The organism is Pseudomonas sp. MG-9 (assembly GCF_018729515.1).
Taxonomy (GTDB): domain Bacteria; phylum Pseudomonadota; class Gammaproteobacteria; order Pseudomonadales; family Pseudomonadaceae; genus Aquipseudomonas; species Aquipseudomonas serboccidentalis.
In genome coordinates, this window is the sequence record NZ_JAHHZH010000005.1 from 518278 (window position 1) to 574432 (window position 56155).

Below are 56155 nucleotides of genomic sequence, written 5' to 3' on the forward strand. Positions count from 1 at the left end.
AGCTGCGCCAACGCCGGCCAAAACCGACACACCGGTTGTGGGCGCTACCATGGCGTCGGCGGTGGTCAAAGACCCGGCGGCATCCACCGACAGTGGTTTCGACCCCGCGGCCGATCCTCTCGACTCGCTGCCAGCGGTGCGCATGGCAATGGAGCAGGGCGGGCATATTTCCGCCGCCAGCCAGTCCCAGCCTAAAGCCGCGCCAGCCCAGACTCAGGCCGACGGTGAATTGACTTCGGCGCAGACCTTTGCCGCCGGCATGGCCAGTATGCTCGACGTGCAGGCCGACAAGGACAGCACCAGCCAGAATGGCGAGAAAGCCTTCAGCGGCCTGATCGACGATGGCCTGAAAGATCTCAAGTCCGCCACCAGCGACACCCGGGTTGATGATTTCGCCAACCGTCTGGCGGCGCTGACCCAGGCGGCCACCCCGAAGACCGCGAATGCAGTGCCGGTGAATCAACCGATCGCCATGCACCAGAGCGGCTGGACCGAAGAGATCGTCAACCGCGTCATGTACCTGTCGAGCGCCAATCTGAAGGCCGCGGATATTCAATTGCAGCCGGCGGAGCTCGGGCGTCTGGATATCCGGGTGAACATGGTCCCGGACCAGCAGACCCAAGTGACGTTCATGAGCGCGCATCCAAGTGTGCGTGAAGCCCTCGACGGCCAGATGCATCGTCTGCGCGACATGTTCACTCAGCAGGGCATGGGCCAGGTCGACGTCAACGTCTCCGACCAGAGCCGTGGTTGGCAGGGTCAGCAGGGCCAAGAGCAGGCGCAGCACGGCCAGAGCGGTCGCACCAGTGCCGCTGGCGGGCGTCTGGATTCGGCCGATGAAGAATTGGCGCCAGCGGCTGTTGCTGAAGCTGCTGCTCAAGCGACCAGCGTGATCGGCAGCAGCGCGGTCGACTATTACGCCTGACGATTGCGGCGACACTAAAAGATCGCAGCCTTCGGCAGCTCCTACAGGGTGTACACCTTCCAATGCAGGAGCTGCCGAAGGCTGCGATCTTTTGCTTTTGGCTCTCGGCGATTTCTTGCAGGTCCTTCCTCCGACACTTCTGGCATAACACTTGCTCTTGCCTTGCCGTGCGACTGTGAAAACCCGATTAGTGACGGATTATTGGCATGGCGAAGAGCGAAGCAGCAGCTGTAAAAGACCCCGCGACCAAAGGCAAACTCAAGATGATCATCCTGATCGTGGTGGCTCTGCTGCTGGCGATCGGTGTGTCCGTGGGCGCGACCTGGTACTTCATGCACAGTGCTCAGAGCAAGCCTGCCGCAGCGGCCGAGAGCGCGCCGGTCGGCAAGCAGCCGGCGATTTTCGAGCCGATGGCGCCGGCGTTTGTCGCCAACTACAACCAGAACGGCCGTCAGCGCTACATGCAGGTGAGCATCACCATGCTGGCGCGTAACCAGGCCGATCTGGAGGCGCTCAAAGTACACATGCCGGTGATCCGCAACAACCTGGTGATGCTCTTCTCCGGTCAGGATTTCGCCACACTGGCGACTCCGGTCGGCCAAGAGATGTTGCGCCAGAAGGCCACAGCCAGCGTCCAGGAAGTGGCGCAGAAAGAGCTGGGCAAAGTGGTGATCGAACAGTTGCTTTTCACTAATTTCGTACTGCAGTAGGAACACGACATGGCCGTGCAGGATCTGCTGTCCCAGGATGAAATCGACGCGCTGTTGCATGGCGTCGACGATGGTCTGGTACAGACCGATAACGCTGCCGAACCCGGCAGTGTCAAAAGCTACGACCTGACCAGCCAGGATCGCATCGTCCGCGGACGCATGCCGACTCTGGAAATGATCAACGAGCGTTTTGCCCGTTACACCCGCATCAGCATGTTCAACATGCTGCGCCGCTCGGCGGACGTTGCCGTCGGTGGCGTGCAGGTGATGAAGTTCGGCGAATACGTGCACTCGCTGTACGTGCCGACCAGCCTCAACCTGGTCAAGATCAAGCCGTTGCGCGGCACCGCGCTGTTCATCCTCGACGCCAAACTGGTGTTCAAGCTGGTGGACAACTTCTTCGGCGGCGACGGCCGTCACGCCAAGATCGAAGGGCGTGAATTCACCCCGACCGAACTGCGTGTGGTGCGCATGGTGCTGGAGCAGGCCTTCGTCGATTTGAAGGAAGCCTGGCAGGCGATCATGGAAGTCAACTTCGAGTACATCAACTCGGAAGTTAACCCGGCCATGGCCAACATCGTCGGCCCGAGCGAAGCGATTGTGGTCTCCACCTTCCACATCGAACTCGATGGCGGTGGCGGTGACCTGCACGTGACCATGCCGTACTCGATGATCGAGCCGGTGCGCGAAATGCTCGACGCCGGTTTCCAGTCGGACCTCGACGATCAGGACGAGCGCTGGGTCAATGCCCTGCGTCAGGACGTGCTCGATGTCGACGTGCCAATCGGTGCCACCGTGGCCCGCCGCCAGTTGAAGCTGCGCGACATCCTGCACATGCAGCCGGGGGATGTGATCCCGGTCGAGATGCCAGAAGACATGATCATGCGCGCCAACGGCGTACCGGCCTTCAAGGTCAAGATGGGCTCGCACAAAGGCAACCTCGCGTTGCAAGTGATCGAGCCGATCGAGCGTCGCTGAAGCGGCGCTCTCACCCCCACGCATTTAACTGAATTGTTGCCCGCCGAGGACAAATGATGAACGACGAAATGAACGCCCAGGACGATCAGGCACTGGCCGACGAATGGGCTGCGGCCCTGGAAGAGACCGGTGATGGCAGCCAGGCCGACATCGACGCGCTGCTGGCCGCCGACGCTGGCGCCACAAGCTCCAACCGTCTGCCGATGGAAGAGTTCGGCAGTGTGCCGAAGAACAACGATCCGGTGACCCTGGACGGTCCGAACCTGGACGTGATCCTCGACATTCCGGTATCGATTTCGATGGAAGTGGGCAGCACCGACATCAACATTCGCAACCTGCTGCAACTGAACCAGGGCTCGGTGATCGAGCTGGATCGTCTGGCCGGTGAGCCGCTGGACGTGCTGGTCAACGGCACGCTGATTGCGCACGGCGAAGTGGTGGTGGTCAACGAGAAGTTCGGCATCCGCCTGACCGACGTGATCAGCCCAAGCGAACGCATCAAGAAGCTGCGCTGAGTGAAACGGTTTCTCTGGGCATTGCTGGCGCTGCCACTGAGTGTGCTGGCCGCCGAACCGGCCGCCACGTCTGCCGCTGCGACTGCTGCGCCGGCGGTCGGCAGTGGTGTGGCCGGGCAACTGACGCAACTGGTATTCGGGTTATTGCTGGTGCTGGGCTTGATCTTCTTCCTCGCCTGGCTGTTGCGCCGGGTGCAGCAGGCGGGTCCGGCGGGCAAGGGCCAGGTGATTGAGCTGATCGGTTCGCGCGCGCTCGGCCCTCGTGACCGGTTGATGCTGGTGCAGGTCGGCAACGAGCAGATTCTGCTCGGCCTCAGCCCCGGCACCATCACTGCGCTGCATGTGCTCAAGGAGCCAGTGCAGGTGCCGAGCACCAGCGAAAAAGCGACCCCGGAATTTGCCCAGCATCTGCTGAAGATTCTCGGCAAGGATCAGAAGGATAAGAAGTAATGGGTGCGCTACGCATCGTCTTGACGCTGGCCCTGATGCTGGCCGCGCCGCTGGCGTTCGCCGCCGATCCGTTGTCGATCCCGGCGATCACGCTGGGCACCAACGCCGACGGCGCGCAGGAGTATTCGGTCAGTCTGCAGATCCTGCTGATCATGACCGCCCTGAGCTTCATTCCGGCGGCCGTGATTCTGATGACCAGTTTCACCCGGATCATCATCGTCTTCTCGATCCTGCGTCAGGCCCTGGGCCTGCAGCAGACGCCGTCGAACCAGATCCTCACTGGCATGGCGCTGTTCCTGACCATGTTCATCATGGCGCCGGTGTTCGATCGGGTGAACAACGATGCGCTGCAGCCCTACCTCGCGGAAAAACTCACTGCGCAGCAAGCGGTGGAGAAGGCGCAAGTGCCGATCAAGGACTTCATGCTCGCCCAGACGCGCACCAGTGATCTGGAGCTGTTCATGCGCCTGTCCAAGCGCACCGACATCGCTACCCCGGATCAGGCGCCGCTGACTATTCTGGTGCCGGCGTTCGTCACCTCCGAGCTCAAGACGGCGTTCCAGATCGGCTTCATGATCTTCATTCCATTCCTGATCATCGACCTGGTCGTGGCCAGCGTGCTGATGGCGATGGGTATGATGATGCTGTCGCCGCTGATCATTTCGTTGCCGTTCAAGATCATGCTGTTCGTGCTGGTGGATGGCTGGGCGCTGATCATCGGCACTCTGGCCAGTAGCTTCGGGGGTGTTTCGCCATGACGCCGGAAGTGGCGGTCGATATCTTTCGTGAAGCGTTGTGGCTGACCACGATGATGGTCGCCATCCTCGTGGTGCCGAGCCTGCTGGTCGGCCTGCTGGTGGCGATGTTCCAGGCCGCGACACAGATCAACGAACAGACCCTGAGCTTCCTGCCGCGTCTGCTGGTGATGCTGGTGACCCTGATCGTTGCCGGCCCGTGGCTGGTGCAGACGTTCATGGAGTACATCATCCAGCTCTACAAAAATATCCCGATGGTCATCGGCTGAGCCATGCAATCGCTGCTTCAGCTGACCGACACCCAGATCAGTAGCTGGGTGGCATCGTTCATGTTGCCGCTGTTTCGCGTCGCCTCGATGCTGATGGTCATGCCGGTGTTCGGCACCACGCTGGTGTCGCGCCGGATACGCCTGTATTTCGCCGTGGCGATCACCGTGTGTATTGCCCCGGGCCTGCCGCCGATGCCGGCGGTCAGTCCGCTGGATCTCAGCGGCTTGTTGCTGATCGCCGAGCAGATTCTGGTCGGTGCGGTGCTGGGGTTTTCCCTACAGCTGTTCTTCCAGGCCTTTGCCGTGGCCGGGCAGATTGTCGCGATCCAGATGGGCATGGGCTTCGCCTCGATGGTCGACCCGGCCAACGGCGTCTCGGTGGCGGTGATCGGCCAGTTCTTCACCATGCTGGTGACCTTGCTGTTCCTGTCGATGAACGGCCACCTGGTGGTCTTCGAAGTGCTCACCGAGAGCTTCACCACGCTGCCGGTCGGTGGCGGGTTGATGACGGCGCAGTATTGGGAGCTGGCCGGCAAACTCGGCTGGGTGCTGGGGGCGGCGCTGTTGCTGGTGTTGCCGGCGGTTACCGCGCTGCTGGTGGTCAACATCGCGTTCGGCGTGATGACCCGCGCTGCGCCACAACTGAACATCTTCTCCATCGGTTTTCCGCTGACCCTGGTCCTTGGTCTGTTCATCGTCTGGGTCGGTCTGGCGGACATTCTCAATCAGTATCAACCGCTGGCCTCCGAGGCCTTGCAGTTGCTACGCGAACTGGCACGGGCGCGCTGAGGCATGGCTGAGAGCGAAAGCGGTCAGGACAAAACAGAAGACCCCACGGAGAAACGCAAAAAGGACTCCCGTGAGAAGGGTGAGATTGCTCGTTCCAAAGAGCTCAACACTCTGGCGGTGATGCTTGCCGGTGCCGGTGGCTTGCTGATATTCGGCGGCATGCTGGCGCAGGAACTGATGGACGTGATGCGGCTGAACTTCTCGCTGTCGCGGGAGGTGATCATGGACGAGAAATCCATGGGCACGTTCCTGCTGGTGTCGGGCAAGATCGCGCTGGTGGCGATTCAGCCGGTCATGATCACCCTGTTGCTGGCCGCACTGATCGGGCCGATTTCCCTTGGTGGCTGGCTGTTCGCGGCGGGCTCCATGGCGCCGAAATTCAGCCGGATGAACCCGGGCGCCGGCCTCAAGCGCATGTTCTCGATGAAGGCGGTGATCGAGTTGGTCAAGGCGCTGGCCAAGTTTCTGATCACGCTGTTCGTGGCGCTGATGGTGTTGTCGGCAGACATCGATGACTTCCTGCGCATTGCCCACGAACCGCTTGAGCAGGCAATCATTCACAGCGTGACGCTGGTGGGCTGGAGCTCGCTGTGGCTGGCCTGCGGTCTGATCATCATCGCTGCCGTCGATGTGCCGGTGCAGCTCTGGGAAAGCCACAAGAAACTGCTGATGACCAAGCAGGAAGTGCGCGACGAGCACAAGGATCAGGAAGGCCGACCGGAGGTCAAGCAGCGCATCCGCCAGACCCAGCGCGAGATGTCGCAACGGCGGATGATGGCGGCGATTCCCGACGCCGACGTGGTCATCACCAACCCGACCCACTACGCCGTCGCGCTCAAGTACGACGCGGAGAAGGGCGGGGCGCCGATGCTGCTGGCCAAGGGCAGCGATTTCCTGGCGCTGAAGATCCGCGAAATCGCTGTCGCCAACAACGTCATGCTCCTCGAATCGCCGGGGCTGGCGCGTTCGATCTATTACTCCACCGAACTGGAGCAGGAAATCCCCGGCGGCCTGTATCTGGCCGTCGCCCAGGTACTGGCCTACGTCTACCAGATCCGCCAGTACCGCGCCGGCAAGGGCAAGCGCCCGGATCCGCTCAAGGATGATCTGCCGATCCCGCCGGATTTGCGCCGCGATTCTTGATGGGGCCGTTCATCTGAAATGCTTGTTTACCTGTCAGTTCTGTCAGTAGACGTCAATCGTCGAACGCGGTGACATGAGGGGCGGGCATATCCGCTCTCAGGGAGGCACGGTGATGCAAGAAGAACGTAGCTATCGAAAGCTCGAAGGCATGGCTCTGGATTTTGTTTCAGGACGGTTGCAGAAGAATGAGTCGGAGCGGGCCCTCGGTTACAGCGTGACCTTCGACATGGATCTGGACTTCACCCACTTTGTGCATATGACAAACGTTCACTCTCCGGACTTTTTGAACAGTCCGGTCAATGCCATTCGGCCAGAACTGGATGGTCTTGCTTACCACTACTCCTACAACTACCTGTTTGATGCCGCTGGCAACATTCACGACAACGCGGCGCTGTTCAAACTCTTCACGCCGCCCAATTACTACATGGATCAATGGGGTGAAGGCGCTGCTCTCGATGTGCGCTACGTAAAACCTGTATTCGAAGTGCAAGGGAACACGTTGCGCATCACGGCGCGGCGGGATTTCCGGTTGCCGGGCGGAACGGAGCAGATCGAAATCAGTCACCTGCCGCTCATGCAATTTCGCTGGGCGCTCAACCTGCTGGAAAATCACGAAAAATTTCCTGGAGATATCGCCGCGCCGGCCACCAAGGTCGTGTTCATGTACATGGATGAAGACCTGGTTGAGGTGGATGGCGAGCAACTGTATCGGGGGACTCGATACATTCACGGCAATCAGCTGCTATTTGGCGACATCGTCGCCAAGCAGGTGCTAACGGCGTAGTTGGCAGTGTTTCAAGCAAAAAGATCGCAGCCTTCGGCGGCGCCTGCTCCGAGTGATGAAGGCGCTGCTGCCGGCTGCGATCTTTTGATCTTTCTAACCTGCGAGAATGGGGCGAACTCAAACCGGCAACCTCCGGAACACTCCCGATCCCTGCTCGCAAAGCGGCAAGAATTGACTACGAAAAACTCAGCGGGTTTTCACCGCGCCAGTGTCAGCCTGGCAACTCCAGATTATCCAACACTCGATTCACCGCCAGCTCCCCGAGCATGATCAGTTGCGCGATACCCAACAGCGCCCTGCGCTGTGACGCGGGTAGGAGGTGGGCGAAGTCATCGGCGATGGTTCTGGCTGAAGCAAGTGTTTCGCAGGCGTTGGCCAATAGCTCCTCGTTTTTGAAGTCGGCGGTAACGGCATACATCCTGCGGGTTCTACGCGGCGGTGGAGTGGATCCGGGCGGGCAGAGGTAATGGTCGAGCGCACGGTCGGCGGCATCGTGGAGCTTTTTTGAATCGAGGGATTCGTAGGGGGAGGTGGCGTCGGTTTCGGGCGGGTTTGGCGTTGGTTTGATCAAGGTGAAGCTCCTAGAGTCGACGGAGCCGCCACATTTCGCTGCGATACGAAAGGAGGGTGGCAGCTATACGCGGGTCGCAGACCGGGACTCTAGAACCGGCAGACCCGAAGGTCTCCCACGTACAGCCGCCATAAAAAAACGGGTGTTGTGCGTCCAGAGATCGACGGGCTGCGAGACCCGATCGCTGATTCGTCAGCGACCGATCCACAATAGAACCCGACCCCATGGCGCACAAGCCGGCGGATTCTGGCGTAGCTGTAGGCATTGGCGCAAGGATGTGTAGCCCGCAAGACGTGTCTTGAGGTGTTTTTTAAACACTGAAGTTTAAAGACGCCGCGATTCCTTAATTACGCAAAACCAAAAGATCGCAGCCTTCGGCAGCTCCTACAGGGATCGGTGTAGGAGCTGCCGCAGGCTGCGATCTTTTTTGTCTGCGTAAAAGTTGGAAGGCTTCTTGCAGTAGCCGCCGTGAGCCCGCTCTGGGCGTCAAAAGTTTGCTTTAAAGGAACGGGGAAAACCGGTGGATCGCTCTCAGTTATTCAACACTGCTCGCTCGAATGTTGCCGACCTCAGTCGAGGCAATCTGGGCGTGCCGTTGTTGCTGCTGGTCATGCTGGCGATGATGATGTTGCCGGTGCCGCCGTTCCTGCTGGACGTGTTCTTCACTTTCAACATCGCCCTGTCGATCGTCGTGCTGCTGGTCTGCGTGTACGCACTGCGACCGCTGGATTTTGCGGTGTTCCCGACGATCCTGCTGGTGGCGACGCTGCTGCGGCTGGCGTTGAACGTGGCGTCGACGCGGGTGGTGATGCTCCACGGTCAGGACGGCCACGCCGCTGCCGGTAAGGTGATCCAGGCCTTCGGTGAGGTGGTGATCGGCGGTAACTACGTGGTCGGTATCGTGGTCTTCGCGATTCTGATGATCATCAACTTCGTCGTGGTGACCAAGGGTGCCGGGCGGATTTCCGAGGTGAGCGCGCGCTTCACCCTCGACGCGATGCCCGGCAAACAAATGGCGATCGACGCCGACCTCAACGCCGGCCTGATCGATCAGAACCAGGCCAAGGCCCGGCGTTCCGAAGTCGCTCAGGAAGCCGAGTTCTACGGTTCGATGGACGGTGCCAGCAAGTTCGTGCGTGGTGATGCCATTGCCGGCCTGCTGATTCTGTTCATCAACCTCATCGGCGGTATGGCCGTCGGTATCTTCCAGCACAACATGACCTTCGCCGACGCGGGCAAGGTGTACGCCTTGCTGACCATCGGTGACGGTTTGGTGGCGCAATTGCCATCACTGTTGTTATCGACAGCGGCGGCGATCATGGTGACCCGTGCTTCCGGTTCGGAAGACATGGGCAAGCAGATCAACCGGCAGATGTTCGCTTCGCCAAAAGCATTGGCGGTGGCCGCTGGTTTGATGGCGGTCATGGGCCTGGTGCCGGGCATGCCGCACTTCTCGTTTCTGAGCATGGCGGCGCTGGCTGCCGGAGGCGCGTACCTGTTCTGGAAAAAACAGAACGTCGCCAAGGTTCAGGCACTGCAAGAGGTTCAGCGTCAGCAGGAACTGCTGCCGTCGCCGGCCCGCGCCATGGAAACCAAGGAGCTGGGCTGGGATGACGTGACCCCGATCGACATGATCGGCCTGGAAGTCGGCTATCGCCTGATCCCGCTGGTGGATCGCAATCAGGGCGGGCAACTGCTCGCGCGGATCAAGGGCGTGCGCAAGAAGCTCTCGCAGGATCTGGGCTTCCTGATGCCGACCGTGCACATCCGCGACAACCTCGATCTGGCGCCGAGCGCCTATCGCCTGACCCTGATGGGCGTGATTCTGGCCGAAGCCGAGATCTACCCGGATCGCGAACTGGCGATCAACCCGGGGCAGGTCTATGGCACGCTCAACGGCATTACCGCCAAAGATCCGGCTTTCGGTCTGGAGGCGGTGTGGATCGAAGTCAGCCAGCGCGCCCAGGCCCAGTCGCTTGGTTACACCGTGGTCGACGCCAGTACCGTGGTCGCGACGCACTTGAACCAGATTCTGTACAAGCACTCCAGCGAGCTGATCGGCCACGAAGAAGTGCAGCAACTCATGCAATTGCTGGCCAAAAGCTCGCCGAAACTGGCTGAAGAGCTGGTGCCGGGCGTGGTTTCGCTGTCGCAGTTGCTCAAAGTGCTGCAGGCGCTGCTGGCCGAACACGTACCGGTGCGCGACATCCGCAGCATTGCCGAGGCTATCGCCAACAACGCCGCCAAGAGTCAAGATACCGCCGCCTTGGTGGCTGCGGTGCGCGTCGGCGTATCCCGTGCCATCGTCCAAAGCATTGTAGGCACTGACTCCGAGCTGCCTGTGATCACCCTGGAACCAAGGTTGGAACAAATATTGCTCAATAGTCTGCAGAAGGCAGGACAAGGCTCGGAAGAGGGCGTTCTGCTGGAGCCAAGCATGGCCGAGAAGCTGCAGCGTTCGCTCATCGAAGCGGCGCAGCGCCAGGAAATGCAAGGTCAACCGGTGATCCTGTTGGTAGCAGGCCCGATACGCGCGATGCTCTCGCGTTTCGGCCGCCTCGCAGTCCCAGGGCTGCATGTGCTGGCCTACCAGGAAATTCCGGACAACAAGCAAGTGACCATCGTTGCGACAGTAGGGCCCAACGGCTGAGGTAGTGGTTTATGCAAGTTAAGCGTTTTTTCGCCGCCGATATGCGTCAGGCCATGAAGCTGGTTCGTGATGAGCTGGGCGCTGATGCCGCCATCATCGGCAACCGCCGTATTGCCGGCGGCGTCGAGCTGACGGCGGCGCTGGATTACAAATTGTCGGCGCTGGCGCCACGGGTGCCGAACATGGAACTCGAAGACGAGCTGCGCAAGACACAGTCGCGCATCGTCACCGCCCAGGCCGAGCTGAGCCTGCGTGGCGAAGCCGACGGCAACACCAATCGCCAGTTGTTCACCGGGCTGCCGTTGACGGCCGGCCTGCCGCTGACCGCGGCCGAGCCGTTGAGCGAACCGACTTACGCCGCCCCGGCACGTCCGGCCCCGGCACCTGCACAGGCGTCCGGCGGCGTCGATCCGCGTGCGCTGGATTCGATGCGTTTCGAACTCAACAGTCTGCGCGAGCTGATGGAAGTGCAGCTCGGCACCCTGGCCTGGAATCAGTTGCAGGGCAGCCGTCCGGCGCAAGCCAACCTGTATCGCCGTCTGCAACGGATCGGTCTGTCCGGCCCGTTGTCGCGTGACCTGCTGGCGATGATCACCGACATCGAAGAGCCCCGTCAGGCCTGGCGCATGCTGCTCGCGCACCTGGCACGGATGATTGCCGTACCGGAAGTCGAGCCGCTGGAAGAGGGTGGGGTGATTGCCATGGTCGGCCCGGCCGGCATGGGCAAGACCACCACCCTGGCCAAACTCGCCGCGCGCTACGTGCTCAAGTACGGCGCGCAGAATGTCGCGCTGGTCAGCATGGACAGTTTCCGCATCGGCGCGCAGGAACAACTCAAGACCCTGGGCCGGATTCTCAATGTGCCGGTGACGCACGTTGACCCGGGCCAATCGCTGGTTCAGGCGCTGGACCCGCTGCTGCGCAAACGCGTGGTGCTGATCGATACCGCCGGCCTGCAGGCCAGCGATCCGGCACTGCGCATGCAGCTCGAAAGCCTGGCCGGTCGTGGCATCCGTTCAAAAAATTATCTGGTGTTGGCAACCACCAGCCAGAAACAGGTTCTAACCGCCGCTTATCACAGTTACAAGCGTTGCGGGCTTGCCGGCTGCATCCTGACTAAACTGGATGAAACGGCCAGCCTTGGCGAAGTGTTGAGCCTGGCGATCAGTCATGAATTGCCGGTCGCGTACCTGACCGATGGCCCACGGATTCCGGATGATCTGCATCTGCCGCGCCGTCATCAACTGGTCAGCCGCGCCGTCAGCGTGCAAATGCAGGAAGAACCCAGCGAAGAAGCCATGGCTGACATGTTCGCTGATATCTACCACAGCCCGACCAAGCAGGTTGGCTGAGGTAATGAACAGTTTTTGTACCTACATCGATGGTCTGCCATGCATTGTTCCGGTTGAGAACGCGCAGCCAGTAATGTGGCCTCCGTCTATGCAAGACAAGGTAAAGAAATAACATGGGCAGCATGCATCCCGTACAGGTGATCGCGGTGACCGGCGGCAAAGGTGGCGTCGGCAAGACTAACGTGTCAGTGAACTTGTCTCTGGCGCTGGCAGAGCTTGGCCGTCGGGTCATGCTGCTGGACGCCGACCTGGGGCTGGCGAACGTCGACGTTCTGCTGGGGCTGACCCCCAAACGTACGTTGGCCGACGTGATTGAAGGCCGCTGCGAACTGCGCGACGTGCTGTTGCAGGGTCCCGGCGGGATCCGCATCGTGCCGGCCGCTTCCGGCACCCAGAGCATGGTTCACTTGAGTCCGGCGCAACATGCCGGGCTGATTCAGGCCTTCAGCGACATCGGCGACAACCTCGATGTACTGGTGATCGATACCGCTGCGGGTATTGGTGACTCGGTAGTCAGTTTTGTGCGCGCAGCGCAGGAAGTGCTGCTGGTGGTCTGCGATGAGCCGACCTCCATTACCGACGCCTACGCGCTGATCAAACTGCTCAACCGCGACTACGGCATGAACCGCTTCCGCGTCCTCGCCAACATGGCGCAGAGCCCGCAGGAAGGGCGCAACCTGTTCGCCAAGTTGACCAAGGTCACGGATCGTTTCCTCGACGTCGCCTTACAATACGTCGGCGCGGTGCCGTACGACGAAAGCGTGCGCAAGGCAGTGCAGAAACAGCGAGCGGTCTATGAAGCCTTTCCGCGTTCCAAGTGCGCGCTGGCGTTCAAGGCGATCGCGCAGAAGGTCGATACCTGGCCGCTGCCTGCCAACCCACGCGGTCATCTTGAGTTTTTCGTCGAGCGCCTCGTGCAGCAAACAGCAGGGCCTGTGTTATGACCGCGAGCGGTATGAATTACTACAAGAAGTCGGCACGTGACGCGCAGTACGAGTTGATCGAGCGTTACGCGCCACTGGTCAAGCGCATTGCCTATCACCTGCTGGCGCGCTTGCCGGCGAGTGTGCAGGTCGAAGATCTGATTCAGGCCGGAATGATCGGCCTGCTTGAAGTCTCGACCAAATATGACGCCAGCAAAGGCGCCAGTTTCGAAACGTACGCGGGCATTCGAATCCGCGGCGCGATGCTCGATGAAGTGCGCAAAGGGGATTGGGCGCCACGCTCGGTTCACCGCAACACCCGTATGGTCAGCGACGCAATTCGCTCAATTGAAGCTAAAACCGGCCGTGATGCTAAAGATCACGAGGTTGCGGCCGAACTCCAATTGAGTCTCGACGATTACTACGGGATTTTGAATGACACGCTGGGCAGCCGGCTGTTCAGTTTCGACGACCTGTTGCAGGACGGCGAACACGAAGGGCTGCACGAGGATGGCGCCAGTGCTCATCTTGAGCCGTCACGCGATCTGGAGGATGAACGCTTCCAGGCCGCGCTGGCGGACGCGATTGCCAATTTGCCGGAGCGTGAGCGACTGGTGTTGGCGCTGTACTACGACGAAGAGCTGAACCTCAAGGAGATCGGTGAAGTCCTTGGCGTCAGTGAATCGCGGGTCAGCCAGTTACACAGCCAGTGCGCGGCCCGCTTGCGGGGGCGTTTGGGGGAGTGGCGAGCGCGCTGAAGGCAGTGTGGGGACACTGCGAACGAGGCTGGTGCGGTGATGAACGGCACCGGTCTTGCTCTGTTGTGCTCCAGACAGTCATCGAGTGCTTTGCCGGATTGATTGAAATGGCGCGTCCAGGTGCTGGGCGCGTTTAAGACTGCTTGGAGGTCGAATTGGACAAGAACATGAAAATCCTCATCGTTGATGACTTCTCAACGATGCGGCGGATCATCAAGAACCTGCTGCGTGATCTGGGGTTCACCAACACCGTCGAGGCCGACGATGGCACCACTGCCATTCCGGTGCTCAACAGCGGAAGCATCGACTTTCTGGTAACGGACTGGAACATGCCGGGCATGACCGGTATCGACCTGCTGCGCCACGTGCGTGCCGATGAAAAACTCAAGCACCTGCCGGTGCTGATGGTGACGGCAGAAGCCAAGCGCGAGCAGATCATCGAGGCCGCTCAGGCCGGCGTGAACGGCTACGTGGTCAAACCTTTCACGGCTCAGGCGCTGAAAGAAAAAATCGAGAAGATTTTCGAACGCATCGGCTGATGAACGCGCGGGGGAGCTATGGAGCATAACGAATCTTCACAGGGCGATTTCGAATCGACCCTGAAAAAACACGCGGTCGAACTGGTCGAGAGCCTTGAAAAAGGCAGGTTCGGCGACGCGGTGCAACTGATCCATGAGCTCAATCAGACCCGTGACCGCGGCCTGTATCAGGAAGTAGGCAAGCTCACACGCGAACTGCACAGTGCGATCGTCAACTTCCAGATCGATCCGCACATGCCGCAGGCCGAGGAAGTGTCGCAAATCACCGACGCCACCGAACGCCTGGGCTATGTGGTCAAGCTGACCGAAGCCGCGGCCAACCGCACCATGGATCTGGTGGAAAGCGCCACCCCGGTGGTCAATGGCCTGGCTGAAGAAGCCCAGGCCCTGAGCACCGATTGGGGCCGCTTCATGCGTCGCGAGGTCGGGGCTGAAGAGTTCCGCGAACTGGCGCGCCGGGTCGACGGCTTTCTGTCGCGCAGCAGCACGGACAACCGTGCGGTGTCGAGCAACCTGAACGACATCCTGCTGGCTCAGGACTACCAGGACCTGACCGGTCAGGTGATCAAGCGCGTGACCCAACTGGTCACCGAAGTCGAAAGCAATTTGCTCAAACTCGTGCTCATGGCCAGTCAGGTGGACCGCTTTGCGGGCATCGAACATGACCGCGCCGCGATGCTTGCAGAAAAAGATCCACAAAAACATCTCTCGCAGGGTGAAGGTCCGCAGATTCATGCCGATAAACGAGAAGACGTTGTGTCCGGTCAGGACGATGTGGACGATTTGCTATCCAGTCTTGGATTTTGAGTTTTAGGTTTTTAGACCTGTAGGAGCACCCCATTAATGAGCTTCGGCGCCGATGAAGAGATCCTTCAGGATTTCCTGGTTGAGGCCGGCGAGATTCTTGAGCAACTGTCCGAACAACTGGTCGAGCTGGAAAGCCGCCCGGATGATGCTGATCTGCTCAACGCAATTTTTCGCGGTTTCCATACTGTAAAAGGGGGCGCCGGCTTCCTTCAGCTCAACGAGCTGGTGGAGTGCTGTCACATCGCCGAAAACGTGTTCGACATCCTGCGCAAGGGTGAGCGTCGCGTTGATGCAGAACTGATGGACGTGGTGCTCGAAGCACTGGACGCAGTGAACAGCATGTTCAGCGAAGTCCGTGAGCGTGCACCGATCACGGCAGCCACCCCGGAACTGCTGGCCGCGCTGGCGCGTCTGGCCGAGCCACAATCGGCCGACGAAGCCCCGGCTTCTCCGGTGGCCGAGATGATCGAAGAGCTGGTCGTCGAAGGCGATTCCGGCGATTCGGGCGACATCACCGATAACGAATTTGAACAGCTGCTGGATTCGCTGAACGCCGCCAAGGCCGAAGCCGAAGCCCCGACCGCTGCTGCACCTGCGCCGGCTGCCGAAGCGGCTGCCGGCGATGAAATCACCGACGCCGAATTCGAGTCGTTGCTCGATCAGTTGCACGGCAAAGGCCAGTTCGCGGCGGACGCCGTTGCACCGACAGCGGCCGCGCCTGCGGCACCGGCGGCGGGCGACAGCTCGGACATCACCGACGACGAATTTGAAGCGCTGCTCGATCAGTTGCACGGCAAGGGCAACTTTGCCGTTGAAGCGCTGGAGTCGGCGATCGCCTCGGCCCCGGCTGCACCTGCCGCTCCGGCGGCCGTGGCTGCCGGCAGCGACCTGATCAGCGATCACGAGTTCGAATCGCTGCTCGACGAACTGCACGGCAAAGGCAAGTTCACCGACGTTGGCGCCGCGACTGCCGGTACCGCTTCGACCGTGGCCGCGCCTGCCGCCAAGGCTGCAGCCGCTCCGGCGGCTGCGCCGAAAGCTGCGCCCAAGCCTGAGCCAAAGGCCGAAACACCGAAGCCAGCGGCTGCACCGGCTCCAGCCCGTGCCGCCGCGGCACCGCCGCCGGAAAAACCGGCCAGCGAAGCCGAGACCACTGTGCGGGTCGACACCGCACGTCTCGACGAAATCATGAACATGGTCGGCGAGCTGGTACTGGTGCGTAACCGTCTGGTGCGCCTGGGTCTCAACAGCGGCGATGAAGCCATGTCCAAGGCCGTGTCGAATCTCGACGTGGTCACGGCTGACTTGCAGACTGCGGTGATGAAGACCCGGATGCAGCCAATCAAGAAGGTCTTCGGGCGCTTCCCGCGTCTGGTTCGCGACCTGGCGCGTCAGCTCAAGAAAGAGATCAACCTGGAACTGGTGGGTGAAGAAACCGACCTCGACAAAAACCTTGTCGAGGCCCTGGCCGACCCGCTGGTCCACTTGGTGCGTAACGCTGTCGACCACGGCATCGAGTCGCCGGAAGAACGCGAAGCCTCGGGCAAGGCCCGTGGCGGTCGCGTGGTGCTGGCGGCCGAGCAGGAAGGCGACCACATCCTGTTGTCGATCTCCGACGACGGCAAGGGCATGGACCCGAACGTCCTGCGTTCGATCGCGGTAAAACGCGGCGTGATGGACAAGGACGCGGCCGATCGCCTGAGCGATACCGAGTGCTACAACCTGATCTTCGCCCCGGGTTTCTCGACCAAGACCGAGATCTCCGACGTGTCCGGTCGCGGTGTCGGCATGGACGTGGTGAAGACCAAGATTTCCCAGCTCAACGGTTCGATCAACATCTACTCGACCAAGGGCCAGGGCTCGAAGATCGTCATCAAGGTGCCGCTGACGCTTGCGATCATGCCGACCCTGATGGTGATGCTCGGCAACCAGGCGTTTGCGTTCCCGTTGGTCAACGTCAACGAAATCTTCCACCTCGACCTGTCGACCACCAACGTGGTGGACGGCCAGGAAGTGGTGATCGTGCGGGACAAGGCGCTGCCATTGTTCTACCTCAAGCGCTGGCTGGTCAGCTCCGCCGCTCACGAAGAGCAGCGCGAAGGCCATGTGGTGATCCTTTCGGTGGGCACCCAGCGGATCGGCTTCGTCGTCGATCAACTGGTCGGTCAGGAAGAAGTGGTCATCAAGCCATTGGGCAAAATGCTGCAGGGCACTCCGGGCATGTCCGGCGCCACCATCACCGGTGACGGCCGCATCGCTCTGATCCTCGATGTTCCAAGCATGCTCAAGCGTTACGCCGCACGGCGTATTTGAATCCGGGGCAGCGGGGCGACGACGTCCCGCTGCGCCTAATGGAGTGTTTATGGCAGTCAAAGTCCTGGTGGTGGACGATTCGGGGTTTTTCCGCCGCCGCGTCTCGGAAATTCTTTCAGCGGATCCGAGCATCCAGGTGGTCGGCACGGCCACCAACGGTAAAGAGGCGATCGATCAGGCCCTGGCCCTCAAGCCGGACGTGATCACCATGGACTACGAGATGCCGATGATGGATGGCATCACGGCGGTGCGGCACATCATGCAGCGCTGTCCGACCCCGGTGTTGATGTTCTCCTCGCTGACCCACGAAGGCGCCCGGGTAACCCTGGATGCGCTGGACGCCGGCGCGGTGGATTTCCTGCCGAAGAATTTCGAAGACATCTCGCGTAACCCGGAGAAGGTCAAGCAACTGCTGTGCGAGAAGGTCCACAGCATCTCGCGCAGCAACCGTCGTTTCAGTGCCTACAGTGCGCCGGCTCCAGCCGCTGCACCGACGCCTGCGTCAACTCCGGCGGCATCGAGCTTCAGCAGCCACAGCAGCAGCGTTCCGACGCGTCCTGCTCCAGCGCCTGCGCATGCTCCAGTTGCCAGCCGCGCACCGGCTGCCAGCGCTTCGTCGCCAGCACCGAAACGCAAGGCCTACAAACTGGTTGCCATCGGTACCTCGACTGGTGGGCCGGTTGCGCTGCAACGGGTGCTGACTCAGTTGCCGGCGAACTTCCCGGCACCGATCGTGCTGATCCAGCACATGCCGGCGGCGTTCACCAAAGCGTTTGCCGAGCGTCTGGACAAGCTGTGCCGCATCAGCGTCAAGGAAGCCGAGGATGGCGACATCCTGCGTCCGGGCCTGGCGCTGCTGGCCCCGGGTGGCAAGCAGATGATGATCGACGGCCGTGGCGCGGTGAAAATCCTGCCGGGCGACGAGCGTCTGAATTACAAGCCGTGCGTGGACATCACCTTCGGTTCCGCCGCCAAGTCCTACGGTGACAAAGTTCTGGCGGTGGTGCTGACCGGCATGGGCGCCGACGGTCGCGAAGGCGCGCGTCTGCTCAAGCAGGGCGGTAGCTCGGTGTGGGCGCAGGACGAAGCAAGCTGCGTGATCTACGGCATGCCGATGGCCATCGTCAAAGCCGATCTGGCTGACGCGGTGTACGGGCTGGACGACATCGGCAAGCACATCGTCGAGGCGTGTATCTGATGGATGTTCTAAGCCTGATCGGGATCATCATGGCGTTCGTCGCCATCATCGGCGGCAACTACCTTGAAGGCGGTCACCTCGGCGCGCTGGCCAACGGCCCGGCGGCGCTGATCGTCCTCGGTGGCACCATCGGTGCAGCGCTGCTGCAATCGCCGATGAGCGCCTTCAAGCGCGCCATGCAGATCCTCGCCTGGATCCTGTTCCCGCCACGGGTGGACCTGCCCGGCGGCATCGACCGGGTGGTCAACTGGAGCCTCACCGCCCGCAAGGAAGGCCTGCTCGGGCTGGAAGGCGTGGCGGATGCCGAACCGGACAACTACTCGCGCAAAGGCCTGCAATTGCTGGTCGATGGCGCCGAGCCGGAAGCGATTCGCAGCATCCTCGAAGTGGATTTCTACACCCAGGAAGCCCGCGATATCGAGGCCGCCAAAGTCTTCGAAAGCATGGGCGGCTACGCGCCGACCATCGGTATCATCGGCGCGGTAATGGGCCTGATCCACGTGATGGGCAACCTCGCTGACCCAACACAGCTGGGCAGCGGCATTGCCGTGGCCTTCGTCGCGACCATCTACGGTGTGGCCAGTGCCAACCTGGTCTTGCTGCCAGTGGCGGCCAAGCTCAAGTCAATCGCGTTGCGGCAGTCGCGTTATCGCGAAATGTTGCTGGAAGGTATTTTGTCGATCGCCGAAGGTGAAAACCCTCGCTCTATCGAGCTGAAGCTTCAGGGCTTCATGGATTGATGGGGGTAATGGACTATGGCTCGCCGCAGGCACCAGGAAGAACACGTTAACCACGAGCGCTGGCTCGTGTCCTACGCGGATTTCATCACGCTGCTGTTCGCGTTCTTCGTGGTGATGTACTCGATCTCGTCGATCAACGAGGGCAAGTACAAGGTCATTTCCGAAGCGTTGATCGGGGTCTTCACCGACTCCGACCGCTCGCTCAAGCCGATCCCGATTGGTGAGGAGCGGCCGAAGACCGTGACCCCGGCCAAGCCGCTGGTCAAGGATGCCGAGCAGGTTGACGCCGGTATCGCCGGCGCCAGCGATCCGCTGAAAAGCATCGCCGATGACATCAGTGCCGCGTTCGGCGACCTGATCGCCTCCAACCAGATGACTGTGCGCGGCAACGAGTTGTGGGTCGAGATCGAACTCAATTCCAGCCTGTTGTTCGGCAGCGGCGATGCCATGCCGAGCGACATCGCGTTCAACATCATCGACAAGGTGGCGGCGATCCTCAAACCGTTCGACAACCCGATTCACGTCGAAGGTTTCACCGACGATCAGCCGATCCGCACCGCGCAGTACCCGACCAACTGGGAACTGTCCTCGGCGCGTTCGGCGAGCATCGTACGGATGCTGGCGATGCAGGGTGTGAACCCTGGCCGACTGGCGTTGGTGGGCTACGGCGAGTTCCAGCCTGTGGCCAACAACGCCACTGCCGAGGGCCGTGCGAAAAACCGTCGTGTGGTGCTGGTGGTGTCGCGCAACCTCGATGTACGCCGCAGTCTGACCGGTACCGGAACCGCCAATGCAAAACCCGACGCGGCATTGAAGCGCGCTGGCACACAAACTGCACCGACCCCGGTCAAGACGCCGGGACGCGAGAGTGCCGTCAATTCTCCGTCACCCGCATTAATACGCTGAGCTATGTCTCGGTCGAGCATCTCGGCCGGGAGGAACGAACCGAATGAGAGTCTGGGCAGTCGCCAATCAAAAGGGTGGTGTCGGTAAAACCACATCTTCCATCGCTTTAGCCGGATTGCTGGCGGAGGCGGGCAAGCGCGTGGTTGTGGTCGATCTCGACCCGCACGGCTCGATGACCAGCTATTTCGGCTACGACCCCGACAGCCTGGAACACAGCAACTACGATCTGTTTCTGCACAAGGGCAGCGTGCCGCAAGGCTTGCCCGGGCAACTGCTGCTGTCGACCAGCGATGAACGCATTTCCCTGTTGCCGTCGAGCACCGCACTGGCCACCCTTGAGCGCCAGTCGCCGGGGCAGAGTGGTCTGGGCCTGGTGATCGCCAAGAGTCTGGCGCAGCTGTGGCAGGACTTCGACTACGCGATCATCGACAGCCCGCCGTTGCTCGGCGTGCTGATGGTCAACGCGCTGGCCGCGAGCCAGCAACTGGTGATCCCGGTGCAGACCGAGCACCTGGCCGTCAAAGGCCTGGAGCGCATGGTCAACACCCTGGCGATGATCAACCGTTCGCGCAAACAGGCGTTGCCGTTCAGCATCGTGCCAACCCTGTTCGACCGCCGCACCCAGGCGTCGCTGGGTACCTTGCGCGTGTTGCGTGACAAATTCCCCGAGGAAATCTGGCAGGGTTATATCCCGGTCGATACCCGTCTGCGCGACGCCAGCCGGGCCGGTGTCACGCCTTCGCAATTCGACGGCAAGAGCCGTGGCGTGCTGGCTTACCGCGCGCTGCTCAAGCATCTGTTGGCGCAACAACTTGTTCCGCAGGTGGCTTGAGATGATTTTGACCTCTGTAGGAGCTGCCTCAGGCTGCGATCTTTTGATCCCGCTTTTTGGCGCTTCTGAAAAGATCAGAAGATCGCAGCCTGCGGCAGCTCCTACAGGGGCGTTCACATGAATCGGCCTTTGAAGTTGACGTCGAAGCCGCAGGTAGCGTTGCAGACTTATCTGGATAGTTTGCTGCAGGAAATTCCTGACGAGTTGCCGACACCCGTCGAGGCTGTCGAAGAAGGTGCCGAGGCGCTGGACGAGTTCCAGGCCGCGGTACTGGAAGAGCAGGCCCGTGATGCACAGAAAGCGGCCAGGCCTGCCGCGCCTGTTGTCGCGCCTGCCGTTGCGGCGGTGGCGAAAGCACCGGTGGCATTGATCGAAGAGGCCGAGCCGGTTCGCGCGCCGGTCTCGACACTGGCACCATTGCTGCAAACCCAATTGCTGAAAACCGTGCCGGAACCCGCGGTGGTCGAACCGGCTCCGGCTCCAGTTGCGCCCGCGCCGATTGAGCAGACGCTGGTCCCGCCGCTGGTGGAAGTCCATCTGCCACCGAGCAACACGCCGCCACCGGTAGAGACCGAGGGGCGTCCAGCCTGGGCGTCCGAGGCCTTCGAATGCCTGTTGTTCGACGTTGCCGGGTTGACCCTGGCGGTGCCGCTGGTGTGCCTTGGCTCGATCTATTCACTGGCCGGGCATGAGCTGACACCGCTGTTCGGTCAGCCGGAATGGTTCCTCGGCATTCTGCCGAGCCAGGCCGGCAATCTGAAAGTGTTGGACACCGCACGCTGGGTCATGCCGGATCGCTATCGCGATGACTTCCGTCAGGGTCTGCAGTACGTGATTTCGGTACAAGGTTACGAGTGGGGGCTGGCGGTGCATCAGGTCAGCCGCTCGTTGCGTCTGGATCCGAATGAAATCAAATGGAGAAGTCACCGGGGTCAGCGGCCATGGCTCGCCGGCACGGTGATTGAGCACATGTGTGCATTGCTTGACGTTTCCGCACTGGCCGAGTTGATCGCCAGCGGTGGGGCAAAGCACTTGGGCGGCCACAAGCCGCTACATAAACCGACATAGCAGCCGACATAACAATCAGGCGATGGCATTTTTCAATGCCACCACACAGAACACACACCGCCCAGTGCGGTTTTTTCGAGGGGTCAGGGTATGAGTAGTCAGGCGACGAATGCAAAGGGTTCTGAAGATCCGATCCTGCAATGGGTGACCTTCAAGCTGGACAACGAAACCTACGGCATCAACGTGATGCGCGTTCAGGAAGTGCTGCGCTACACCGAGATCGCGCCGGTGCCGGGTGCGCCAAGCTACGTGCTGGGCATCATCAACCTGCGCGGTAACGTGGTCACCGTGATCGACACCCGTCAGCGCTTCGGCCTGAACAGCGGCGAGATCAGCGACAACACCCGTATCGTCATCATCGAAGCCGACAAACAAGTCGTCGGGATCATGGTCGACAGCGTGGCTGAAGTGGTTTACCTGCGGCAGTCGGAAATCGAGACCGCGCCGAACGTCGGTAACGAAGAGTCGGCCAAGTTCATCCAGGGCGTGTGCAACAAGAACAACGAGTTGCTGATCCTGGTCGAGCTGGACAAGATGATGAGCGAAGAAGAATGGTCGGAACTGGAGAGCATCTGATTGATCCTCGAGGTTGCGGTCATTGTCCTGTTCCTCTTCTGGGCAGGCACGCTGGCAATGTTTCTGGCGTACATCAAGGCGCAGCGGCTGATCGCTGCGCAACAGGCACAGGGCGATGCGCTGCGGGATCAGCGCATCAAGGACCTGGCCAAGCGTGTCGACGACTATCAGAACGGCAACGTGCGCATGGGCGAAGCCCTGCATGAGCTGCGTTCGGTAGTCGGTCCGTTGCCGGACAAGATTGTTGCGCTGGAACAGCGCGATCCATCGAGCCTGTCATTCGCCCAGGCGGCGAAGCTGGTGGGCATGGGCGCGAGCGTCGACGAACTGACTCAGTCCTGTGGCTTGACCCAGGCTGAGGCGGAGTTGATGCGCAAACTTCACAGAAGCTGAAGATCAAAAGATCGCAGCCTGCGGCAGCTCCTACATCGGGATTCGCGTTTCCCTTGTAGGAGCTGCCGCAGGCTGCGATCTTTTGCTTTTAGGGCTTAATAATCATCCCCGCGTTCGGTGACGTCCTTCTCGACCATCGGCGCCTGCGGATCATGCCCCTCAGGGAATTTCCCCTTCAGATTCCACGCAAACGCGATGATCTCGGCAATTGTGCGGTACAGCTCTTCGGGAATGCTGTCGCCCAATTCCATCCGCGCCAACAACCGCACCAGCTCGGCGTTCTCATAGATCGGCACTTCACAATCGCGGGCGATCCGCAGGATTTCTTCGGCCAGTTCCTCGTCGCCCTTGGCGGTGAGGGTCGGGGCGTGATTGCCGTCGTACTTGAGGGCGATGGCCTGGCGTGGAGCAGTGGAATCGTTCATGCGGTTTCGTCGACCCAGCGGTGTTCTAGGCGGGTTTGGTTGCCCTGCGGCGGAGTGCCGAGGTGGCAGTCGAGGTCGCCGACGTTCAGCCCGCGATCAAGCAGGCGCTGGCGCAGCGCGAACAGGTTGGTTTCGATCAAGTCGGCGGTGTACGGGCGTTCGGCCCAGAGCTGACTCGACAGGCTGCCGGCAATCAACTGTGCCTGAATCTGCATCGGCCCCAATGGTTCCATGTCAAACGCCAGATCGACGCGCCATAGCTGTTGCCTGGGCTCGCGTTCGTCTCGGCGTTCGTTGGGTTGCGGTTCTCTTTCCGGCGCTTCTTCACGCTGGAACTTGACCTGCAACGGCACGATGTCTTGCAGGTTGCGCATGGGGATTTCCAGCTGCCAGGTGCTGAGCAGACGCCCGTCATCGGTGACCCCGGTCTGTTCCAGGCTCGACAGTTGATGGCTTTGCAGGCGCGACACGGCTGCCGCGGCGAGGCGCAGCAGATGCTCCAGATCACCTTCGCCGTCCTGGCTTTGCAGCAAGCGGTCGGGCAGCGGAAAACTGCTCGGCACGGGTTTGGCGCTGACCTGGCCGAGGGTGCCGAGGGCGTTGCGCACGAAACTCGGCAACGCTTGCGCCAGGGTATTGGCGGCGATGATCGCGTTGAAACTGGTGCTGCTCGGCAGGCCCGGGGTCAGTTGCGCGATCAGCTTGAGCAGATCGGCTTTCATGTCCGGGGCCAGCGTCGGGTTCTGTCCGGTCAGAAGCTTGGCTTCGAGGAAGGCGCCGCTGTTGGCCAGGGCCAGCGCCACGCCTTTGGCGGTGCTCATTTGCTGCACATCGGGCAGGTTGGCGAGCAGGCGGACCACGGCGGCGCGCAGGTCTTGCGAAGTCTGGTCGTCGTCGCTCGGCAGGTTTTGCAAGGCGTTGAGCAAACCGTCCAGCGAGCCCTGGCGGCTCTGTTGGCCGAGCAGTTGCTGGCTCACCGCCAATTGATCCTGACGGCTGCTCAGCGGCACGAACTTGAGCGTCTGCGAATCCTCGACCAAGGCCGAGAGCAGGGTGCCGATGCGCAGCGGCGTCGGACCGTCGATGTCCAGCGTGGCGCCGCTCTGCGCGGTGTTGAGCAGGCTGACCAGCGAACGGTACACCGTCGGTTGCCCCGGCACTGGCGGCAGCGTTTGCGAGGTCAGCACCTTGCCTTGCAACAGCGTGCCGACCGGCAACTGCGCCGTATCGATGCGGGTGAGGGTCGCGACGCTGCTGGCGATGGCCTGCTGCACGGTAATTGCCAGGTTGCCCGCCGACGGTTGAGTGACGGCCAGGTTGGTACCGGTCGGCAGCGGCAGGTTGCTGCTGGCTTGCACGGTGGTCTGGCGACCACCGTCGACGGTCACCTTGAGCAACAGTTGAAAGGTCTGGTCCGCCTGCTTGAGCGACAGCACCTCGGCCTGGGCGCTTTGCCCGGCACCGATCAAGCCTTCGACCGGGGTCAGCAGCTTGAGCAACTCACCGCTCATCGCCAGCGGACGCGCGTTCGCCGGGGTGGTGGGCGGGAGCGGGAGGATGTTCATTTCGCCTGTCATACGCGGACACAACCTGAGGAAATTGCACGCTTGGGAGTAAGGCACGACATGTATAATGCCGCGCGTCTTGCGCTTCGTTCAAAAAACATAGCAATTGTTTGATCCAGCTCTCTGGTTCGCACCGTCATTGCATTTATCCTGTATCTCTTTAACGGCCGCGCCAGAGCCGACTTGAACCGTATAAGGCCCGTGATCCCTTGACCAGTCCTGTCCTGCAAACCGTTGCCCTCGCCTGTGAGCGAGACCTGCGGCTGCTCTTCGAAAATCTCGAAATGAGACTGGCCAGTGGCGATATGGTGCAGATCAGCGGCCCCAATGGCAGCGGCAAGACCAGTCTGCTGCGCCTGTTGTCGGGGTTGATGCAGCCGACCAGCGGTCAGGTCCTGCTCAATGGTCAGCCCTTGTCTGCGCAGCCGAGCGAACTGGCGCGCAACCTGTTGTGGATCGGCCACGCCGCCGGGATCAAGGACTTGCTGACGCCGGAAGAGAACCTGTCCTGGCTCTGCGCCCTGCATCGGCCTGCCGAGCGCGAGGCGATCTGGCAGGCATTGGCAGCCGTAGGATTGCGCGGCTTTGAAGATGTTCCCTGCCACACCCTGTCCGCCGGTCAGCAACGCCGTGTGGCGTTGGCGCGGCTGTATCTGGACAGCCCGCCCTTGTGGATTCTCGACGAGCCGTTCACCGCGCTCGACAAACAAGGCGTGGCGCAACTCGAAGAACACCTGGCCGGGCACTGCGAACGCGGCGGTCTGGTGGTCCTGACCACGCACCACACGCTGAGCCGGATGCCGGCCGGTTATCGCGATCTCGATCTGGGGAACTGGGCAGTATGAGTGTGTTCGGCCTGCTGGTTGCCCGTGAGTCCCGCCTGCTGTTTCGTCGCCCGGCCGAGCTGGCCAATCCGCTGATTTTCTTCGCCATCGTCATTGCGTTGTTCCCGCTGGCCGTCGGCCCGGAAACTCAAGTCTTGCAAAACCTGTCCCCGGGGTTAGTCTGGGTGGCCGCACTGTTGTCGGTCCTGCTCTCGCTGGACGGGCTGTTCCGCAGTGATTTCGAGGACGGATCCCTTGAGCAGTGGGTCCTTTCGCCGCACCCGCTGCCCCTACTGGTGCTGGCCAAAGTGCTGGCACACTGGCTGTTCTCGGGCCTGGCGCTGGTTTTGCTCTCGCCCTTGCTGGCGTTGATGCTCGGTTTGCCGGTCGCCTGCCTGCCGGTGTTGCTGTTGTCGTTGCTGCTGGGTACACCGGTGCTGAGCCTGCTCGGCGCGGTGGGTGCGGCGCTGACGGTCGGTTTGAAACGCGGCGGCCTGTTGCTGGCGCTGCTGATTCTGCCGTTGTACATCCCGGTGTTGATCCTGGGCAGTGGCGCCTTGCAGGCCGCGTTGCAAGGCATGCCGGCGACCGGGTATCTGTTGTGGCTGGGTAGCCTGACTGCCCTGGCGATCACCCTGACACCGTTTGCAATAGCTGCTGGCCTGAAGATCAGCGTCGGCGAATAATAATGAGGTCTGGTTAAAAAATAACCGCCTTTTTTTAAGAAAGGCATGACCCTTTGCCAGCTCACGACGATGAGCGGCACCCGTGATGGAAACAGTATGAACTGGACCTGGTTTCACAAGCTCGGCTCGCCCAAGTGGTTCTACGGCATCAGCAGCAAGTTCCTGCCGTGGCTGAGCCTTGCAGCGTTGCTGCTGATCACCGTTGGCGTCATCTGGGGCCTGGCCTTCGCGCCGCCGGATTATCAGCAGGGCAACAGCTTTCGCATCATCTACATCCACGTGCCTGCCGCGATGCTCGCGCAGTCGATCTACGTGATGCTGGCGGTGTGCGGCGTGGTCGGGCTGGTGTGGAAGATGAAACTGGCCGACGTCGCCCTGCAATGCGCGGCCCCGATCGGTGCGTGGATGACCGCCGTGGCGCTGGTCACCGGGGCGATCTGGGGCAAGCCGACCTGGGGTTCGTGGTGGGTCTGGGATGCGCGCCTGACCTCGATGCTGATTCTGCTGTTCCTGTATTTCGGGGTGATTGCGCTGGGCAATGCCATCAGCAACCGCGACAGCGCCGCCAAGGCCTGCGCCGTACTGGCCATCGTTGGTGTGATCAACATTCCGATCATCAAGTACTCGGTGGAGTGGTGGAACACCCTGCACCAGGGCGCGACCTTCACCCTCACCGAAAAACCGGCGATGCCCGCGGAAATGTGGCTGCCGCTGTTGCTGACCGTGCTGGGTTTCTACTGCTTCTTCGGCGCCGTGCTGTTGCTGCGCATGCGTCTTGAAGTGCTCAAGCGCGAAGCCCGCGCCAGTTGGGTGAAAGAAGAAGTGCAGAACAGTCTGGAGGCCGCTCGATGAGTTTTGCTTCATTCGGCGACTTCCTCGCCATGGGTCATCATGGCCTGTATGTCTGGTCGGCCTACGGCATCTGTCTGGCGGTGCTGATCCTCAACGTGGTGGCGCCGATCGCGGCCCGCAAGCGCTATCTGCAACAAGAGGCGCGTCGTCTGCGCCGGGAGAACGGCAAGTGAATCCGCTGCGCAAGAAACGTCTGATCATCATTCTGGCCATTCTGGTCGGGGTCGGCGCTGCCGTCGGCCTGGCCTTGAGCGCCCTGCAGGAAAACATCAACCTGTTTTACACCCCGACCCAGATCGCCAACGGCGAAGCGCCGCACGACACGCGCATCCGCGCCGGCGGCATGGTCGAGAAAGGCTCGCTGCAACGCTCGCCAGACTCGCTGGACGTCAAGTTCGTCGTGACCGATTTCAACAAAGCCGTGACCATTACCTACCGCGGGATCCTCCCGGATCTGTTCCGCGAAGGGCAGGGCATCGTCGCCCTGGGCAAACTCAACGCCGACGGCGTGGTGGTGGCCGATGAAGTGCTGGCCAAGCACGACGAGAAGTACATGCCGCCGGAAGTGACCAAGGCCTTGAAAGACAGTGGCCAGTCCGCGCCAACTCCAGCGAAGGAGGGTTGATCGATGACGTCCGCACTGTTTATTCCCGAGCTCGGCCATCTGGCGATGATTCTGGCGCTGTGTTTTGCGCTGGTGCAGGCCGTGGTGCCGTTGTTCGGCGCGTGGCGCGGCGATCGTATGTGGATGGGCCTGGCCCAGCCGGCAGCGTGGGGCCAGTTCGCGTTCTTGCTGTTTGCCTTCGGTTGCCTGACCTACGCCTTCATGACCGATGATTTCTCGGTCGGCTACGTGGCGATGAACTCCAACAGCGCACTGCCGTGGTACTACAAGTTCAGCGCGGTGTGGGGCGCCCACGAAGGGTCGCTGCTGCTGTGGGCGTTGATCCTCGGTGGCTGGACTTTCGCCGTGTCGGTGTTCTCCCGGCAATTGCCGCAAGTCATGCTCGCTCGCGTGCTGGCGGTGATGGGCATGATCAGCACCGGTTTCCTGTTGTTCCTGATCCTCACCTCCAACCCGTTTTCACGGATCCTGCCGCAGATCCCGGCGGATGGTCGTGACCTCAACCCGCTGCTGCAAGACATCGGCCTGATCGTGCATCCGCCGATGCTGTACATGGGGTATGTCGGTTTCTCCGTGGCGTTCGCTTTCGCCATCGCCGCCTTGCTCGGTGGGCGTCTCGACGCCGCGTGGGCACGCTGGTCGCGGCCGTGGACGATTGTTGCCTGGGCCTTCCTCGGCATCGGCATCACCCTCGGTTCGTGGTGGGCTTACTACGAACTCGGCTGGGGCGGCTGGTGGTTCTGGGACCCGGTGGAGAACGCCTCGTTCATGCCATGGCTGGTCGGCACTGCGCTGATCCACTCGCTGGCGGTCACGGAAAAACGTGGCGTGTTCAAGAGCTGGACTGTGTTGCTGGCGATTGCCGCGTTCTCCCTCAGTCTGCTGGGGACCTTCCTGGTACGTTCCGGCGTGCTGACCTCGGTGCACGCGTTTGCCTCGGACCCTGAGCGCGGGGTGTTCATCCTGATTTTCCTGCTGTTCGTGGTCGGTGGTTCGCTGACCCTGTTCGCGTTGCGCGCGCCGGTGGTCAAGAGCCAGGTCGGCTTCAACCTGTGGTCGCGGGAAACCCTGCTGCTGGGCAATAACCTGGTGTTGGTGGTCGCGGCGTCGATGATTCTGCTCGGCACCCTGTACCCGCTGATTCTCGATGCGCTGAGCGGCGCCAAGCTGTCGGTCGGCCCGCCGTACTTCAATGCGCTGTTCATCCCGTTGATGGCGTTGCTGATGCTGGTGATGGCGGTCGGCGTGATCGTGCGCTGGAAAGACACCCCGGTGAAATGGCTGGCGAACATGCTGACCCCGGTGTTGCTGGGCAGCGTCGCATTGGCCGTGGTGGCCGGCGTCGCCTACGGCGATTTCAACTGGGCGGTGATTGCGACGTTCCTGCTCGCCGCGTGGGTGTTGCTGGCCGGTGTGCGCGACATTTTCGACAAGACTCGCCACAAAGGCCTGATCAAGGGCCTGCCAACCCTGACCCGCAGCTACTGGGGCATGCAGATCGCTCACCTGGGCATCGCCGTGTGCGCTCTCGGCGTGGTGCTGTCGAGTCAGAACAGTGCCGAGCGCGACCTGCGCCTGGCGCCGGGCGAGTCGATGGACCTGGCCGGTTATCACTTCATCTTCGAAGGTGCCAAACACTTCGAAGGGCCGAACTTCACGTCCGACAAGGGCACCGTCCGGGTGATCCGCGACGGCAAGGAAGTCAGCGTGCTGCACCCGGAAAAACGCCTGTACACCGTGCAGAGTTCGATGATGACCGAAGCCGGGATCGACGCTGGTTTCACCCGCGACCTGTATGTCGCGCTGGGCGAGCCGCTGGAAAACGGTGCCTGGGCGGTGCGGGTTCACGTCAAACCGTTCGTGCGCTGGATCTGGTTCGGTGGCCTGCTCACCGGTCTGGGTGGTTTGCTGGCGGCGCTGGATCGGCGTTATCGAGTCAAGGTCAAAGCCAAGGTGCGTGAAGCCCTCGGCCTGCAAGGAGCGGCTGCATGAGACGTTGGTTGATGCTGGTGCCATTGGCGATTTTCCTGCTGCTGGCGGTATTTCTTTATCGCGGTCTGTACCTCGATCCGGCGGAGCTGCCGTCGGCGATGATCAACAAGCCCTTCCCGGAGTTCACTCTGCCGAACGTGCAGGGCGACAAGACCCTGACCAAGGCTGACATTCTCGGCAAACCGGCGCTGGTCAACGTCTGGGGTACCTGGTGCATTTCCTGCCGGGTCGAGCACCCGGTACTGAACAAACTGGCCGAGCGTGGCGTGGTGATCTACGGCATCAACTACAAGGACACCAACGCCGATGCCTTGAAGTGGCTGGCCGAATTCCACAACCCGTACGTGCTGGATATCCGTGACGACGAAGGCTCGCTGGGCCTCAACCTCGGCGTCTACGGCGCGCCGGAAACCTTCTTCATCGACGCCAAGGGCATCATTCGCGACAAGTACGTCGGTGTGATTGACGAGCAGGTCTGGCGCGAAAAACTTGCGGCCAAGTATCAGGCGCTGGTCGATGAGGCCAAGCCATGAAGCGTTTTCTCGCTGCCGTGGTATTGGGCCTGAGTCTGGTCGGCGTGGCTCACGCCGCGATCGACACCTACGAGTTCGCCAAGGAAGGGGATCGTGAGCGTTTCCGTGAGTTGACCAAGGAACTGCGCTGTCCCAAGTGCCAGAACCAGGACATCGCGGATTCCAACGCACCGATTGCCGCCGACCTGCGCAAAGAGATTTTCCGCATGCTCGGCGAGGGCAAGGACAATCAGCAGATCATCGACTTCATGGTCGATCGCTACGGTGATTTCGTCCGCTACAAACCGGCGCTCAACGCCAAGACCGCACTGCTGTGGTTCGGCCCGGCCGGGCTGCTGCTCGGGGGGCTGGTGGTGATCGTGCTGATCGTGCGCCGCCGTCGTGGCCAGCGCGCCGAGACCCCGCAATCGCTGTCCATCGAAGAACGTCAGCGCCTCGACCAACTGTTGGATAAAAACCAAGAATGATTGATTTCTGGCTTGCCGCAGGGCTGTTGCTTCTGGTCGCCCTGAGTTTTCTGCTGATCCCGGTTTTACGCGGCCGTCGCGCTCAGCGGGAAGAGGATCGTACTGCCCTGAACGTCGCGCTGTATCAGGAGCGCGTGGCCGAGTTGCAATCGCAGCAGGCCGAAGGTGTACTCGATGCCGCGCAAATGGACAGCGGTCGTGCCGAAGCGGCACGTGAACTGCTCGCCGACACCGAAGGCGTTGCCGCGCCGCGCGTGTCGAAACTGGGCAAGCCTTTGCCGCTGTTGGCAGCGGTGCTGGTGCCGGTGTTGGGCCTGGGTCTGTACCTGCATTTCGGCGCCGCCGACAAGGTTGAACTGACCCGCGAATTCGCCCAGGCGCCGCAGTCGATGGAAGAGATGACCCAACGTCTGGAGCGTGCCGTTGCCGCGCAGCCGGATTCGGCGGAAGGCCTGTACTTCCTCGGTCGCACCTACATGGCCCAGGATCGTCCGGCGGACGCGGCGAGGATGTTCGAGCGTGCGGCCAACCTCGCGGGTCGGCAGCCGGAGCTGTTAGGCCAGTGGGCACAGGCGCAGTACTTTGCCGACGGCAAGAAATGGTCGGACAAGATTCAGGCCCTGACCGACGAAGCGCTGAAAGCCGATCCCAAGGAAGTCACCAGCCTCGGCCTGCTTGGTATCGCCGCGTTTGAAGGCGAGCGTTATCAGCAAGCCATCGATTACTGGAACCGCCTGCTGGCGCAACTGCCGGCCGACGACAACTCCCGTGCCGCGCTGCAAGGCGGGATCGAGCGCGCCGCCGAGCGCCTGAAGGCCAGTGGCGGCAAGGTCGCCGAGGCGCCCGCCGCCAAGGTCGCGGCACTGCTCAAGGTGCGCGTAGACCTGGCCCGTGAGCTCAAGGGCAAGGTGCAGCCGGGCGACAGCGTGTTTATCTTCGCCCGTGCCGTTTCCGGCCCACCGGCACCGTTGGCGGCCAAGCGGCTGACCGTGGCGGATCTGCCGGTGACCGTCGAATTGGGCGATGCCGACGCCATGATGCCGCAGTTGAAACTGTCGAACTTTCCTGAAGTCCAACTGGTAGCGCGTATCTCTCGTGCCGGTCAGCCGACCGCCGGGGAGTGGGTCGGTCGCAGCGGCCCGCTGGCCAGCAGCACCACCGCGCTACAAACACTGACCATCGACAGCCCGGACAAATAACCCGGGACCCACAGGAAAGCACCGCCATGCACAGCCTCGCCCGCATCACCGTCATCACATTGGCCCTGGGCATGAGTGCATGTGCGGTGCACCGACCGGAACCCACCACCAACCTGCCACCGATCCCGCCGTCGCAACCGAGCCCGACCCCGTCGACCTCGCCGACCCCGGGCAAAAGCATCCCGGCCAAACCGTCCAAACCGGTGCCACGCACCTCGGCCAGCTTCGCCCCGCCACCGGGCGGCAACAGCCACTGGGACCAGAAACTCGGGGTCTACGTCCTCGACGACCAGCCCAACACCTTCTACCGCCAGCGCACCTACTTCCGCTGGAACAACGGCTGGACTCGCTCCGTCAGCCCCAACGGCCCATGGGAAGACACCGACATCCACGGCGTGCCACCGGGGCTGGGCAAGCAGTTCGGGCAGTAATGAAAACGGCGATCTTCGGATCGCCGTTTTTTTGTCTGCTGTTCACAAAACGAGAGTTTTCAGAGAATCGCACGATAGGTGCTTAGCGCCCGGACTGACTCAACCAGCCAGAACGTTTTCCTGTGCAAGTCTGGGGATTGTCGTAACCCCCTTGTGGGAGCGGGATTGCTCGCGAAAGCGGTCTTTCAGACACATGGATTTAGCTGATATACCGCATTCGCGAGCAAGCTCGCTCCCACGGGGGATTTGGGCTGTTGCTCAGAACGCGGCTTTGCCCACGGATGCGCCGCCATCGACAAACAACGTCTGCCCGGTGATGAACCCGCTCTGCTCGGACAACAGAAACGCAATCGCCGAAGCAATCTCCTCCGGCTGTCCCAGACGCCCCATCGGCACCCCGGCCAGATACCGCGCTTCGCCCTCGCTGCCCGGCGGATTGTTGGCGCGGAACAGTTCAGTCTCGGTCGGCCCCGGGGCCACGGCATTCACCGTGATCCCGGTTTGCGCCAGTTCCAGCGCCCACGATCGGGTGAAGCTGACCAGCGCTGCTTTCGCCGCTGCATACGCTGTGCGTTGGGTGATGCCCAGCACGGTCAGGCTGGAGATGTTCACTACTCGACCCCAGCCCCGCGTACGCATGCCCGGCAACAGGGCCTGCGTGGCCTGCAACGCCGAATGCAGATTCAGGCGCATCACGTCATCGAATGCATCCAGATCGATATCACCCAACGTCTGCGGGCGAACCAGCCCGACGTTGTTCACCAGCCCGTCGAACTCATAAGTGTGCGCCAGATCCGCCAGCACCTGACGGGTCAGCTCGCGATCACTCAGGTCCAGCGGAAACAGAATCCCCGGAAAACTCAGGTCAGGCTGCCGGGCAATCCCCACCACCCGATGCCCGGTCCGGTCCAGATGTTCGGCCAGCGCCCGGCCGATGCCCTTGCTGGCGCCGGTGATGAGGAAGGTACGTCGGGTCATTGGCAACTCCTTGGAAGGTCTGGCGGACAGCGTTGATCAGCGCATCAGATTCGAGCGGTGAGTGTAATCCGCGTCGAGGACGATGCCATCACTCACATGCTGCAAAACAACCGAACGTCTTTCTGCACATGGGCAAAACAGAGAAGGTCAACGTGACGTTGCCAGGCGACGTGATTCAGCGCATTGATCGATATGTGCGTGAGCACAATGTGAAAAGCCGCTCCTCCTTTCTGGCGGATGCGGCGATGGAGAAACTGGTTCGCTATTGAACGGCATTCATGTGCAAGCATCGCGGGTTTATCCGCGATGCTTGCGATGACTCAAGCGGTTGCCAACGCCCGCCCTTGCGACGCACTCAAAAACCGCAACAGCGCCAGCAACGGGAACGCGCTGCCGACTATCACGATCCACAACCAGCCGCCATGCTCATACACCGCACTGGCGACCGACGAGCCGAAGGCGCCGCCGATGAAGATGCTGGTCATGTACAGCGCATTCAGGCGACCGCGGCTTTTCGCGTCCAGCGAGTAGACGGCGCGCTGGCCGAGGACCATGTTCATCTGTACGCAGAAATCCAGCACCACGCCAGTCACGGCCAGACCGATCACGCTGTAGGCCGGGTGGATGAAGGCCGGCAGGAAGCTCAGGCTGGCGAACAGCATCGCCAGCAGCGAGGCGATGCGGGTGTGACCGGCGTCAGCCAGACGTCCACTGATCGGGGCGGCGATCGCACCGATGGCGCCGACCAGGGCGAAGATCGCGATCTCGCTTTGCGACAGGCCATGGTTGCGCGCCAGTTCCAGCGGCACCGCCGTCCAGAACAGGCTGAAGGTGGCGAACATGCAGCCCTGATAAAACGCCCGCTGACGCAGCACCGGCTGCTGGCGCAGCAGCGTCCACAGCGAGCCGATCAACTGGCCATAAGAGGCGCTGTGATCCGGTTGACGCTTGGGCACGGTCAACGCCAGCACCACGCTGATCGCCGCCATCAACACTGCGGCAATCACGAACATCGCGCGCCAGCCGAAATGGTCAGCCACGACGCTCGACGCCGGCCGCGCCAGCAGGATACCCAGCAGCAGGCCACCCATGATCCCGCCGACCACCCGGCCACGGGATTCTTCCGGCGCCAGATGCGCGGCGAGGGGAATCAGGATCTGCACCGACACCGAACTGAAGCCCACCAGCAATGAAATCAGCAGGAACACATTCGGCTGACTGGTGAACGCCGCACCGAGCAGGCTGGCAATCGCCACCACGGTGGTGATGATCATCAACCGACGGTTTTCCAGCAGGTCGCCCAGCGGCACCAGGAAGAACAGGCCCAGCGCATAACCGATCTGCGTCAGCGAGACGATGAAGCTGGCCATGGTGTCGGAGAGGCCGATGTCCGGAGCGATCAGGCCGATGATCGGCTGCGCGTAGTAGATGTTGGCGACGATGGCACCGCAGCAGAAGGCGAATAGCAGCACCATGCCTCGGGTCATTGCGTGAGTTGTGGCGTTCATAAGGTTTTCGATCCGGCGAAAGGGAATGCGGTGAGGCTAAGGGACGCACCGACGCGGCGGTAGAAGCCTTGTATCGATATCAGTTATTCCGTTGCGCAATGATTGGCTTGCAGCAGGGGGTCGTCCATCGGCGAACCTTGCGTCCGGCCGGGGAGCTTCGATGATACATTCGCTTACATCTTCTTCGATAGCATGCTTATGTTTACCGCAGCGCTCTCACTGTTTATCACCGGAGGATTGCCATGTTGCGTCAGCTGTTGCGTCACACCCCCACGATTGCTCTGATCGGTCTGCTTGGCGCCGGCGCGGTGCAAGCGGCCGATGCTCCCGGAATGCGGCTCGGCGTGCGCGGCGAGATCACCGGGGTCAGCGCCGGCTCGTTGAAAGTGCACGTCAACAGCGGCGAGAACGTCGTGATCCAGTTGACGGCGGACACCAAGGTGCGTGCCGTCACGCTGGCGAATATCGAGGACATCAAACCCGGTAGCTACATCGGTTCGGCCGCCATGCCCCAGGAGGATGGCACGCTCAAGGCGCTGGAAGTGCACGTATTCCCGCCGGAACTGGCCGGCAGCGGCGACGGCCATCGGCCATTCGACCTGGCCAAGGGCAGCAGCATGACCAATGGCAGCGTCGGTGATCTGGTGGTGAGCAACGGCCGGGTGCTGACCGTCAACTACAAGGGCGGGCAGCAGAAGATTCTGGTGCCGGAGGATGTGCCGATCGTCAACCTGACGCCGGGGGATCGCAGTTTGCTCAAGGTCGGGGTGAAGATTGTCACCTTTGTGACGCAGGGGGCGGACGGCACGTTGACGGCGCAATCGATTTCCGCCGGCAAGGATGGCGTCACCCCGCCGATGTAACTGCCACCGCATGGCCCCTGTAGGAGCTGCCGAACGCGGCCCGAACCTTCGGCAGCTCCTGCAGGGTCGCCTTTGCGTGACTGCCTAAGCCTTACTGGCCGGTATAGATCTGATCAAAAATCCCGCCATCATTGAAGTGGGTCTTCTGCACCGAGCGCCAGTCACCGAAGGTCTTCTCGACCGAGAGGAAATCGACTTTCGGGAAGCGATCAGTGTATTTCGCCAATACCGCTGGATCACGCGGACGCAGGTAGTTCGCCGCAGCAATTTCCTGGCCTTCCGGCGACCACAGGTACTTCAGGTATTCATCGGCCGCAGCGCGAGTGCCTTTCTTGTCGACCACTTTGTCGACCACCGTCACCGGTGGTTCGGCTTCGGCGGAGACGCTTGGGTAGATCACTTCGAACTGATCGCGACCAAACTCGCGAGCGATCATTTCCGCTTCGTTCTCGAAGGTCACCAGCACGTCGCCGATCTGGTTGGTCATGAACGTGGTGGTGGCGGCGCGGCCACCGGTGTCGAGCACCGGCGCTTGTTTGAACAGCTTGCCGACGAAGTCCTTGGCCTTGTTCTCGTCACCGCCGTTCTTCAGCACATAGCCCCAGGCCGACAGATAGGTGTAGCGGCCGTTGCCCGAGGTTTTCGGGTTCGGCACGATCACCTGCACGCCGTCCTTGAGCAGATCCGGCCAGTCTTTCAGGGCTTTCGGGTTGCCTTTACGGACAATGAACACGGTGGCCGAAGTGAACGGCGCGCTGTTGTTCGGCAGGCGGGTGACCCAGTTGTCCGGGATCAGTTTGCCGTTGTCGGCGAGGGCGTTGATGTCGGTCGCCATGTTCATGGTAATGACATCAGCCGGCAGGCCATCGATCACCGAACGCGCCTGCTTGCTCGAACCGCCGAAGGACATCTGTACGGTGATGTTTTCGTTGTGCTCGGCCTGCCAGTGCTTCTGGAACGCAGTGTTGTAGTCCTTGTAGAAATCGCGCATCACGTCATAGGAGACGTTGAGCAGGGTCGGTGCGGCTTGAGCCACGCTGCCAAAGGCAAGACCGGCGGCGAGAAGTGAGGCGCCAAAGAGTTTTTTCACTGCGCATTCCTTGTTGTCTATGTATGTGTAGGAGCTGCCGCAGGCTGCGATCTTTTGATCTTGAGCTTATAAAAACAACATCAAAAGATCGCAGCCTGCGGCAGCTCCTACAGGGGGTGATGTTCAATTGCCACTGACTATAACGGGGCTGGCATAGTCGCTTAAAGATTAAAAAGCTCTGTGCTTATTCCAATTTCTTGAACAGCGCATTGCCGCAACGGGAGCAGAACGCCGCCCCATGTTCGTGGCTGTTTTTCTTGCACACCGGGCAGTCGTGCTGCAGTTGTTCACCGCGCATGGCGTTGGCCAGTTCCGCGGTGAAGATCCCGGTGGGCACGGCGATGATCGAGTAACCGGTGATCATCACCAGCGAGGAAATCACCTGGCCCAGCGGGGTCTTCGGCACGATGTCGCCGAAGCCGACGGTGGTCAGGGTCACGATAGCCCAATAGATGCCCTTGGGGATGCTGGTGAAGCCGTGTTCCGGGCCTTCGATCACGTACATCAGGGTGCCGAACACCGTCACCAGGGTGCAGACGCTGACCAGAAACACCACGATCTTCTGTTTGCTGCCACGCAGCGCCGACATCAAATAGTTGGCTTGCTTGAGGTAAGGGCTGAGCTTGAGCACCCGGAAGATCCGCAGCATCCGAATGATCCGGATGATCAGCAGGTACTGCGCATCGCTGTAGTACAGCGCGAGAATCCCGGGCACGATCGCCAGCAGATCCACCAGCCCGTAGAAACTGAAGGCGTAGCGCAACGGTTTGGGCGAGCAGTACAGGCGCAGGATGTATTCACCGAGAAAGATCACGGTGAAGCCCCATTCGATGTACGCCAGCACATCAGCGTAGTTCTGATGAATGCTGTCGATGCTGTCGAGCATCACCACCACCAGGCTGGCGAGGATGATCAACAGCAAGGTGCCGTCGAAGCGCCGCCCGGCGAGGGTGTCGCTCTGGAAAATCATGACGTAAAGCCGTTCACGCCAACCGTTGCTGCTGTCCATGGATAACGCCTGAATTGAAGATCAGCGCAGCCTAGGTTGATTCTCCCCCTGTGCGCAAGGCGTGCTGTCGACGGCCGTTTTGTCGAGCATCTGGATGCCGCCGCGAATCAGCCAGCCAGCGAGGATGAACGGCGCCGTCAGCGTCGCCAGGCCAATGGCGGCGAACAGCGGCGTGACCAGTAGCGCGAGGACGATGCCCAGCAGCGGCAGCCACGGCTGTTGACGTTGCGCACTGAAGGCGAGGGCGGCGAGCACCGCGTTGTAACTGCCCAGCCCCAGCAGCGCGGTGCTGGTTTCGTGATGCAGCACACTGGATGCGAGGCCGATCGCCGACGCCAGCAGCGCCCAGCAGAACGCCCGGCGATCAGCGATCAGCAAGCCGCAGGCAATCAATGCGCCGGCCAGTGGATGACCGAGAAACATCACCTGGCCCAACCCACGCAGTTCAGCGGCGAGCAGGTTCAGCGTGCTCATCTGGATATGAACCGTCGGCGCGGACGGTTCGGCGAACAGCAGCAGGATCCAGCTGATGGCCACGAACGGTGAGGTGTAGGCCGGTATGGATCGACTGCGGTAGACATGTTTGAGCCATTGCTGAGTGACCATCGCGCTCAGGCCGCCCGCGGCCAGAATCAGCGGCGGCAGCATCGGCGACCAGGGAAAATACAGGCTCAGCACCAAACCGAGCAGCACGCCGTTGTAGCTGAACAACCCGGCCTGGCGATCAGCCTTGGCGTAGTTGCGCCGTTGCGCGGTGAGCAGTCCGGCGACGGCACCGAGCAGTGCGCCGGCAAACAGCACGGGCGCAGTGAGCAGGATCGCCAGCAGACACAGCAGGCCGCACAGCGGATGGCGCTGGAGGAATATCTGACTGAAACCGTTGAGCAAAGCCTCGGCCCAGTCGGGGCAGTGGGTGTTGAAATGATTGGCAGGCATGGCAGTTCTGAAAGTCAGTGAAACCGGATTGGTCGAGCGCGACTCCGGCTGATCGCCAGCAAGCTGGCTCCGACACTGAATCTTTGTTCAGTCATTGAGTTTGTGGTGCACACAAATCAATCGTGGGAGCGAGCCTGCTCGCGAAGAGGCCAGCAAAAACAATCTCTTTGTTATATGAATCCCTGTGGCGAGGGAGCTTGCTCCCGCTGGGTCGCGAAGCGGCCCTAATCCGGGCGAATGCGGTTTTTCTATGAAAACCGTCATGCCCTAAAAGCGCCGACTGCTGCGCAGCCGAAGCGGGAGCAAGCTCCCTCGCCACAGGTTCTATCGCAATCTTTAAATCAACGTCTCGATCCGCAGCGAGTTAGTCGAACCCGGTTGCCCGAACGGCACGCCGGCGGTGATCAGCAAGGTATCGCCACGTTCGGCCATGCCTTGCGCCTGGGCGATTTCCAGCGCCGTTGAACAGACCTCATCGACCTGACGCAGGCGATCGTTGACCACCGAGTGAATCCCCCACGCCACGCTCAAACGCCGCGCCGTCTGCAGGTTCGGCGTCAGGTTGAGGATTGGCGCTTTCGGCCGTTCCCGCGCCGCACGCAGGGTTGATGCACCGGACTCGCTGTAGTTGACCAGCACCGCCACCGGCAGCACGTTGCTGATGCGGCGGATCGCGCAACTGATCGCATCGGAAACGGTGGCTTCGGCTTTCGGTCGACTGACGTCGAGCTGGGTCTGATAGTCCGGACCGTTTTCCACCTGGCGGATGATCTTGCTCATCATCTGCACCGCTTCGAGCGGGTATTCGCCGGACGCGGTTTCCGCCGAGAGCATCACCGCATCGGCGCCTTCGGCCACGGCGTTGGCCACGTCGGTGACCTCAGCACGGGTCGGTGCCGGGGAGAAGCGCATCGACTCGAGCATCTGCGTCGCCACCACCACCGGTTTGCCGAGTTCGCGGCAGGTGCTGATGATGTTTTTCTGAATCTGCGGCACGCTTTCCGCCGGCACTTCCACGCCGAGATCACCGCGAGCCACCATGATCGCATCGCTCAGCTCGGCGATTTCGCGCAGTTGTTCAACCGCCGACGGCTTCTCGATTTTCGCCATCAGAAAGGCCTTGTCGCCGATCAGTGCGCGGGCTTCGAGGATGTCTTGCGGACGCTGCACGAACGACAGCGCCACCCAGTCCACACCCAGCTCCAGACCGAAGCTCAGGTCACGGCGATCCTTGGCGGTCAGCGGGCTGAGATCGAGCACCGCTTGCGGCACGTTCACGCCTTTGCGGTCTGACAATTCGCCGCCATTGAGCACGGTGGTGTCGATCGCGTCGTTGTATTTGGTCACCACACGCAGGCGCAGCTTGCCGTCATCCAGCAGCAGATCCATGCCCGCTTCCAGCGCGGCAATGATCTCCGGATGCGGCAGGTTCACTCGGCGTTCATCGCCCGGTGTCGCGTCCAGATCCAGACGGAACGCCTGACCGCGATGCAGTTGCACCTTGCCGTCGGCGAACTTGCCGACACGCAGTTTCGGCCCTTGCAAGTCCATCAGAATACCCAGTGGATAGTTGAGCTGGCGCTCGACTTCGCGGATCCACTGATAGCGCTTGGCGTGGTCGGCATGATCGCCGTGGCTGAAGTTGAGGCGGAAGATGTTGACCCCGGCCTCGACCAGTTCACGGATGTCTTCGATGCCATCGACAGCAGGCCCGAGGGTGGCGAGGATTTTGACCTTTTTATCAGGCGTCATGATTTGCAGTTCTCAAGGATCAGAATGGCGCGGAAGTCGTTGACGTTGGTGCGGGTCGGCTCGGTGACGATCAGCGCGTCGAGCGCCTCGAAGTAGCCGTAACCGTTGTTGTTATCCAGCTCATCGCTGGCGCTCAAACCGAGGGCGGCGGCGCGGGCGTAGCTGTCCGGGGTCATGATCGCGCCGGCGTTGTCTTCGGAGCCGTCGATGCCGTCGGTGTCGCCGGCCAGCGCATAGACGCCGGGCTGGCCCTTGAGGCTGTCGGTCAGGCTCAGGAGGAACTCGGCGTTGCGTCCGCCGCGGCCATTGCCGCGCACGGTCACAGTGGTTTCGCCGCCGGAGAGAATCACGCACGGTGCAGCGAGTGGCTGGCCATGGTTGATGATCTGGCGGGCGATGCCGGCGTGGACCTTCGCCACTTCGCGGGATTCACCTTCCAGGTCGCCAAGGATCAGCGTGCTGAAACCGGCCTGACGGCATTTCACTGCAGCCGCGTCCAGCGATTGCTGTGGGCGGGCGATCAACTGGAAATGACTGCGGGCGAGGCTCGGATCACCCGGTTTGACCGTTTCCGACTCAGGGCTTTGCAGCCAGTTGCGTACCGAGGCCGGGACTTCAATACCGTAGCGTTTGAGGATCGCCAGCGCTTCGGCCGAAGTGCTCGGGTCGGCCACGGTCGGGCCGGACGCGATGACTGTGGCGAGGTCGCCCGGGACATCGGAAATCGCGTAGGTATACACAGTGGCAGGCCAGCAGGCCTTGCCAAGGCGGCCGCCCTTGATCGCCGAGAGGTGCTTGCGCACGCAGTTCATCTCGCCGATGGTTGCGCCGGATTTGAGCAGGGCTTTGTTGATCGACTGCTTGTCGGCGAGGGTGATGCCTTCGGCCGGCAGGGCGAGCAGGGCAGAGCCGCCGCCGGACAACAGGAAGATCACGCGGTCGTCTTCGGTCAGGTTGCTGACCAGTTCCAGCACGCGTTTGGCCACGGCCAGGCCGGCGGCGTCCGGCACCGGGTGCGCGGCTTCGACCACTTCGATTTTTTCGCACGGGGCGCCGTGACCGTAACGGGTCACCACCAGGCCAGAGACGTCACCCTGCCAGCAGCGCTCGACCACTTGCGCCATGGCGGCGGCGGCTTTGCCGGCGCCGATGACGATGACTCGGCCAGTGCGATCGGCAGGCAGATGGGCTTCGAGGACCTGGTTCGGATGGGCCGCGTCGATGGCTGTGGCAAACAGCTCGCGCAGCAGTTGTTGCGGATCGACCGACATGGCGGGCTCCCGGAATTCTTGTTATTCGAAAGGGCAACTCGGAAGGAGTGAGCCCTGTGGCGAGGGGGCTGGCCCCCGTTTGAGTGCGCCGCACTCACAAGACCTTTGATAAACCACAGGTTTTGGGGCCGCTTCGCAGCCCAACGGGGGCAAGCCTCCTCACCACAACTTCACTCCCACAGGTTTACTGCAGGGTGGGGCAGCGGCTTACTTCTTATCGCGAATCGAGAAGTTGGCCATGTGTTCCAGGCCCTTGATCAGCGCCGAGTGGTCCCAGTTGCTGCCACCGATGGCCGCGCAGGTGCTGAAGACTTGCTGGGCGTTGGCGGTGTTCGGCAGATTGATGTTCAGCTCTTTGGCGCCTTGCAGGGCCAGGTTCAGGTCCTTCTGGTGCAGGCTGATGCGGAAGCCCGGATCGAAGGTGCCCTTGATCATGCGCTCGCCGTGTACTTCGAGGATTTTCGAAGAGGCGAAACCGCCCATCAGCGCTTCACGCACTTTTGCTGGATCTGCGCCGTTTTTCGAGGCGAACAGCAGGGCTTCAGCGACGGCCTGAATGTTCAGCGCGACGATGATCTGGTTGGCGACCTTGGCGGTCTGACCGTCGCCGTTGCCACCGACCAGGGTGATGTTCTTGCCCATGGCCTGGAACAGCGGCAGCGCGCGTTCGAAGGCATCGGCATCGCCACCGACCATGATGCTCAGGGTCGCAGCCTTGGCGCCGACTTCACCGCCGGACACTGGCGCGTCGAGGTACTGCGCGCCTTTCTCGTTGATCTTCTTGGCGAAGGCTTTGGTGGCGGTCGGCGAGATCGAACTCATGTCGATCACCACTTTGCCTTTGCCGATGCCGGCGGCAACGCCGTCGGCGCGGAACAGCACGTCATCGACCTGCGGAGTGTCCGGAACCATGACGATGATGAACTCTGCTTCCTGCGCGACTTCACGCGGGTTGGCCAGGGCGACGGCGCCAGCGGCCACCAGGTCGGCCGGAGCGGCATCGTGGTGCGCCGACAGGAACAGGCTGTGACCGGCTTTCTGCAGGTTCGAAGCCATTGGGTGGCCCATGATGCCGGTGCCGATAAATCCGATTTTAGCCATGAGAAAATCCTCTTGTTTTTGTCTTGCCCCCGGTTTGGAACCGATGGGCTTTTTTGTGGCGAGGGGGCTTGCCCCCGTTGGGTCGCGAAGCGGCCCTAAATGTTTTCACGGTCAGTGGCTTTTACGACTGCTTCGCAGCCGAACGGGGGCAAGCCCCCTCGCCACAAGGGGCCGGGTTCGATCTCAGATTGCGTTATGGGTTTTCAGCCAGCCGAGGCCCGCTTCGGTCGTGGTCAGCGGCTTGTATTCACAGCCAACCCAACCCTGATAACCGATGCGATCCAGGTGTTCGAACAGGAAGCGGTAGTTGATCTCGCCGGTGCCGGGTTCGTTGCGCCCCGGGTTGTCCGCGAGCTGCACGTGGTTGATCTCGCCCAGGTGCGATTGCAGGGTGCGGGCCAGATCGCCTTCCATGATTTGCATGTGGTAGATGTCATATTGCAGGAACAGGTTGGCGCTGCCGACCTGCTCGCGAATCGACAGGGCCTGCGCCGTGTTGTTCAGGTAGAAGCCGGGGATGTCGCGGGTGTTGATCGCTTCCATCACCAGTTTGATCCCCGCCGCCTGCAGCTTGTCGGCCGCGTACTTGAGGTTGGCGACGAAGGTCTTTTCCACGGTGGCATCGTCCACGCCTTGCGGACGGATACCGGCCAGGCAGTTGACCTGGGTGTTGCCCAACACTTGCGCGTAGGCAATCGCCAGGTCGACACCGGCGCGGAACTCTTCGACCCGATCCGGCAGACACGCGATACCGCGCTCGCCCTTGGCCCAGTCGCCGGCCGGCAGGTTGAACAGCACTTGAGTCAGACCATTGGCGTCGAGTCTGGCCTTGATCTCCGCGGAGCTGAAGTCGTACGGGAACAGGTACTCGACGCCGCTGAAACCAGCCTTGGCGGCGGCGTCGAAACGGGCAAGGAAATCCTGTTCGGTGAACAGCATGGACAGGTTGGCTGCGAAACGCGGCATGGTGGTCTCCTGTTGCGAATGAGTGATGATGGCTCTGTGTAGGAGCTGCCGCAGGCTGCGATCTTTTGATCTTGATCCTTAGCAACAAAGATCAAAAGATCGCAGCCTGCGGCAGCTCCTACAGAAGGCTAACCGCGGCCATCAAATCTGGCGGATCAGTCGAGCAGCGAAATCGCCGTTGGCGCGTCGTTGCCGACCAGCGCCAGGTCTTCGAATTCGTTGACGGCGTTGATCTCGGTCCCCATGGAGATGTTGGTCACACGCTCCAGGATGATTTCGACGATCACCGGTACCTTGAACTCCTCGATCAGCTCTTCGGCCTTGCGCAGGGCAGGGGCGATTTCCGACGGTTCGAACACACGCAGCGCCTTACAGCCCAGGCCTTCGGCGACTGCCACGTGGTCGACACCGTAACCGTTGAGTTCCGGCGCGTTCAGGTTATCGAAGGACAGCTGCACGCAGTAGTCCATTTCGAACCCGCGCTGGGCCTGACGAATCAGCCCCAGGTACGAGTTGTTCACCACGACGTGGATGTAAGGCAGTTTGAACTGAGCGCCGACCGCCAGCTCCTCGATCATGAACTGGAAGTCATAGTCCCCCGACAGGGCCACGACTTTACGGTTCGGATCGGCCTTGACCACGCCCAGCGCCGCCGGAATGGTCCAGCCCAACGGGCCGGCCTGGCCGCAGTTGATCCAGTGACGCGGCTTGTAGACGTGCAGAAACTGCGCGCCGGCAATCTGCGACAGACCAATGGTGCTGACGTAGCAGGTGTCCTTGCCGAACACCTGGTTCATTTCTTCGTAAACGCGCTGCGGCTTGACCGGCACGTTGTCGAAGTGGGTCTTGCGCTGCAGGCTGGCCTTGCGCTGCTGGCAATCCTGCAGCCAGGCGCTGCGGTTTTTCAGCTTGCCGGCCGCTTGCCATTCACGGGCGACTTCGAGGAACACGGTCAGCGCGGCGGCGGCGTCGGAGACGATGCCCAGGTCCGGGGTGAAGACGCGGCCGATCTGCGTGCCTTCGATATCGACGTGAATGAACTTGCGGCCTTCGGTGTAGACGTCGACCGAACCGGTGTGACGGTTGGCCCAACGGTTACCGATACCCAGTACCACGTCGGATTTCAGCATCGTGGCGTTGCCATAGCGGTGCGAAGTCTGCAGGCCGACCATGCCGACCATCAGCGGGTGATCATCCGGGATGGTGCCCCAGCCCATCAGGGTCGGGATGACCGGGATACCGGTCAGCTCGGCGAACTCCACCAGCAGATCGCTGGCGTCGGCGTTGATGATCCCGCCACCGGCTACCAGCAATGGGCGCTCTGCTTGATCGAGCAGTGCCAGTGCCTTCTCGACCTGAACGCGGGTCGCGGTTGGTTTGGCCAGTGGCAGTGGCTGGTAGGCGTCGATGTCGAATTCGATTTCGGCCATCTGCACGTCGAACGGCAGGTCGATCAGCACCGGGCCTGGACGGCCGGAGCGCATTTCATAGAAGGCTTTCTGGAACGCGTAAGGCACCTGGCCCGGCTCCAGAACCGTGGTCGCCCACTTGGTGACGGGCTTGACGATGCTGGTGATGTCGACCGCCTGGAAGTCTTCCTTGTGCATACGGGCGCGGGGTGCCTGGCCGGTGATGCAGAGGATCGGAATCGAGTCGGCCGAGGCGCTGTAGAGCCCGGTGACCATGTCGGTACCGGCCGGGCCGGACGTACCGATGCACACGCCGATGTTGCCGGCCTTGGTGCGGGTGTAACCCTCGGCCATGTGCGACGCGCCTTCGACGTGGCGAGCGAGGACGTGATCGATGCCACCGACTTTTTTCAGTGCGGAGTACAGCGGGTTGATCGCAGCACCCGGAATGCCAAAAGCGGTATCAACCCCTTCACGGCGCATCACCAGAACGGCGGCTTCGATTGCTCTCATTTTGCTCATGGTTTTGTGCCTCTTTACGTTTTGTAATTGTATACAAGTGGCTTTGCGCAGAGTGTATTCACGGCGGACGGCGCAGGTCAATCCATTTTCTCAAGCGCCTGTTTCATTCGTCGGAAGCCAGCTATTGCTGTGGCTTTTCGTCGCATGGGGCGCTTTTCGAGAATTATTGTATACAAAAAAATAACTCATTGTGTTCTATTTGTGGCATTGAGCTGCGGCACAAACGCGCAGCTTCACGACTTTCCCAATAACAAAATGAGGACGGCACCATGAGCGCTTTAACCTTGAAAGTCGCAGTCAACCTGGTCAACGAAGCCATCAGCGCCGGGCGCGGTATCAACGCCGCGCCGCTGACCATCGCGGTACTCGATACCGGCGGCCACCTGATCACCCTGCAACGCGAAGACGGCGCCAGCCTGCTGCGCCCGAACATCGCCATCGGCAAAGCCTGGGGCGCCATCGCCCTGGGCAAGGGCTCACGCCTGCTGGCGCTGGATGCCCAACAACGCCCGGCCTTCATCGCCGCGCTCAACAGCATGGGCCAGGGCAGCGTCGTCCCGGCCCCGGGCGGCGTATTGATCCGCGATCAGGCGGGCAACGTGCTGGGCGCGATCGGCATCAGCGGCGATCTGTCGGATATTGATGAGCAGGTGGCGATCAGGGCGGTGGAGGCGCTGGCGTTGCGGGCGGATGCGGGGGTGGCGGCCTGACAGGAAACAGATCCGCACAACTGATGGCGTAATGATGACGAAGAGGAGCGGTATCTATAGACTGCCGCCCCTCTCGTTTATGTATCAAGGAAGATCTGCGTGAAGACGCTATTCGCCATCACCCTGGCTTCGGCCATGACCCTCTGCACCCCCCTCCTGCATGCGACAGAAACACCCGACGCCGAAGAAATCGCGTTCCAGGCACTGAGCCCGGTGGTTTCTGCATTAATCAACGCGGACGATGTACAAGAACTGATGGACCGTGGCGAGAAGCTCGAATCGAGCGATACGTTGCAGGCTATTGCGGTATATCTGGCGGCCACTCGGGAAGACCCGAATCAGTTGCAGGCGCCTTATCAGGTTGCGGCACTGTTCGCTCGCCGTGGCGATGACAAACTGGCCGAGCGCTTTCTGCGCGTGGCCGATGATCGCGGTTTGTGGTTCGGCCCAATGATGGCGAGTGACGAAGACTTCGCCGATCTGCACGAGTCCGACACCTACAAAACCGTGTTGGCCAATGCTCAGAAACGCTACAAGAAAATTGCCCCGGGCAAGGTCGGCGCGATTTCGGTGCTCAACCCGTCGGCGAACATTCCGGCCCCCAAAGCCTGTCGCCCGGTCGTGGTCTGGCTGCACGGTTATGGCATCAATGGCGAGCTGGATGAGAGCTATCAGCCGCTGGCCGACACCGGGGCAATCATTCTGGGGATCAACGGCACTGAAATGATCAACTCAGTCCATAGCTTCCGCTGGATCGGCCCAGGCTTCGAAGGCACCCATCAGACGGTGCAAAAGGCGCTCAAAGCCCTGGAAGCCCAGCAATGCATCGACCGTAAGCGCGTTTTTCTGATGGGCTTCTCCCAAGGGTCGCAACATGCCGGCGCCTTGCTGGCGCAGCACCCGGACGATTACGCAGGCGCGCTGTTGCTGTCGCCCGGCGGCCAGCAACCGACGCCAACCGAAAGCAAGGCGCGCGGCAAGCGGGTGTTTGTCATCAATGGCGAGAAAGAAGGGCCGGGCAATCAGCAGATGAGCGCCGATTTCCGCAAACTGTTCAGCGAAGGCAACGAGGTCAAGTCACGCACTCACGAGGGTGGGCACTTTTTCCCTGACGACTGGCCGACTTCGTTCCCGCAGGCTCTGCGCTGGTTGATGGGTGAGGAGGCTTGAAGTCAAACGATTATCGGCTTTGCCTGTGTCCTCGACAGCAGGGGCCGATTGAGTTTTCGGTGACGGATTAACCGTCATCGCGAGCAGGCTCACTCCTACAAGGGGTCGTGGTTGGACACAAAATGTCTGAACACCACAAACCCCCAGTAGGAGTGAGCCTGCTCGCGATAGCTCTCTCCCAGACACATCCAGCCAACAGTTAACCCCGTTCTACTGAATCGACAGAACTAGCCTTCTCCTGAACTGAACATGGGAGGCAAAGGAATGCCGAATCTACCTGGAGCTCATCGATTGCGAGCCGGGCGCTATGCTGAAGCCAATCGAATCTATCTACTGACAACCAACACACTTGATCGTGAACCGATCTTTGCCGATTTCGCTTTGGACAGATTGGTTGTTCAACAATTTCGACGGGCACAGGATCTCGGCTTGGCGAACTCACTGGCGTGGGTGGTCATGCCGGATCATTTTCATTGGTTAATTGAATTGCAGAAAGGTTCGTTGAGCGAACTGATGCAAAAGACCAAGTCATTGAGTACCAAAGCAGTAAATCAGGCTACCGCCAGAAGTACTGGCCTCTGGCAGAGAGGGTTTCACGACCGGGCATTGCGACGGGAGGAAGATTTGGTGAAGGTGGCACGGTATGTTGTGGCCAACCCATTGCGTGCTGGACTTGTGGAGAAGCTTGGCGATTATCCGCTTTGGGATGCGATTTGGGTTTGAACTGTAACCGTGTTGCCTCGATCGCGAGCAGGCTCACTCCTACAGGGGAATGCATTCCAAATGTAGGAGTGAGCCTGCTCGCGATGGCGTCACCGGGGTCTATCAGTCGGGCTCACACCCTTTCAACACCAACCGGATAATCGTCTGCGCCGCGGCTTCATAATCCGCCTCGTCCAGCTTGTCCTTGCCGGTGATCGCCGAAATCTGCCAGTCGAAGTCGGCGTAGGTCTGGGTCGCGGCCCAGATGCTGAACATCAGGTGATTGGGGTCGACCGGGGCGATCTGACCGCGGTCGATCCAGCTCTGGATGCAGTCGATGTTGTGCTTGGCCTGGCTGTTGAGCTGCTCGACCAGGTCGGCGCTCAGGTGTGGGGCGCCGTGCATGATTTCGCTGGCGAACACCTTGGAGGCGAAGGGCAGGTCACGGGAGATGCGGATTTTCGAGCGGATGTAGCCGCTGAGCACTTCGCTCGGCACGCCGTCCGGGTTGAACGGGGTCGAGGCCTGCAGGATCGGCACGATGATGCTTTCCAGAACCTCGCGGTAGAGGTTTTCCTTGGACTTGAAGTAGTAGTAGACGTTGGGCTTGGGCAATCCCGCCTTGGCGGCGATGTCGCTGGTTTTGGTCGCAGCGAAGCCCTTGTCGGCAAACTCCTCACTGGCGGCACGCAGGATCAGTTCTTTGTTGCGCTCGCGGATTGTGCTCATAAACCCGGTGGTTCCTTGCCTGTTCTGGCGGTTGCGCATGGTAGCACCGGCCTCGCGCATGGCTCAAGAATGCCCCGTGTGGCCTGCAGTCGCGGTATGCTGCGCGGCATTATTCACATAAGGAAACATGATTCATGGCAGGAAGCAGTTTGCTGGTGCTGATCGACGATATTGCCACCGTTCTGGATGACGTGGCGTTGATGAGCAAAATGGCCGCGAAGAAGACCGCCGGGGTGCTCGGCGACGATCTGGCGCTCAATGCCCAGCAGGTCTCCGGGGTGCGCGCCGAGCGGGAAATTCCTGTGGTCTGGGCGGTGGCCAAGGGCTCGTTCGTCAACAAGCTGATTCTGGTGCCATCGGCGCTGGCGATCAGCGCGTTCGTACCGTGGCTGGTAACGCCGTTGCTGATGGTCGGCGGTGCTTACCTGTGCTTCGAAGGTTTCGAGAAACTCGCGCACAAGTTCCTGCACAGCAAGGCCGAAGATGACGCCGACCACGCGCAACTGAGCGCGGCGGTGGCCGAGCCGACCACCGATCTGGTGGCCTTCGAGAAGGACAAGATCAAAGGCGCGATCCGCACCGACTTCATCCTTTCGGCAGAAATCATCGCCATCACCCTCGGCGCTGTGGCCGGCGCATCGCTGACCCAGCAAGTGATCGTGATGTCCGGCATCGCGATTGTCATGACCGTCGGCGTCTACGGCCTGGTGGCCGGTATCGTCAAACTCGACGACCTGGGTCTGTGGCTGACGCAGAAACCCGGTTCGACGGCAAAAAGCATCGGCAACGCGATCCTGCGCGCCGCGCCATACATGATGAAAGGCCTGTCGGTGATCGGCACGGCGGCGATGTTCCTCGTCGGCGGCGGCATCCTCACCCACGGTATTCCTGTGCTGCATCACTGGATTGAAAGCGTGGGTGCAGCGGCTGGCAGCGCCGGTTTTGCAGTGCCGGTGTTGCTCAATGGCGTGGCGGGGATTATCGCGGGTGCGGTGGTGCTGGCGGTGGTTTCGGTCGTGGGCAAAATCTGGCACGCGATCAAAGGCTGAACACGGTTTCTTTGTAGGAGTGAGCCTGCTCGCGATGGCGGTGTATCAGTCACATAAAGGTGACTGACACGGCCTCATCGCGAGCAGGCTCACTCCTGCAGTCTGAATTTGGTTTGCCATGAAAAAGGGCCATTCGACTCGCATCGAATGGCCCTTTTTCGTTGCCGCTGACGTTACTCGGCAATCTGCAGCTTGCGCGACTCGGTGTACACGTAGCGCACTTTCTCGTACTCGAACGGCGAGTTCATCTGACCGTAGCGGAAGTTGGTCTGGTAGCGCTTGTCGACGGCGCGCAAGGCCCAGATCTCAGGATGGTTGGAGCTGACTTCTGACACGTTCAGGTAGTTGATCGCCGATTCGGCGGTGTAGTCCACGGCCAGGCCTGCGGTATCGCGAATGTTCGACGGGCCAAGGATCGGCAGCACGAAGTACGCACCGCCCGGTACGCCGTAGAAGCCCAGGGTCTGGCCGAAGTCTTCGCTCTGGCGCGGCAGGCCCATGGCGGTCGCCGGGTCCCACAGGCCGGCGATGCCGATGGTGGTGTTGAGCAACAGGCGCGCCGTGGTTTCCATTGAACGCTTGCCCTTGAACTGCAACAGGCTGTTGACCAGGTTCGGCACGTCGCCGAGGTTGTTGAAGAAGTTGCTCACCCCGGTGCGCAGGAAGCTCGGCGTCACGTAGCGATAACCGTCGACCACCGGCAGGAACACCCATTGGTCGAAGCGGTAGTTGAAGTGGTAGACGCGGCGGTTCCACGACTCCAGTGGGTCATAGACGTTCAGCGCGTTGAGCGTCGAGCGTTCGAACTCACGCTGGTCCAGTCCCGGGTTGAACTTGAGTTTGGACAGCGGCTCCTTGAAGCCGTCGCTGTCGACCACCACCGGCGCGTTGGCTTTGCTGTTGTCGGCCTGGGCCACGCCTGCACTGAGGAGCGCTGCAATCAGCAGGAGATATTTAGCCACGGAAAAACTCCAGCATGGCGTCGCTGTTGACGCGGTAGTTAAGGTTGCCGCAATGGCCGCCCAGTGGATAAACGGTCAGGCGATCGCCGAAGGTCTTGCGCAGGAAGCCCAGGTCGCCAGGGCCGAGGATCACGTCATCGGCGTTGTGCATGACGGCGATTTTCGGGCTGTCGTGCAGGTAATCCTTGAGCGCGTACAGGCTGACCTGGTCGATCAGTTGCAGCAGGCTGCCGCCGTCGGTACGGGCGCGCCACATCGGGATCACCTGTTCGGTCAGGTAGCAATCGAAGTCGCATTGCAGCGCGCGCTTGAGGAACGGCGTGAGGCTGGTGCCTTCGGTGATCGGGAATTTCGGCGGGGTGATCAGACCACGACGGTTGATCAGGTCCGACGTAAAGGCAATGTCGGCGGCCGAGAAGCGGAACGAGGTGCCGATCAGCATCGCCATCTGCTCGTTGGTCAGGTGCTGCTTGGACTGCTGGAAGTCATAGAGCAGGGCATCATTGAGATCGATATAGCCCTTCTGCTGGAAGTAGCGGGTCAGCTTGTTCAGCACCAGTTCATAGAAGGTAGTGCTGTTGTTGATGCCCTTCACTTCGGTCTGCACCAGCTTGTCGAGGTTGGTGATCGAGGTGTAGAGGTTGACCGGCGGGTTGAGCAGCAGGACTTTCTTGAAGTTGAAGCTGCGCCGGGTTTCGTCCAGATGCGCGACGAACGCGGCATCCAGGGCACCGAGGCTGTAGCCGCTGAGGTAGTACTCGGTGACCGGCAGTTTTGGATGTTGCGCGCGCACGGCCTGCATCACCCGGTACATGTCTTCGGCGTCTTCCTTGGTGATACCGGGCGTGGCGAAGCGTGAAGCGGCGCTGATGAAGTCGAAGCTGGTCGGCGACGACAACTGCACGACGTGGTAGCCGGCCTTGTAGTAGAGCTTCTTCAGGTATTCGTTGAGCGTGCTGTCAAAGCGGGCGCCGGTGCCGGCGATCAGGAAGATCAGCGGCGCGGGTTTGTCCTGCTCGGCGATGCGGTAGGTGAGTTTCTTCACCGCCCAGAAATTGTCCGGGAGGATGAAGGCCCGTTCCGGGCGCAGGGTGATGCTGTGGTCGGACTGGTTGATATCGTCGTTGGACGGCAATTCCGGGCGCAGGTCCGGCGGCGTCGTGGCGATGGTCGCCTCGAACGGGTTGGTCAGGGGATAGCCATAACTGGCGGCATCGATATCCACCGCCAGTGCGGACGCACTCAGAATAAGGCCGCAGAACAGCGCGACGAAGCGCAAGGAACGGAGCATGACTGGATCCCTTAGAGAAAGGTGCCGAATGAAGTTCGCAGGCTATGACCACCGGGTTTGCGCCAAAGTGCCATGCGACGGCATCAAACAGGCAGAATTCGGAGTAATAGTAGGCGGACGATACACTTTGCACGGCGCGGATGACCAGTTAACAGTTGTTAGTGCTTGCCAACGGTGCAAGTCAGATTAAGCTGGCCGCCGATTTCCGTAGATTGGAGTGATTCATGTCCCGCCGCTTGCCCGTGATCCTGTTGCTCGTTCTGCTGCCGTTATGGCTGGCCGCCAGTTATGGCGCGCGTTATGGCTTCATGGAGGACGGGCAGTGGGTCGGCATCTGCGTCGATGAAGCGAGCCGTTGGGAGTGCTCGGTGCGCTCGAACCTGGGGCTGATGATTCACTTCAAGGTATTGGGCTGGACCGCGCTGGGTGCGGCGCTGCTCGGTTTTGTGGTGCCGGGGCGGGCAGGGTGGTGGCTGGCGGTGCTGGCGCTGGTGTTCGGCCTGCCGGCGCTGGCGTTGTACAACACCACGTTGGCGGTGTTTGCGGTGGTGATTGCCGGATTGCGCCTTGTCAGAGAATCCCGAAGCGCCTGATAGAAAAAGATCGCAGCCTCCGGCAGCTCCTACATGGGGGACACCCTGTAGGAGCTGCCGGAGGCTGCTATCTTTTGATCTTGCTGTTTAATCAACGACCGCGAACCCGCAGGCAGCGCCACAACGCCGCCACCATCAACCCGCTGACCAGCGCCCAGCCCCAGGCCTGCGGGTTCTGCAACCCTTCCTCGAACAGCTGCGGCGCAATGCCGGCGCCGATGATGAAAGCCAGCAGGGCGATTTCCCGACGCGGCACGCTGACCGGGCGGCACACGTACACCAGCGCCGGCAGAATGAACGCCATGCTGGCGAAGCTGCGATAACGTGCGTCGAACACCATCTCCAGCATCATCACCGCTGCAGCAAAACCGGCCACGGCCACCAGCCATCCGGCGCGGCGCTCCAGCAGATTGAACGCACGTTCACGCCAACCCTGGCGCGCGCTCAAGGTCAGTGCGGCATGCGCCAGCACCCATAGATTCAACACGGTCAGCAAGCCGACCCACAGCCATTCGCTGGCAAACCGCGTGGTTACCCGCGCCAGATCGCCCCAGGCGCCGATCGAACAGGCGGCCACCGCGCCCAGCAGCGGCAGGATCAATGCCGATTGCGTGGTGCGCACCCGGCCACCGAGCAGCAGCGTACCGAGGAAAATCAGCCCGCCGACGCCCAGCCATTCTTTCCAGTACGGCACGTTGGTCACCGGCCCGGCGAGCACGCCCTTGTCCTGACGATCTGCGTCGAACAGGCCCCAGTAGCCACCGACCGCACCCTCGCTGCCGCGTTTCCATGGTTGGTCGAACGCTTCGATCAGGTTGTAATGCCAGCCTTCCTTCTCGGCCATCGCGACAAAACCACGAATGAACTTGGCTTCGTTGACCCGGCTCGGCAGGGCGGTCTCGCGCTGGCGGCCTTCGCTGGGCCAGCCGGTTTCGCCGATCATCACGTCCTTGGGCGCGAACTTGTTGCCGAACACCTGACGCACATCCGCCACATGTTGCAGGGCGATGTCGATGTTCGAGGGATCGTCTTCCCAGTACGGCAGCAGGTGAATGGTCAGGAAATCCACTGCCGGTGCGACTTCCGGGTGCTTGAGCCAGAACTCCCAGACATCGGCATAAGTGACCGGTTGCTTGACCTGGCTTTTGACCTTATTGATCAGTCTGGCCAGTTGCGCGCCGGTGACTTCCTTGCGCAGCAAGGCTTCGTTGCCGACGATCACCGCGCTGACCACGTCCGGGTTGGCGTTGGCCGAGGCGATCAGCAGGTCGACCTCCTTCTCGGTGTCCACCGGGTTGCTGTTGACCCAGGCGCCGATCATCAACTTCAAGCCGTGCTTGCGCGCCAGCTCGGGCAGGGCTTCGAGGCCGGTCATCGAGTAGGTGCGGATGCACTCGAAGCGCGTCGCCAGCAGGGCAAGGTCGGCGTCCATGCGCTCCGGGCGCAGCTTGAACGGCACGTCGAACGGCGATTGATCCTTGTCGAACGGCGTATAGGAGGCACATTGCAACTTGTGCGTCGGGGTTGCGGCGTCCGGCAGGATCACCGGTTTGCCGAGGCCGTACCAGAAGCCGCCAAGGGCAAACAGGCCGAGCAGGCAAGCGAAAAGATAGGGAATAAACGGGAAGCGGGAAGTCGCGGACATGGTCAGGCCGAGTGGCTGCAAAGCGACGCATGTTACCTGCATTTATCCGCGGGTTGGTGGCCTGCATGATTTGCCCATGCAAAGTTCGGGCGGATTGTCTGGCGCCAATTATTCAGAAGCGATTAATGGCTTTCTGATGTCGTTTCTCGTTGTCTTGAGGTCGTTGCCAGAGCAGGTCGCGTTTGGCGTCAGGCCGATGATCGAAAGCGTCAGTACCCTTATAGAAAAGACGACTGATGTTCGGACGAGTTTGCGGTCAGGCGTGATGGGGGCGCTGTGCACCATAACAATACGTTGACGATGCCCGGCATCCGTCGGGCGCAGCATTTCGGGGAAGTAACGATGAAGATGCGACGACTTTTAGGCGCCGGTGCCGCTCTGGTGCTTGCGATGAGCTCCACATTCGCCAGCGCTGAAAAACAGACCCTGAACATCGGTTACGTTGACGGCTGGTCCGACAGCGTCGCGACCACCCATGTGGCGGCCGAAGTGATCAAGCAGAAACTCGGCTACGATGTGAAACTGCAAGCCGTCGCTACCGGGATCATGTGGCAGGGCGTGGCCACCGGCAAACTCGACGCCATGCTCTCGGCCTGGCTGCCGGTCACCCACGGCGAATACTGGACGAAGAACAAGGATCTGGTCGTCGATTACGGCCCGAACTTCAAGGATGCAAAAATCGGCCTGATCGTGCCGGAGTACGTCAAAGCGAAATCGATCGAAGACCTGAAAACCGACGACAGCTTCAAAAACCGTATCGTCGGCATCGATGCCGGTTCAGGCGTGATGCTCAAGACCGATCAGGCGATCAAGGATTACGGTCTCGACAAATACACCCTCAAGGCCAGTTCCGGCGCCGGCATGATTGCCGAGCTGACCCGTGCCGAGAAGAAGAACGAATCGATTGCCGTCACCGGTTGGGTGCCGCACTGGATGTTCGCCAAGTGGAAACTGCGTTTCCTCGACGACCCGAAAGGCGTGTACGGCGCGGCTGAAACCGTGAACAGCATCGGCAGCAAAGCGCTGGAGACCAAGGCTCCGGAAGTCGCCAAGTTCCTGAAAAACTTCCAGTGGGCGTCGAAAGACGAGATCGGCGAAGTCATGCTGGCGATTCAGGACGGCGCCAAGCCTGAAGCGGCGGCCAAGGATTGGGTCGCCAAGCACCCGGATCGCGTGGCTGACTGGACTAAATAACCACACGTAACGCAGTACCCCCTGTAGGAGTGAGCCTGCTCGCGATAGCGGTCTTTCGGTGACAGCGATGTCGACTGATTTGACGCAATCGCGAGCAGGCTCACTCCTACATTTGTTTCCGGCCACCCCTCACCGACAGGGTTTGCGGCTGTTTCAGCGCCT

The 56155-nt window shown here is 61.2% G+C and carries 58 protein-coding genes and 1 pseudogene (1 of these 59 cut by a window edge); 42 read left to right on the top strand and 17 right to left on the bottom strand.

Translation table 11 applies throughout. The features are described from left to right. The 10 genes from KKQ10_RS16170 to KKQ10_RS16215 all read left to right on the top strand — a co-directional run. Positions 1–925 carry the 3' portion of a flagellar hook-length control protein FliK gene (locus KKQ10_RS16170; protein WP_215501667.1) on the top strand. The gene continues 464 nt to the left of window position 1, outside the view, so 925 of the gene's 1389 nt are visible here — the last part of the coding sequence; its start codon lies off the left edge, out of view; it ends in the stop codon at positions 923–925. A 206-nt stretch (positions 926–1131) separates the two neighbouring features. Beyond that, the gene (gene fliL / locus KKQ10_RS16175) at positions 1132–1635 is read left to right on the top strand and encodes a flagellar basal body-associated protein FliL (RefSeq protein WP_127651605.1); all 504 of its coding nucleotides are present in this window, start codon (positions 1132–1134) and stop codon (positions 1633–1635) included. A gap of 9 nt (positions 1636–1644) precedes the next feature. Next, complete coding sequence (fliM, locus tag KKQ10_RS16180) at positions 1645–2613, top strand: flagellar motor switch protein FliM (protein WP_003222890.1); 969 nt, start codon at positions 1645–1647, stop codon at positions 2611–2613. A 56-nt stretch (positions 2614–2669) separates the two neighbouring features. Further along, positions 2670–3128, top strand: coding sequence for a flagellar motor switch protein FliN (gene fliN, locus KKQ10_RS16185; protein ID WP_502941608.1), 459 nt, complete (start codon positions 2670–2672; stop codon positions 3126–3128). Then, positions 3129–3578: a flagellar biosynthetic protein FliO gene (gene fliO, locus KKQ10_RS16190; protein WP_127651604.1), complete on the top strand. Its 450-nt coding sequence runs from the start codon at positions 3129–3131 to the stop codon at positions 3576–3578. Continuing rightward, positions 3578–4336, top strand: coding sequence for a flagellar type III secretion system pore protein FliP (gene fliP, locus KKQ10_RS16195; RefSeq protein WP_003222895.1), 759 nt, complete (start codon positions 3578–3580; stop codon positions 4334–4336). Before fliO ends, fliP begins: the two co-directional genes overlap by 1 nt. Then, positions 4333–4602 (top strand): flagellar biosynthesis protein FliQ, encoded by a 270-nt coding sequence (gene fliQ, locus KKQ10_RS16200; RefSeq protein WP_003222897.1) that lies wholly within the window; start codon positions 4333–4335, stop codon positions 4600–4602. Before fliP ends, fliQ begins: the two co-directional genes overlap by 4 nt. A gap of 3 nt (positions 4603–4605) precedes the next feature. Further along, positions 4606–5391, top strand: coding sequence for a flagellar biosynthetic protein FliR (fliR, locus tag KKQ10_RS16205; RefSeq protein WP_215501669.1), 786 nt, complete (start codon positions 4606–4608; stop codon positions 5389–5391). A 3-nt stretch (positions 5392–5394) separates the two neighbouring features. Further along, positions 5395–6534 (top strand): flagellar biosynthesis protein FlhB, encoded by a 1140-nt coding sequence (gene flhB, locus KKQ10_RS16210; protein WP_215501670.1) that lies wholly within the window; start codon positions 5395–5397, stop codon positions 6532–6534. A 112-nt stretch (positions 6535–6646) separates the two neighbouring features. Next, positions 6647–7318, top strand: a complete 672-nt coding sequence (locus tag KKQ10_RS16215) for a hypothetical protein (protein ID WP_215501671.1) — start codon at positions 6647–6649, stop codon at positions 7316–7318. A 211-nt stretch (positions 7319–7529) separates the two neighbouring features. Here the strand turns inward: KKQ10_RS16215 and KKQ10_RS16220 are convergent, their stop codons facing one another. Further along, on the bottom strand, positions 7530–7889 hold the full coding sequence (locus KKQ10_RS16220; protein ID WP_215501672.1) for a DUF6124 family protein: 360 nt from the start codon (positions 7887–7889) through the stop codon (positions 7530–7532). Positions 7890–8409: 520 nt separating this feature from the next. On the opposite strand from KKQ10_RS16220, the gene flhA reads away from it, so the two are divergent. The 14 genes from flhA to KKQ10_RS16290 all read left to right on the top strand — a co-directional run bounded on the left by flhA (position 8410) and on the right by KKQ10_RS16290 (position 22944). Next, entirely contained in the window at positions 8410–10539 is a 2130-nt protein-coding gene (gene flhA / locus KKQ10_RS16225) for a flagellar biosynthesis protein FlhA (RefSeq protein WP_098967853.1), read from the top strand. A gap of 11 nt (positions 10540–10550) precedes the next feature. After that, positions 10551–11891 carry a flagellar biosynthesis GTPase FlhF gene (gene flhF, locus KKQ10_RS16230; RefSeq protein ID WP_127651598.1) on the top strand — a complete coding sequence of 447 codons (1341 nt, stop codon included), beginning with the start codon at positions 10551–10553 and terminating at the stop codon, positions 11889–11891. Positions 11892–12004: 113 nt separating this feature from the next. Next, positions 12005–12835, top strand: a complete 831-nt coding sequence (fleN, locus tag KKQ10_RS16235) for a flagellar synthesis regulator FleN (RefSeq protein ID WP_003222917.1) — start codon at positions 12005–12007, stop codon at positions 12833–12835. Then, entirely contained in the window at positions 12832–13572 is a 741-nt protein-coding gene (fliA, locus tag KKQ10_RS16240) for an RNA polymerase sigma factor FliA (RefSeq protein ID WP_007920004.1), read from the top strand. Before fleN ends, fliA begins: the two co-directional genes overlap by 4 nt. Before the next feature lie 167 nt (positions 13573–13739). Further along, entirely contained in the window at positions 13740–14111 is a 372-nt protein-coding gene (locus KKQ10_RS16245; protein WP_003183998.1) for a chemotaxis response regulator CheY, read from the top strand. 18 nt (positions 14112–14129) lie between these two features. Beyond that, positions 14130–14918 (top strand): protein phosphatase CheZ, encoded by a 789-nt coding sequence (locus tag KKQ10_RS16250; RefSeq protein WP_027613919.1) that lies wholly within the window; start codon positions 14130–14132, stop codon positions 14916–14918. A 36-nt stretch (positions 14919–14954) separates the two neighbouring features. Next, the gene (locus KKQ10_RS16255; protein ID WP_215501673.1) at positions 14955–17231 is read left to right on the top strand and encodes a chemotaxis protein CheA; all 2277 of its coding nucleotides are present in this window, start codon (positions 14955–14957) and stop codon (positions 17229–17231) included. A 49-nt stretch (positions 17232–17280) separates the two neighbouring features. Then, positions 17281–18429 carry a protein-glutamate methylesterase/protein-glutamine glutaminase gene (locus KKQ10_RS16260; RefSeq protein WP_215501674.1) on the top strand — a complete coding sequence of 383 codons (1149 nt, stop codon included), beginning with the start codon at positions 17281–17283 and terminating at the stop codon, positions 18427–18429. Beyond that, a complete protein-coding gene (locus tag KKQ10_RS16265; RefSeq protein ID WP_127651595.1) occupies positions 18429–19169 on the top strand; it encodes a flagellar motor protein in 741 nt (246 codons plus the stop codon). The genes KKQ10_RS16260 and KKQ10_RS16265 overlap by 1 nt, the downstream gene beginning before the upstream one ends. A gap of 15 nt (positions 19170–19184) precedes the next feature. Next, positions 19185–20075, top strand: coding sequence for a flagellar motor protein MotD (gene motD, locus KKQ10_RS16270; protein WP_215501675.1), 891 nt, complete (start codon positions 19185–19187; stop codon positions 20073–20075). A 43-nt stretch (positions 20076–20118) separates the two neighbouring features. Next, positions 20119–20907 carry a ParA family protein gene (locus KKQ10_RS16275; protein WP_003222933.1) on the top strand — a complete coding sequence of 263 codons (789 nt, stop codon included), beginning with the start codon at positions 20119–20121 and terminating at the stop codon, positions 20905–20907. A 117-nt stretch (positions 20908–21024) separates the two neighbouring features. Continuing rightward, on the top strand, positions 21025–21975 hold the full coding sequence (locus KKQ10_RS16280) for a CheW domain-containing protein (RefSeq protein ID WP_215501676.1): 951 nt from the start codon (positions 21025–21027) through the stop codon (positions 21973–21975). 90 nt (positions 21976–22065) lie between these two features. Beyond that, positions 22066–22551 (top strand): chemotaxis protein CheW, encoded by a 486-nt coding sequence (locus tag KKQ10_RS16285; protein WP_003222936.1) that lies wholly within the window; start codon positions 22066–22068, stop codon positions 22549–22551. After that, positions 22552–22944: a DUF2802 domain-containing protein gene (locus KKQ10_RS16290; protein WP_064586600.1), complete on the top strand. Its 393-nt coding sequence runs from the start codon at positions 22552–22554 to the stop codon at positions 22942–22944. Positions 22945–23039: 95 nt separating this feature from the next. On the opposite strand, the gene KKQ10_RS16295 is transcribed toward KKQ10_RS16290, so the two are convergent. Next, positions 23040–23369, bottom strand: a complete 330-nt coding sequence (locus KKQ10_RS16295; protein WP_025111916.1) for an EscU/YscU/HrcU family type III secretion system export apparatus switch protein — start codon at positions 23367–23369, stop codon at positions 23040–23042. After that, positions 23366–24946, bottom strand: coding sequence for a flagellar hook-length control protein FliK (fliK, locus tag KKQ10_RS16300; protein ID WP_215501677.1), 1581 nt, complete (start codon positions 24944–24946; stop codon positions 23366–23368). Before fliK ends, KKQ10_RS16295 begins: the two co-directional genes overlap by 4 nt. Before the next feature lie 197 nt (positions 24947–25143). Between fliK and ccmA the strand changes: the two genes are divergently transcribed. The 10 genes from ccmA (at position 25144) to KKQ10_RS16350 (ending at position 32543) form a co-directional block, all read left to right on the top strand. Further along, positions 25144–25779, top strand: a complete 636-nt coding sequence (ccmA, locus tag KKQ10_RS16305; RefSeq protein ID WP_127651591.1) for a cytochrome c biogenesis heme-transporting ATPase CcmA — start codon at positions 25144–25146, stop codon at positions 25777–25779. Further along, a complete protein-coding gene (ccmB, locus tag KKQ10_RS16310; protein ID WP_003222942.1) occupies positions 25776–26444 on the top strand; it encodes a heme exporter protein CcmB in 669 nt (222 codons plus the stop codon). Before ccmA ends, ccmB begins: the two co-directional genes overlap by 4 nt. 96 nt (positions 26445–26540) lie before the next feature. After that, positions 26541–27296, top strand: a complete 756-nt coding sequence (locus KKQ10_RS16315) for a heme ABC transporter permease (RefSeq protein WP_215501678.1) — start codon at positions 26541–26543, stop codon at positions 27294–27296. Beyond that, a complete protein-coding gene (gene ccmD / locus KKQ10_RS16320; protein WP_003222944.1) occupies positions 27293–27469 on the top strand; it encodes a heme exporter protein CcmD in 177 nt (58 codons plus the stop codon). Before KKQ10_RS16315 ends, ccmD begins: the two co-directional genes overlap by 4 nt. Then, entirely contained in the window at positions 27466–27921 is a 456-nt protein-coding gene (gene ccmE, locus KKQ10_RS16325; RefSeq protein ID WP_064586605.1) for a cytochrome c maturation protein CcmE, read from the top strand. The genes ccmD and ccmE overlap by 4 nt, the downstream gene beginning before the upstream one ends. Before the next feature lie 3 nt (positions 27922–27924). After that, positions 27925–29913, top strand: coding sequence for a heme lyase CcmF/NrfE family subunit (locus KKQ10_RS16330; protein WP_127651589.1), 1989 nt, complete (start codon positions 27925–27927; stop codon positions 29911–29913). Continuing rightward, the gene (locus KKQ10_RS16335; RefSeq protein WP_127651588.1) at positions 29910–30446 is read left to right on the top strand and encodes a DsbE family thiol:disulfide interchange protein; all 537 of its coding nucleotides are present in this window, start codon (positions 29910–29912) and stop codon (positions 30444–30446) included. The genes KKQ10_RS16330 and KKQ10_RS16335 overlap by 4 nt, the downstream gene beginning before the upstream one ends. Beyond that, positions 30443–30913, top strand: coding sequence for a cytochrome c-type biogenesis protein (locus KKQ10_RS16340; RefSeq protein WP_127651587.1), 471 nt, complete (start codon positions 30443–30445; stop codon positions 30911–30913). Before KKQ10_RS16335 ends, KKQ10_RS16340 begins: the two co-directional genes overlap by 4 nt. After that, the gene (ccmI, locus tag KKQ10_RS16345; protein WP_127651586.1) at positions 30910–32112 is read left to right on the top strand and encodes a c-type cytochrome biogenesis protein CcmI; all 1203 of its coding nucleotides are present in this window, start codon (positions 30910–30912) and stop codon (positions 32110–32112) included. The genes KKQ10_RS16340 and ccmI overlap by 4 nt, the downstream gene beginning before the upstream one ends. Before the next feature lie 26 nt (positions 32113–32138). Beyond that, positions 32139–32543, top strand: coding sequence for a hypothetical protein (locus tag KKQ10_RS16350; protein WP_215501679.1), 405 nt, complete (start codon positions 32139–32141; stop codon positions 32541–32543). 258 nt (positions 32544–32801) lie between these two features. Here the strand turns inward: KKQ10_RS16350 and KKQ10_RS16355 are convergent, their stop codons facing one another. Beyond that, positions 32802–33521 carry an SDR family oxidoreductase gene (locus tag KKQ10_RS16355; protein ID WP_215501680.1) on the bottom strand — a complete coding sequence of 240 codons (720 nt, stop codon included), beginning with the start codon at positions 33519–33521 and terminating at the stop codon, positions 32802–32804. 125 nt (positions 33522–33646) lie between these two features. Between KKQ10_RS16355 and KKQ10_RS16360 the strand changes: the two are divergent. Continuing rightward, positions 33647–33790: pseudogene (locus KKQ10_RS16360) on the top strand (type II toxin-antitoxin system HicB family antitoxin); the annotation flags it as partial. Positions 33791–33841: 51 nt separating this feature from the next. Here the strand turns inward: KKQ10_RS16360 and KKQ10_RS16365 are convergent. Further along, entirely contained in the window at positions 33842–35029 is a 1188-nt protein-coding gene (locus KKQ10_RS16365; protein WP_215501681.1) for an MFS transporter, read from the bottom strand. Between the two features lie 242 nt (positions 35030–35271). On the opposite strand from KKQ10_RS16365, the gene KKQ10_RS16370 reads away from it, so the two are divergent. Continuing rightward, positions 35272–35892 carry a DUF5666 domain-containing protein gene (locus KKQ10_RS16370; RefSeq protein WP_127651582.1) on the top strand — a complete coding sequence of 207 codons (621 nt, stop codon included), beginning with the start codon at positions 35272–35274 and terminating at the stop codon, positions 35890–35892. Positions 35893–35983: 91 nt separating this feature from the next. On the opposite strand, the gene KKQ10_RS16375 is transcribed toward KKQ10_RS16370, so the two are convergent. The 8 genes from KKQ10_RS16375 to gcl all read right to left on the bottom strand — a co-directional run bounded on the left by KKQ10_RS16375 (position 35984) and on the right by gcl (position 45948). Beyond that, positions 35984–36982, bottom strand: coding sequence for a sulfate ABC transporter substrate-binding protein (locus KKQ10_RS16375; RefSeq protein ID WP_215501682.1), 999 nt, complete (start codon positions 36980–36982; stop codon positions 35984–35986). A 184-nt stretch (positions 36983–37166) separates the two neighbouring features. Beyond that, positions 37167–37991, bottom strand: coding sequence for an ion transporter (locus tag KKQ10_RS16380; RefSeq protein WP_127651580.1), 825 nt, complete (start codon positions 37989–37991; stop codon positions 37167–37169). A gap of 21 nt (positions 37992–38012) precedes the next feature. After that, positions 38013–38927 (bottom strand): urea transporter, encoded by a 915-nt coding sequence (locus tag KKQ10_RS16385; protein WP_127651579.1) that lies wholly within the window; start codon positions 38925–38927, stop codon positions 38013–38015. A gap of 336 nt (positions 38928–39263) precedes the next feature. After that, the gene (gene pyk, locus KKQ10_RS16390) at positions 39264–40679 is read right to left on the bottom strand and encodes a pyruvate kinase (RefSeq protein WP_215501683.1); all 1416 of its coding nucleotides are present in this window, start codon (positions 40677–40679) and stop codon (positions 39264–39266) included. Continuing rightward, positions 40676–41950: a glycerate kinase type-2 family protein gene (locus tag KKQ10_RS16395; RefSeq protein WP_127651577.1), complete on the bottom strand. Its 1275-nt coding sequence runs from the start codon at positions 41948–41950 to the stop codon at positions 40676–40678. The genes pyk and KKQ10_RS16395 overlap by 4 nt, the downstream gene beginning before the upstream one ends. A 207-nt stretch (positions 41951–42157) precedes the next feature. After that, positions 42158–43051 (bottom strand): 2-hydroxy-3-oxopropionate reductase, encoded by an 894-nt coding sequence (locus tag KKQ10_RS16400; protein WP_003222962.1) that lies wholly within the window; start codon positions 43049–43051, stop codon positions 42158–42160. A 183-nt stretch (positions 43052–43234) separates the two neighbouring features. After that, the gene (hyi, locus tag KKQ10_RS16405; RefSeq protein ID WP_095050211.1) at positions 43235–44017 is read right to left on the bottom strand and encodes a hydroxypyruvate isomerase; all 783 of its coding nucleotides are present in this window, start codon (positions 44015–44017) and stop codon (positions 43235–43237) included. A gap of 155 nt (positions 44018–44172) precedes the next feature. Then, complete coding sequence (gene gcl / locus KKQ10_RS16410; RefSeq protein WP_215501684.1) at positions 44173–45948, bottom strand: glyoxylate carboligase; 1776 nt, start codon at positions 45946–45948, stop codon at positions 44173–44175. 269 nt (positions 45949–46217) lie between these two features. On the opposite strand from gcl, the gene KKQ10_RS16415 reads away from it, so the two are divergent. The 3 genes from KKQ10_RS16415 to KKQ10_RS16425 all read left to right on the top strand — a co-directional run bounded on the left by KKQ10_RS16415 (position 46218) and on the right by KKQ10_RS16425 (position 48551). Then, a complete protein-coding gene (locus KKQ10_RS16415) occupies positions 46218–46658 on the top strand; it encodes a GlcG/HbpS family heme-binding protein (protein WP_127651573.1) in 441 nt (146 codons plus the stop codon). Positions 46659–46757: 99 nt separating this feature from the next. Then, on the top strand, positions 46758–47828 hold the full coding sequence (locus KKQ10_RS16420; RefSeq protein ID WP_127651572.1) for an alpha/beta hydrolase: 1071 nt from the start codon (positions 46758–46760) through the stop codon (positions 47826–47828). Positions 47829–48092: 264 nt separating this feature from the next. Continuing rightward, complete coding sequence (locus KKQ10_RS16425) at positions 48093–48551, top strand: REP-associated tyrosine transposase (protein WP_215501685.1); 459 nt, start codon at positions 48093–48095, stop codon at positions 48549–48551. A 102-nt stretch (positions 48552–48653) separates the two neighbouring features. On the opposite strand, the gene KKQ10_RS16430 is transcribed toward KKQ10_RS16425, so the two are convergent. Then, positions 48654–49259 carry a TetR/AcrR family transcriptional regulator gene (locus KKQ10_RS16430; protein WP_127651570.1) on the bottom strand — a complete coding sequence of 202 codons (606 nt, stop codon included), beginning with the start codon at positions 49257–49259 and terminating at the stop codon, positions 48654–48656. 134 nt (positions 49260–49393) lie between these two features. On the opposite strand from KKQ10_RS16430, the gene KKQ10_RS16435 reads away from it, so the two are divergent. Beyond that, positions 49394–50308 (top strand): DUF808 domain-containing protein, encoded by a 915-nt coding sequence (locus KKQ10_RS16435; protein WP_215501686.1) that lies wholly within the window; start codon positions 49394–49396, stop codon positions 50306–50308. A gap of 173 nt (positions 50309–50481) precedes the next feature. Here KKQ10_RS16435 and KKQ10_RS16440 read toward each other — a convergent pair whose 3' ends face one another. Together KKQ10_RS16440 and mlaY are read right to left on the bottom strand one after the other, a co-directional pair. Continuing rightward, positions 50482–51270 carry an MlaA family lipoprotein gene (locus KKQ10_RS16440; RefSeq protein WP_007969640.1) on the bottom strand — a complete coding sequence of 263 codons (789 nt, stop codon included), beginning with the start codon at positions 51268–51270 and terminating at the stop codon, positions 50482–50484. After that, positions 51263–52561: a lipid asymmetry maintenance lipase MlaY gene (mlaY, locus tag KKQ10_RS16445; RefSeq protein WP_215501687.1), complete on the bottom strand. Its 1299-nt coding sequence runs from the start codon at positions 52559–52561 to the stop codon at positions 51263–51265. Before mlaY ends, KKQ10_RS16440 begins: the two co-directional genes overlap by 8 nt. Positions 52562–52785: 224 nt before the next feature. On the opposite strand from mlaY, the gene KKQ10_RS16450 reads away from it, so the two are divergent. After that, on the top strand, positions 52786–53154 hold the full coding sequence (locus tag KKQ10_RS16450; RefSeq protein ID WP_215501688.1) for a hypothetical protein: 369 nt from the start codon (positions 52786–52788) through the stop codon (positions 53152–53154). A 91-nt stretch (positions 53155–53245) separates the two neighbouring features. Here KKQ10_RS16450 and KKQ10_RS16455 read toward each other — a convergent pair whose 3' ends face one another. Then, positions 53246–54841 carry a glycoside hydrolase family 17 protein gene (locus tag KKQ10_RS16455; protein WP_215501689.1) on the bottom strand — a complete coding sequence of 532 codons (1596 nt, stop codon included), beginning with the start codon at positions 54839–54841 and terminating at the stop codon, positions 53246–53248. Between the two features lie 300 nt (positions 54842–55141). Between KKQ10_RS16455 and KKQ10_RS16460 the strand changes: the two genes are divergently transcribed. Continuing rightward, positions 55142–55993: a glycine betaine ABC transporter substrate-binding protein gene (locus KKQ10_RS16460; protein WP_127651563.1), complete on the top strand. Its 852-nt coding sequence runs from the start codon at positions 55142–55144 to the stop codon at positions 55991–55993. The last annotated feature ends 162 nt before the right edge of the window (positions 55994–56155 follow it).

Coding starts and splice junctions, on each gene's coding strand:
- KKQ10_RS16265 (WP_127651595.1), top strand. CDS start 18,429: ATGGATGTTCTAAGCCTGATCGGGATCATCATGGCGTTCGTCGCCATC.
- KKQ10_RS16215 (WP_215501671.1), top strand. CDS start 6,647: ATGCAAGAAGAACGTAGCTATCGAAAGCTCGAAGGCATGGCTCTGGAT.
- flhF (WP_127651598.1), top strand. CDS start 10,551: ATGCAAGTTAAGCGTTTTTTCGCCGCCGATATGCGTCAGGCCATGAAG.
- KKQ10_RS16425 (WP_215501685.1), top strand. CDS start 48,093: ATGCCGAATCTACCTGGAGCTCATCGATTGCGAGCCGGGCGCTATGCT.
- KKQ10_RS16335 (WP_127651588.1), top strand. CDS start 29,910: ATGAGACGTTGGTTGATGCTGGTGCCATTGGCGATTTTCCTGCTGCTG.
- KKQ10_RS16350 (WP_215501679.1), top strand. CDS start 32,139: ATGCACAGCCTCGCCCGCATCACCGTCATCACATTGGCCCTGGGCATG.
- KKQ10_RS16315 (WP_215501678.1), top strand. CDS start 26,541: ATGAACTGGACCTGGTTTCACAAGCTCGGCTCGCCCAAGTGGTTCTAC.
- KKQ10_RS16260 (WP_215501674.1), top strand. CDS start 17,281: ATGGCAGTCAAAGTCCTGGTGGTGGACGATTCGGGGTTTTTCCGCCGC.
- KKQ10_RS16355 (WP_215501680.1), bottom strand. CDS start 33,521: ATGACCCGACGTACCTTCCTCATCACCGGCGCCAGCAAGGGCATCGGC.
- KKQ10_RS16450 (WP_215501688.1), top strand. CDS start 52,786: ATGTCCCGCCGCTTGCCCGTGATCCTGTTGCTCGTTCTGCTGCCGTTA.
- motD (WP_215501675.1), top strand. CDS start 19,185: ATGGCTCGCCGCAGGCACCAGGAAGAACACGTTAACCACGAGCGCTGG.
- KKQ10_RS16385 (WP_127651579.1), bottom strand. CDS start 38,927: ATGCCTGCCAATCATTTCAACACCCACTGCCCCGACTGGGCCGAGGCT.
- KKQ10_RS16295 (WP_025111916.1), bottom strand. CDS start 23,369: ATGAACGATTCCACTGCTCCACGCCAGGCCATCGCCCTCAAGTACGAC.
- ccmI (WP_127651586.1), top strand. CDS start 30,910: ATGATTGATTTCTGGCTTGCCGCAGGGCTGTTGCTTCTGGTCGCCCTG.
- fliR (WP_215501669.1), top strand. CDS start 4,606: ATGCAATCGCTGCTTCAGCTGACCGACACCCAGATCAGTAGCTGGGTG.
- KKQ10_RS16435 (WP_215501686.1), top strand. CDS start 49,394: ATGGCAGGAAGCAGTTTGCTGGTGCTGATCGACGATATTGCCACCGTT.
- fliN (WP_502941608.1), top strand. CDS start 2,670: ATGAACGACGAAATGAACGCCCAGGACGATCAGGCACTGGCCGACGAA.
- gcl (WP_215501684.1), bottom strand. CDS start 45,948: ATGAGCAAAATGAGAGCAATCGAAGCCGCCGTTCTGGTGATGCGCCGT.
- KKQ10_RS16275 (WP_003222933.1), top strand. CDS start 20,119: ATGAGAGTCTGGGCAGTCGCCAATCAAAAGGGTGGTGTCGGTAAAACC.
- ccmB (WP_003222942.1), top strand. CDS start 25,776: ATGAGTGTGTTCGGCCTGCTGGTTGCCCGTGAGTCCCGCCTGCTGTTT.
- KKQ10_RS16365 (WP_215501681.1), bottom strand. CDS start 35,029: ATGAACGCCACAACTCACGCAATGACCCGAGGCATGGTGCTGCTATTC.
- KKQ10_RS16340 (WP_127651587.1), top strand. CDS start 30,443: ATGAAGCGTTTTCTCGCTGCCGTGGTATTGGGCCTGAGTCTGGTCGGC.
- KKQ10_RS16285 (WP_003222936.1), top strand. CDS start 22,066: ATGAGTAGTCAGGCGACGAATGCAAAGGGTTCTGAAGATCCGATCCTG.
- fleN (WP_003222917.1), top strand. CDS start 12,005: ATGGGCAGCATGCATCCCGTACAGGTGATCGCGGTGACCGGCGGCAAA.
- KKQ10_RS16430 (WP_127651570.1), bottom strand. CDS start 49,259: ATGAGCACAATCCGCGAGCGCAACAAAGAACTGATCCTGCGTGCCGCC.
- KKQ10_RS16250 (WP_027613919.1), top strand. CDS start 14,130: ATGGAGCATAACGAATCTTCACAGGGCGATTTCGAATCGACCCTGAAA.
- flhB (WP_215501670.1), top strand. CDS start 5,395: ATGGCTGAGAGCGAAAGCGGTCAGGACAAAACAGAAGACCCCACGGAG.
- pyk (WP_215501683.1), bottom strand. CDS start 40,679: ATGACGCCTGATAAAAAGGTCAAAATCCTCGCCACCCTCGGGCCTGCT.
- KKQ10_RS16245 (WP_003183998.1), top strand. CDS start 13,740: ATGAAAATCCTCATCGTTGATGACTTCTCAACGATGCGGCGGATCATC.
- KKQ10_RS16255 (WP_215501673.1), top strand. CDS start 14,955: ATGAGCTTCGGCGCCGATGAAGAGATCCTTCAGGATTTCCTGGTTGAG.
- mlaY (WP_215501687.1), bottom strand. CDS start 52,561: ATGCTCCGTTCCTTGCGCTTCGTCGCGCTGTTCTGCGGCCTTATTCTG.
- KKQ10_RS16415 (WP_127651573.1), top strand. CDS start 46,218: ATGAGCGCTTTAACCTTGAAAGTCGCAGTCAACCTGGTCAACGAAGCC.
- KKQ10_RS16460 (WP_127651563.1), top strand. CDS start 55,142: ATGAAGATGCGACGACTTTTAGGCGCCGGTGCCGCTCTGGTGCTTGCG.
- hyi (WP_095050211.1), bottom strand. CDS start 44,017: ATGCCGCGTTTCGCAGCCAACCTGTCCATGCTGTTCACCGAACAGGAT.
- fliA (WP_007920004.1), top strand. CDS start 12,832: ATGACCGCGAGCGGTATGAATTACTACAAGAAGTCGGCACGTGACGCG.
- fliQ (WP_003222897.1), top strand. CDS start 4,333: ATGACGCCGGAAGTGGCGGTCGATATCTTTCGTGAAGCGTTGTGGCTG.
- fliK (WP_215501677.1), bottom strand. CDS start 24,946: ATGACAGGCGAAATGAACATCCTCCCGCTCCCGCCCACCACCCCGGCG.
- fliL (WP_127651605.1), top strand. CDS start 1,132: ATGGCGAAGAGCGAAGCAGCAGCTGTAAAAGACCCCGCGACCAAAGGC.
- KKQ10_RS16380 (WP_127651580.1), bottom strand. CDS start 37,991: ATGGACAGCAGCAACGGTTGGCGTGAACGGCTTTACGTCATGATTTTC.
- fliP (WP_003222895.1), top strand. CDS start 3,578: ATGGGTGCGCTACGCATCGTCTTGACGCTGGCCCTGATGCTGGCCGCG.
- KKQ10_RS16455 (WP_215501689.1), bottom strand. CDS start 54,841: ATGCAGGTAACATGCGTCGCTTTGCAGCCACTCGGCCTGACCATGTCC.
- KKQ10_RS16400 (WP_003222962.1), bottom strand. CDS start 43,051: ATGGCTAAAATCGGATTTATCGGCACCGGCATCATGGGCCACCCAATG.
- KKQ10_RS16395 (WP_127651577.1), bottom strand. CDS start 41,950: ATGTCGGTCGATCCGCAACAACTGCTGCGCGAGCTGTTTGCCACAGCC.
- fliM (WP_003222890.1), top strand. CDS start 1,645: ATGGCCGTGCAGGATCTGCTGTCCCAGGATGAAATCGACGCGCTGTTG.
- ccmD (WP_003222944.1), top strand. CDS start 27,293: ATGAGTTTTGCTTCATTCGGCGACTTCCTCGCCATGGGTCATCATGGC.
- KKQ10_RS16330 (WP_127651589.1), top strand. CDS start 27,925: ATGACGTCCGCACTGTTTATTCCCGAGCTCGGCCATCTGGCGATGATT.
- KKQ10_RS16280 (WP_215501676.1), top strand. CDS start 21,025: ATGAATCGGCCTTTGAAGTTGACGTCGAAGCCGCAGGTAGCGTTGCAG.
- KKQ10_RS16370 (WP_127651582.1), top strand. CDS start 35,272: ATGTTGCGTCAGCTGTTGCGTCACACCCCCACGATTGCTCTGATCGGT.